Genomic DNA, 57,671 nt, shown 5'->3' with positions numbered 1-57,671 from the left:
GACTTTTCTCTGGACCGTTATATACGATTCATAAAATAATTTCAATTATTGTTCAAGCAAAAGAACAACGAGAGTATCTTCAACAACCGGTGATTCCTGTGTTTTGGATGGCAGGAGAAGATCATGACTTTGAAGAGATCAATCATGTTTATACTTATCAAGATCAGCGTCTTCATAAACATCGAATTCAATCGACTGATCCAGAGAAAACACCTGTATCTAAACGAGTGATAGATAAAGAAAGTATGTTGGCTTGGATCAACGACCTTTTTAAATCGTTACGTGAAACAGAATACACAAACGATTTATATGAGCGTCTAATTAATTTAGTTGAAGATGGCGATACGTATGTTGATTTGTTTGCTAAGTTTACAAACACATTGTTTGCTCATGAAGGTTTAGTGCTAGTTGATTCTGATGCTGATGAACTTCGTGACATAGAAGCGGACTACTTCGTCGAAATGGTCCAACATCAAAATGAGATTGCCGAATCAGTCGTTGATCAAATTGAGACCCAAGAAGATAAAGGGTATAGTATTTCTCTTGATGCAACAACAGAAGATGGCCATTTATTTTACCATGTGAATGGTGAGCGTTTTTTATTAGAACGTAAAGGTGATCATTGGCTAAATGAAGAGATGGGTGTTCAGTTTACAACAGAAGAATTAATCCAAAAAATTAAGTCAAATCCGCGCCTGTTTAGTAATAACGTCGTGACTAGACCTATTATGCAGGAGTATGTTTTCCCTGTATTGTCCTTTGTCGGTGGTCCCGGTGAAATAGCTTATTGGTCGGTTCTTAAACCAGCGTTTGAACGCTTAGGACTTCAATTTCCTATTGTGATGCCGAGATTATCCTTAACGTTATTAGGGGCTAAGCATGAACAATGGATCTTAAGACACCATGTTAAGTTCGAGGATTTAATATCTAAAGGTATTTTTCAACACAAGATGAATTGGCTCAACCGCCAAACCTCGAAGCCAATTGAAGAAGTTGTGGAGAATGTTAAACAAGAACTAGAATTCGTTCATAAACCATTACAAGATCTCGCTTTTGACATCCAAGATGACTTAGGGGCATATGCTGAATCAAACTTAGACAGAATTCATGAAGATATTAATCAATTAGAAAAACGCATAAAACAAGAACTTCGTCGTAAGCACCAGCAATCTATTCGATGTTTTGACGAATTAAATCATTTTTATTATCCGAATAAAGGATTACAAGAGCGCGTTTGGAATATTGTATATTTTATGAATGAGTATGGACCTGACTTACCATTTAATTTACTCGATGTACCACCCAGGTGGGAGCAAGATCATTTAGTGGTATCGATCTAACCACTCATCACCCACCATCTACCACTTCATATATAGTTGAATAAAATACAGTCATTTAGCATGTTCAGAGTATTTCTGGACATGCTTTTTTATATTTTTTATAAAAAATTTAAAAATTAGGTGGTAGAAAGTGGGGGGATGTGGTAAACTGTTCACAAAGTGGGGCGAAGTCTATGTTCATGGGTGAATTTCAACATAATATAGATACAAAAGGTCGAATTATTGTACCTTCTAAATTTCGTGATGGATTAGGCGAGTCATTTGTCCTAACGCGTGGTTTAGATAACTGTTTATTTGCGTACCCACAAGAAGAGTGGCGAATTTTAGAAGAGAAGTTAAAAAAGCTCCCACTGACTAAAAAGGATGCAAGAGCTTTTACTCGTTTTTTCTTCTCTGGTGCGATCGAATGTGAAATTGATAAACAAGGTCGTATTAATATCCCGTCGCCACTTAGAAACTATGCCGATTTAGAAAAAGAATGTGTTGTCATTGGTGTTTCTAATCGAATTGAATTATGGGCAAAAGAAAAATGGGAAGAATACGTGGAAGAATCCGAAGAATCATTTGCAGAAATTGCAGAGAATATGATGGATTTCGACATTTAGCATAAAGAGGTGCCAACATGTACGAGCACTACAGCGTCTTGAATCAAGAAGCAATTGAAGGGTTAAACATCAAAGATAATGGCATTTATGTCGATTGCACGCTCGGCGGTGCTGGTCATTCAAGCCGTATCGCTAAAGAGTTAGCTGAAAATGGACAGCTAATCGCATTTGATCAGGATGTAAAAGCCATTCGATATGCTGAGCAAGTTTTAGAACCATATGGGAAACAAATTAAACTCATACACCAAAATTTTGCTCACTTAGAAGAAGAGTTAAATCAGTTAGGTATAGCTGAAGTAGATGGCATTATTTTTGATTTGGGAGTATCTTCTCCACAATTAGATGAAGCCGAAAGAGGGTTTAGTTACCAACATGATGCCCCATTAGATATGCGAATGAATCAAGAAGATCCATTAAGCGCATACGACATTATTAATGAATGGGCATTTGAAGACTTGGTAAAGACTTTCTCAAGGTACGGTGAGGAGAAATTTTCAAAACAAATCGCAAGAAAAATTGAACAAGCAAGAGAACAAAAACCTATTGAAACAACTTTTGAATTAGTTGAATTAATAAAAGAAGGCATTCCCGCATACGCACGTCGTAAGGGTGGGCATCCAGCAAAACGCGTTTTTCAGGCAATACGAATCGCTGTAAACGATGAATTAAATGTTTTTGAAGAAGCTTTGGAGCAGGCTGCGAGAAAATTAGCAATCGGTGGTCGACTTGCTGTTATTACCTTTCATTCTTTAGAAGATAGAATTTGTAAGCAATCGATGAAAACGTGGAGTACACCTCCACCAATTCCTAAAAATTTACCGGTAATGCCTGATGAAGTCCAACCACCATTTAAATTAGTGACTCGAAAGCCAATCGTCCCTTCTGAAGATGAGCTTGAAGAAAATCGCAGGTCAAGGTCAGCTAAATTAAGAATCGTAGAAAAAGTGAAGGATTGGGACCCACAATTTTCTATAAATCGAAGGAGGCAATAGTATATGGCAGCAGAACAAATTAGAAAGTATTCAATGGTTCCTGAGAGAAAGACATATCAAGAACCGCAGAGACAAGTCAAACAGCAACCAAAGAAAAAAGCTTGGTTTACAAAAGGTGAAAAAGTACTTTATACAACAGGATTAGTATTAATAGCTGTTGCAATGATCTTAAGTGTACAATATTCTTCTTCGGTAGATAGTCTGAACCGTGATGTTCAGCAAATTAACGAAGAAATATCAAAACAAGAAACCATTAACACAACTTTAACGGCTGAAGTTAAAGAGATGAGTAAGCCGAGTCGAATCTTATCGATTGCTGAAGAACATGGTTTGAATATTAAGCACGCACAAGTTAGACAAGCCTCCGAAAATAATTAAGGTGTGTTAAATAACGATGTTTAAATTAAACTATAAAAATGTCATGTCGTTTTTAGTCATATCCATATTTACACTAATCTTTCTCTTAATAATCGGCCGTTTTATGTACATTCAATTTCATGGCGAAGTACAAGCGGTCGATTTAGTTGATTATGCGGACCGTTTTCGTTATGTCAATAGTGAACTAGATGCAGAACGTGGAGAGATTTATGATCAGACAGGTATGGTATTAGCAGGAAATAAAACAGTCTATACGTTATATGCTATTTTAGATGAAGGTTATTCTAAAAATGCATCCGAGTCATTACATGTTGAAAACCTTCAAGAAACCGCCAACCAATTATCGTCGGTTATTAATATGGATTCGGACCAAATCTACAATATATTGGAAAATGGCAAAGAAAACGATAGATTCCAAGTAGAATTTAGTCATGCAGGCAGTGCTTTATCTACAGAACAGAAGGATGAAATCGAGTCATTAGACCTTCCTGGAATTTATCTTACCGAGCGGCCACAACGTTACTACCCAAATGACAAATTTGCTTCACAAGTTATTGGCTTTACGGAAATGAAACTTAATGAAGAAACAGGTGAAGAAGAAGAGGTCGGGACGTATGGTGTTGAAGGCATGTACGATGAGGACCTTCGTGGCGTCAATGGTTCGGTAAGCTACAAAAGGGATAAATATGGCTATAAACTGTTAAATGCAGAAGAGCTAATTCAATCACCTGAAGATGGAAATGATGTTTATTTAACAATTGATCAAAAAATCCAAACGTTTCTTGAAGATGCGATGACAACAGTAGATGAACAATACAATCCAGAGAGTATAATGGCTGCGGTAATGGACCCTAAAACAGGTGAAGTATTGGCAATGAGTAATCGACCATCCTTTGATCCCAATACAAAAGAGAACATTGAAAACTGGTATAACGATGTTATATCATCTCCTTTTGAGCCTGGTTCAACGATGAAAATTTTTACTCTTTCTGCCGCTATTGAAGAAGGTGTTTATAATGGCTCTGATACGTATAAATCTGGACGTTATCGCATAAATGAAAACTTTAGGGTAATAAGAGACCACAATAATGGTGAAGGTTGGGGAGAAATTACTTATAACGAAGGTGTGCAACATTCATCTAACGTGGCTTTCGCTAAAATATTGTGGGAACAGCTAGGACCTGACCAATATAAAGATTACCTAGAAAGCTTTCATTTTAATCGTGCGACTGGAATTGATCTAAATGGTGAAAAAGTTGGTCAATTATCCTATACGTATCCGATGGAGCAAATCACAACTTCATTTGGGCAAGGTTCTACTTTTACACCAATTCAAATAATGAAAGCTGCAACGGCATTAGCTAATGAAGGTAAAATGGTAAAACCTTATGTTACATCAAAGATTATGGATCCAAAAAGTAAGAAGGCCTTATATGAAGCAGAAACTGAATACGTTGGTGAACCTATTTCAGCAGATACGGCGCAACAAGTAAAAGACTTACTAGAATCAACTGTTACATCAGAAGAAGGGACTGCTAGACGTTTTCAATTAGAAAATTTCTCTACATTTGGTAAAACAGGAACGGCTGAAACACCTGACCCTAGTGGAGGCTACCATAGTGGACGTGACAGTTATGTTTATTCATTTATAGGAATGGCGCCAAAGGAAGATCCGGAGCTTATGATGTATGTTGCCGTTGAAAAACCAGACCTTGAGGGTGAATACGGTTCAGAGCTAACATCCTACATTTATAAGACCGTAATGGAAAACAGTCTGCATTATTTAGAAATCGAACCAGACCAATCAACTGATCAAACCGTAGAAAAAATTGATTTAAACTCTATCTATGGTCAATCAACACATGAGGTCGTCAGTCGTTTGGAAGAACAAGGTATGACAGTAACAGTTGTAGGAGAAGGCGAAGAAATAGACGAATCGATTCCGAAAGAAGGTTCATCAGCATATCCTAATCAGCATATCTTGTTAAAAACGAACGGAACTGCGACTATGCCTGATGTAACGGATTGGACGCTAAGAGATATTCTTTCATTAGTAGAATTGGTCGATATGGAACTTGATTTTATTGGTGAAGGTTTCGTTACAAAGCAAAACTTATCTGTAGGAGCTGAAATAACAGAGGACAGTCACTTAATTGTTGAATTATCTTCTGACTATTTGGAAGAACCAGCAGAAGAACAACAAGATCAAAAAGAGACTGAAGAGTAAAAAGAGAAGAATAGAGATTAATGAGAAACAGTGGTCTAATTTAATACGTTTTTTCATAGTTTTAATACAAGCATATGTGCAAAGGAGAATGACACATTGAGACGAATTGCTGCCGTAACTATGAAGAAACGTTTGATCGCTGTTTTTTTATTAATTGCATTGTATTTCGTAATTATGGTTGGGCGACTGGCATATGTTCAGCTCGTATCAAGTGGCGAAATACTAGCTAAAGCTGAGGAATTGTGGAGTCGTGATATACCGCTTTATGCAGAACGAGGCAAGATTCTTGATCGTAATGGTGATGTATTAGTGGACAACCAATTAGCTCCAACATTAGTGGTCGTCCCTAGGCAAATTGAAGGTCCTGAACAAGTGGCAAAACGATTATCTGATATTATCGATATTTCAGAAGAAAAAGCTCATGATCATTTAACGAAAGTGGCTTCCGTTGAGATCATTCACCCTGAAGGTCGTAAATTAACGGACGAACAGGCTGATGAAATTAGAATGTTAAATGAGCCGGGTGTGTATTTAGCGCAGGATTCCAAAAGAGAATATCCTTACGAAGAGCAGTTGTCACACGTTTTAGGTTTTACTGGAATTGATAACCAAGGACTAGCAGGATTAGAAGCGAGTTATAACGATGAATTGAGCGGAGACTCTGGTGCGTTATCATTTTTTTCAGATGCTAAAGGAAGACGACTGAATCAATTATCCAATCGTTATCAACCTCCTGAAGACGGAAAACATTTATCTTTAACGATTGATGCAGAAATTCAATCCATCGTTGAAAGGGAACTGGACATTGCTGAAGCAAAGTATGACCCAGATAGTTCACTAGCCATTGTGATGGACCCTGATAATGCAGAAATTTTAGCTATGTCTAGTCGTCCGACATTTCATCCACTGGAATATCAATCCGTATCACCAGAAGTATATAATCGTAACCTACCTGTCTTTAGCACCTATGAACCAGGTTCAACATTTAAAATTATGACGCTTGCTTCGGCTATAGAGGAGAATTTAGTCGACTTAGATGAAGATACTTATTATGATTCAGGCCATGTAAAAGTTGCAGGTGCTAGAATAAGATGTTGGAGCAGTGGTGGACATGGAAGTCAAAGTTATTTAGAGGTTGTTCAAAACTCTTGTAACCCTGGTTTTGTTAATTTAGGTCAATTACTTGGTGAAGAGCGACTATTTACGTATATTCGAGAATTTGGATTTGGTACGAAGACTGGGATTGACCTAGAGGGTGAAAGTTCAGGGATTTTATTTAGCGAAGAACAAATTGGTCCAATTGAATTAGCAACATCAGCCTTCGGTCAAGGCGTTTCGGTAACGCCAATTCAACAAATTACAGCTGTAGCAGCTGCCATCAATGGTGGTTATCTTTATGAACCCTATGTCGTAAAAGGGTTAATTGATCCGATTACAGGTGAAGAAATTGAAAAAAGGGAACCAACCCTAAAAGAACAAGTCATTAGTGAAGAAACCTCAAAAGAAGTCCGTCGAGCTTTAGAAACTGTTGTTGCGAAAGGTACTGGTCGAGGAGCATACTTAGATGGGTATAGAGTTGGAGGAAAAACAGGTACCGCTCAAAAAGTAGGGCCTGATGGTCGCTATTTAGAAAATAATCATATCGTTTCATTTATGGGCTTCGCACCAGCTGATGACCCAGAATACTTAGTTTATGTCGCGATCGACAATCCTAAAAACACGGTTCAGTTCGGGGGCGTTGTATCAAGTCCAATCGGAGGAAAGATTTTAGCAGATATTTTAAGTAAGAAAGATGTACCGAAGCGAGAAGGCGGATTAGACAAAGAATACCAATGGCCAGATTCTCCTAAAGTAGAAGTTCCGGGGCTAGTTGGTAAAGATGTAGATGACATTCGAAATTATTTAATCGATTTAAGGCTAGATGTTCACGGAGAAGGCGACCAGATTATATCACAATCGCCTGAACCGGGCGTTAAAGTTGAATCTGGTTCGACCATAAGGGTTCATCTTGGAGAATCTAATGAAAACTAAAATTTAACTTATTTATACAAGCTCTACTTTGCTATAATATGAATGAATGTATAAATACAACATGAAGGTAGGAGTTTGCCATGTTTTTACATGAGCTAATGCCAGTCCTCAAGGTTTACGACACAGAAAACGTTCCTACCAATCAATTAATCTCAACTATTGAAATGGATTCAAGAAAAGTAGAGAAAGATTCATTGTTTGTTTGTATAAAAGGATTTCAAGCTGATGGTCATGAGTATGTTCGAGAGGCAGAAAAGCGCGGGGCGTGTGCCATTATTGCTGAGAAAGAAATTACATCATCACTCCCCGTGATTTATGTACCTAGCACTCAAAAGGCGTTAGCCATTTTAGCTGACTATTTTTATGGAAGTCCGAGTCAGGAGCTTACGATTATTGGTGTGACGGGAACAAATGGTAAAACAACGACAACCTATTTATTGGATGCAATATTTAAAACGAATGGTAGTCAAACGGCCATCATTGGAACCATTGATATGAAAATCGGCAATGAATCATACAAATTAACAAATACGACACCTGATAGTTTATTTCTGCATAAGCATTTACGGTTAATGAAGCGCAAAGGTGTCGAAACTGTAATTATGGAAGTCTCTTCTCATGCATTACATTTAGGGCGTGTGTATGGAATTCAATTCGATACAGTGGTTTTTACTAATTTAACGCAAGACCATTTAGATTACCATTTAAATATGAATGATTATGCTTATGCTAAATCGTTATTATTTTCACAATTAGGGAATGATTATAAACAGAATAAAATAGCTGTCATTAATCTTGATGACAATTATGCTGAAGCTATGTCTAGAGCAACCCCATTCCCAGTCATGACATATGGATTGTCAGATGATTGTTTTGTGAAAGCGCAACACATGAAGCTCAAAGCAAATCAATCAACGTTTAAAGTGCTAACACCGTTCGACTCATTTACTGTTTCATCCCATTTAACAGGTCGGTTTAATGTATATAATATATTAGCAGCTATATCTGTAGCTATTCATCATAAGATTCCTAAAGAGACCATTATAAAAGCCTTAGGTCAGTCGAAAGGTATTCCTGGTCGAGTTGAATCTGTAGACTTAGGCCAAAACTTTAATGTGATTGTTGATTACGCTCATACCCCAGATTCATTAGAGAACGTCTTAAGTACACTAAGTGATTTGAAACAGAATAGAATTATTACGGTTGTCGGATGTGGTGGAGATCGCGATCGGGGCAAGAGACCGAAAATGGCAGATGTAGCAGTACAGTATAGTGATTTTACAATCTTCACATCGGATAATCCGAGATATGAAGACCCGAAAGATATTTTAAAAGACATGACCGGCCATTTATCACTCGATCAATACACCGTCCTCATCAATCGAACGGAAGCCATTGAGAAAGCAATTGTATGTGCGGCAAAGGATGACATTGTCTTAATTGCTGGAAAAGGTCATGAAACGTATCAAGAAGTTCGAGGAAAAAGACACCGTTTCGATGATCGTGAAATAGCGAGAACCTATATAGAAAAAAGAATGAAGGAGTCATCGTAAATTATGAAGAAATTTAATCTACAATTTTTATCAACTATTTTTCCTAACTACATACAATTAGATCCGGAGAAAGAAATTCATCAAATATCCATTGATAGCCGGAAGGAACAACAGAATCAGTTGTTTATCCCTATTATTGGCGAGCGTTTTGACGCTCATGATTTTATTCCACAAGCTATAGAAAATGGAGCAGTTGCGATTTTATCGAGTCGTCAAGATATAGGTCAAATTCCAGATGATGTGACTGTATTTTACGTAGAAGATACGACAATCGCTTTACAACAACTAGCCACTAGTTATCGTGACTTAGTTAATCCAGTCGTTATTGGTGTGACTGGCTCGAATGGTAAGACGACAACGAAAGAAATAGTTGCCAGTTGTTTAAGAGGCCAATATAACGTTTGGAAAACAGAAGGTAATTTAAATAATCATATTGGCCTCCCACTAACGGTGTTAAGTATGGAACCTAATACAGATGCGTTAGTTGCCGAGATGGGGATGAATTCATTTGGTGAAATTGAACGTTTATCACATATTGTAAAACCCAATTATGGGATCATTACAAACATTGGAACTTCACATATTGAACATTTAGGAAGCCGTGAAGGAATTGCACAGGCTAAACTGGAAATTACAGCTGGTTTTAACGACTCAAGTGTCTTGATTATTGATGGTGATGAGCCATTAATAACCCAACCTCGCCAATTTAAACAGCTAACATGCGGTTTTTCTTCCCAAAATGATTACAGTATTACTGATGTATCGTTAAATGACCATTCGACGGTGTTTAACGTTAATGGTTCCTCATATGAGATTCCGTTATTAGGAAGCCATCAGGCTAAAAATGCTACTTTTGCTTTAGCTCTATGTGATTCTTTAGGGTTAAATGCTGGTGATATTAAACAGAACCTCACGCAACTGAGCCTTCCATCTATGCGATTTGAACAGCAGGAAGGCTTGAATGGTTCAACAATCATAAATGATGCTTATAATGCTTCTGCCACATCTATGATTGCTTCTATTGATGTGATCAAACACATGGATTATAATAAAAAAATTGTTGTACTGGGAGACATTCTTGAATTAGGTGAGTTCTCAAAAGAAGAGCACTATAAAGTAGGACAAGCGATTGATTCAAATATTGATTATGTATTAACCATTGGAGAAGAAAGTCAATATATTTTAGAAGGATTACCAATCAACTATAAAGGCGTACAGAAACATTTTGAGGATAAAAAGACTATGTCAAACTATATCAAAGATATGATAGACTCAGATACGGTAGTTTTATTAAAAGCCTCTAGAGGTCTTCAATTAGAAGAGGTAGCAGAACAGCTAAAGATGTAGACCAATTAATAATGTATTGAAGGGAAGAGAAACATGTTACCACAATCCGTATTATTATTAACCATCGGGATTGCATTTTTGTTTACGGTCATTATTTCACCGATAATCATTCCGTTTTTAAGACGATTGAAGTTTGGCCAAAGCATTCGAGAAGAAGGGCCGCAATCTCACCAGGCTAAATCAGGCACGCCAACGATGGGTGGCGTATTAATTATTTTATCGATTATATTTACGACATTAGTGATGGCGTTCAAATATGAACCTATGACGATGACAAGTGAATTGTTTATATTATTATTTGTTTTAATCGGTTACGGACTAATCGGATTTTTAGATGATTTTATAAAAATTATTAAAAAGCGAAACTTAGGGTTAACGTCAAAACAAAAGATGTTATTCCAGCTATTTATTGCAGTCGTTGTCTATATTGTGCTTCACAATCATGGATTTGATACAACGATCACGATTCCAGGAACGGAATTTTCTATGGAATTCGCTTGGTTCTACGGAATCTTGATTCTATTGATGCTTGTTGGGGCATCCAATGCCGTTAATCTAACAGACGGCCTCGATGGTTTAGTAGCTGGTACGGCCTCTATTGCATTTGCGACCTATGCAGTGATCGGAACCTATCATCATGTCGATCCAGAAATTACAATATTCTCCCTAGCAGTGGTTGGATCACTACTCGGCTTTTTAGTCTTTAACCGGAATCCAGCAAAAGTGTTTATGGGAGACACAGGTTCGTTGTCACTTGGAGCTATTTTAGCGACGATTGCCATCTTAATGAAGTTAGAGCTATTATTAATCATAGTTGGTGGCGTATTTGTTATAGAAACATTATCTGTCATAATTCAAGTTGTATACTTCAAATTAACGGATGGTAAACGAATCTTTAAAATGAGCCCTTTACACCACCATTATGAGTTGTCAGGCTGGTCAGAATGGCGCGTAGTTGTAACATTTTGGTTAGTTGGACTGATGTGTGCAGCACTCGGGCTATTTATTGAGGTGGGAATCTAGTGAAAAAACTAACACATTTTCCATACAATCAAGTTTTAGTGCTTGGGTTAGCCCGAAGTGGTGAAGCGGCAGCACAATTGCTATATGATAGTGAAGTTTCTTTTAAAATTAATGACTTAACACCAATAGAAGATAATCAAGTGGCTCAACGCTTTGATTCTTTAGGTGTTGAAGTAGTGACAGGACATCATCCATTTTCTATTTTGGATAATGTTGATTTAATCGTAAAAAACCCTGGCATACCTTATGATCATAAATTAATTGAAGAGGCTGAAAAGCGTAATATACCAGTTGTGACAGAGATTGAGTTGGCCTATCGATTAATTGACGGTCCAATTATTGCGATTACTGGATCAAATGGTAAAACCACAACGACAACTTTAGTTCACGAGGTTCTAAATCAAGCAGGTCTTAACCCATTAATCGCTGGTAATATAGGTGAAGTAGCTACACAGGTTGCAAGAGTGCAGAGGGAAGGACAACCCGTTGTAATGGAATTATCCTCTTTTCAGCTGAAGGCTGTTCAAGAGTTTAAACCTGATATTGCAGTACTGCTTAATATCACAGAAGCTCATTTAGATTATCATAAAACAATGGATGATTATGTTCAGTCTAAGTTAAATATCACGGCTAACCAAACATCTAATGACATTTTAATTTATAATCAAGATGAAGCTTATTTATCGCGCCGTGTAAAAGATGCTAAAGCTCGATTATGGCCTTTTTCAGTAAAAGGTCATGCGCTTACTTACGTTGAAAACGACGTGATTTATTTTAATGGTGAGAAGGTCATGGATAGAGAAGGCGTTGCATTACCTGGTGATCATAATTTAGAAAATGTTTTAGTAGCTATTTCGATCGGTAAACACTTTGGAGTTCTTAATGAAACTATTGTAAACGTATTAAAAACGTTTACAGGTGTAAAACATCGTCTGCAATATGTTGATACTATTCATGCCCGTCAATTTTTTAACGATTCAAAAGCTACGAATATTTCAGCGTCGTTAAAAGCGATCCGTGCTTTTAATAATCCGATTGTGCTAATAGCTGGAGGCCTAGATCGTGGTAATGAGTTTGATGAATTAGTTAAATCATTTGATTCTGTTAGCCATTGTGTAGTCTACGGACAATCTGCTGAAAAAATTAAACGAGCTGCCGAACGGCTTAATTTTGATTCTGTAACACTCGTTGACAATTTAGAACAAGCAACTAATAAGGCTTACGAATTCAGCCAACCAGGAGACATAATATTATTTTCTCCTGCATGTGCCAGCTGGGATCAATTTAAATCCTTTGAAGAACGCGGGGACATGTTTATTGATTTGGTGCATAAGTTTTATTAGGGGCTTGTCTATCTTTAGCCCCGACTTCTATTGGAGTTAGGGGTGTTTTTTTGTGAATAAAAAAACTGAATCAGGATTGGATTACGTTTTATTAACTGCAGTCATATTATTATTATTAATAGGCGTTTTGATGGTGTATAGTGCTTCATCAGTGTGGTCAGATTATAAATTTGATGATCCTAATTTTTATTTAAAGCGTCAATTATTATTTGCAGTTGTAGGTTTAATCGGTATCTGGGTGATGGTTAAGATCCCTTATTTTAAATGGGTTAACTGGGCTGTGACCATTTATATTTTATGTATATTACTTTTAATTGCATTATTTATTCCTGGAATTGGTATGGTTAGAGGTGGTGCGAATAGTTGGATTGGCGTCGGTGCTTTTAGCATCCAACCTAGTGAATTTATGAAACTTGGACTGATTCTCTTATTTGCTAAAATGCTTCCAACTAAACAGCATGATTTACCTATGTTATTTAAAGGGTTTTTGCCAATGCTTTTATTAATCATTTTTCCATTCGGCTTAATCATGCTACAGCCAGATCTTGGAACTGGTTTAGTTTTGGTTTTAACGGGTATGTTAATTCTGTTCGTCACGGGAGCAAAAATTAATCACTTTATTGGTTTAGCTGTAATGGGGTTAGTTGCTTTAGCCGGCTTAATCATTTCAGCACCATATAGAATAAGTCGTATTCAAGCTTTTTTAAATCCGTGGGAAGATCCTTTAGGTGATGGGTTTCAAATTATCCAATCTTTGTATGCAATTGGCCCTGGAGGTTTAATGGGGCTAGGCTTCGGGAATAGTATGCAAAAATATTTCTATTTGCCAGAACCTCAAACTGATTTTATATTCTCTGTCATCGCTGAGGAATTAGGATTAATCGGCGGGTCTTTCATTTTATTCTTATTTTTAGTGGTCGTTTGGCGAGGTATCTTAATATCCGTACATGCTCAAGACCACTCAGCTTCTATTTTGGCTTTCGGTATCACGTCAATGATTGTAATTCAGGTCATGATTAATATTAGTGTTGTCATTGGCCTTATTCCAGTTACAGGTATTACATTACCTCTTTTAAGCTATGGCGGCTCTTCATTAACCTTAACGTTATTATCAATTGGTATATTGTTAAATATTAGCCGTTATGCGACAATTAAGTAATGAAAAGCCTTATAATAAAGTCTAGATTTAAGATTAATTCAAAGGATGGTCGTACATGCAAGATATAGTCAATAAATTAAACGATAAATCAATTGGAAAAGTATTAGTCGATGAACCTTTATCCAAACATACAACGATAAAAATAGGCGGGCCAGCTGACCTTTTTATTCAGCCAAAATCAATCGATGGCCTCAAAGACGCTTTGGTCATTTTAAACGAACATCATATTCCAATTCGCGTCATTGGACGGGGCTCTAATTTGCTCATTCCAGACGAAGGCATACGAGGCGCTGTCATTCAATTCGGTAAGGGGCTTGATCACCTTGAAGTTGATGGTGATCAAATTTTAGTTGGTGGCGGTTACCCATTAGTCCGATTATCAGCTATCATCAGTCGTGATGAATTAAGTGGATTTGAGTTTGCAGGAGGAATTCCAGGTAGTGTTGGCGGAGGCGTGTTTATGAACGCTGGCGCACATGGATCTGATATTTCAAAGGTACTAGTGAAAGCTCATATATTATTCGAAGATGGAACGACTGAATGGCTATCGAATGAAGAAATGAAATTCGATTATCGAAAATCTGTTTTACAAGAGGAACGAAAAGGGTATTGTATTGAAGCTATATTTCAACTTAATAAAGGAAATAAGCAGGACATTTTAGCCGAAATTAAGAAACATAAAGAGTATAGAAGAGAAACTCAGCCATGGGATTATCCATGTGCGGGCAGCATTTTCAGAAACCCATTACCAAATTATGCAGGAAAACTAGTTGAAGAGCTTGATCTTAAAGGATATCAAATTGGTGGAGCTAAAATTTCAGACATGCACGGTAATTTTATCGTGAATGAAGACGAGGCGTCATATGAAGATGTTATGGCGTTAATAAACTTTATTAAAAAGCGTGTTAAAGAAGAATATGATATTAATATGGTGACAGAAGTAGAAATTCTCTAAATTAAGCAAAAATACCTTATTAATAACTATTAAACTTATGATATAATATTTAAATAGAATTTATATTAAGGGGAAGCTTTTTGAATGGCTGAAAAAAAAGTAGTTTCGATTGAAGATCGAATCCCTCAACTGAAACAATTACGTAAGAAAAAAGCTAATCGACGATTTGTCACTTATTTAATTTTAATTCTGCTTTTAATTTTGGTCATTGTATATTTACAATCTCCTTTAAGTCATATTCAATCAATAAAAGTAGAACAAAATCGAGTGGTATCCTCAGATGAAATCACACGATTAAGCGAACTAAAGACCGATCAATCATTTTGGGGATTTGACCCAGGAGCTACTGAGCAGAAAATTGAAAAACATCTAGAAGTGAATGACGTATCTATTTCTAGAGAATGGTATAATCAAGTGGTGATTGAGGTTAACGAATTTAATAGGGTTGGTTATGTTAAATCAGATGAATTGTTTCATCCGATTTTGGAAAACGGTAATGTGTTAGAAGAAATTGAGTTAAAGGTGCCAAGAGCAGATGCACCGATTTTATATGATTTCTCAGATTCTGACCTTTTACCCCAGTTAACTCAAAAACTATCGCAGCTAGATCCATCTATTGTTCAATTAATCTCAGAGATTCATTGGGACCCTGATGATTCCAATCAGTACCAAGTGAAGATGTTTACAACAGATGGACAAGAAGTGATTGCATCAATTCATAATTTTATAGAAAAAATGGAAGTGTATCCTTCTATCGCATCTCAACTAACAGCTGATATGGAAGGTGTCTTGTATATCGATGTAGGCGCCTATTTTAAACCATATGGTACAGGTGAAGAAGATGTTGAGTTAGAATCAGCTGATTCTGAACAAGAGGATACAGCTTCGTAATTTGTAGAAAAATGTTATTTTTTGAAGTTTGTAGCAGGTATTATCAAAATTATATGGAAATAGTGTATAAGGAATACAACTTGTAGATGCCTTAGTCGGAGGTGCGAATGTTGAATCGTAGTGAAATATTAGTCAGTCTAGATATCGGTACTTCCAAAATCAAAGTAATCATTGGGGAAGTTTCAAAAGATACCATGAATGTTATCGGTGTCGGAGTAGCAGAATCAAAAGGAATGAAAAAAGGTGCGATCGTTGATATCGATCAAACTGTTCATTCGATACAAAATGCAGTTGATCAAGCAGAACGCATGGTGGATATGGAAATCCGTAGTGTGATTGTTAGCATTAATGGTAGTCATATTGATTTACAGGATTGTCATGGAGTCGTAGCAGTTTCCAGTGAAACAAGAGAAATTGCTGATGAAGATATCCAACGCGTGATCGAAGCATCTCAGGTCATGTCCATTCCTCCTGAAAGAGAAATTGTGGATGTTTATCCAAAACAATTTATAGTTGATGGACAAGATGAGATAACGGACCCAAGAGGTATGATTGGTGTTCGTTTAGAAATGCAAGGTACGTTAATTACTTGTGGCCGAACAAATTTACATAATATCTTAAAATGTGTTGAAAGGGCAGGGTTGCAAGTACAAGATATCTGCCTTCAACCACTAGCTTCTGGTGATGTGGCATTATCACCGGATGAGAAAAACTTAGGTGTTGGACTAGTCAATATTGGTGCAGGGAGCACAACGGTTTCAGCTTTTATTGATGGAAATCTTGTTGAAACATCGGTTATCCCATTAGGTGGAGACAATATTACGAAAGATTTATCCATCGGAATGAAAACAACGACAGAAGAAGCTGAAGTCATTAAACAAGACTTTGGACATGCTTACTTAAAAGATGCGATGGAAGAAAATACGTTTAATGTTACGACTATTGGAAGTAAAGAGAAGCAGACATTTAATCAAGTTCAGATTACAGAAATTATAGAAGCAAGACTTGCTGAGATTTATCATTTCGTCCAACAAGAATTTAGACGAATGGGTTTTAGAGACTTACCAGGAGGTTATGTATTAACGGGTGGAGTCATGAGCTTACCTGGAGTTGAAGACTTGGCAAGAGATATATTACAAACCAATGTACGGTTGTCAGTTCCAACACATATCGGTGTAAGGGAACCCCATTTTACCGTTGGTCTAGGTACCTTGCAATTTGCCTATCGTAATGCGAAAATACAAGGTAAAGAATATGTAAGCGGAATAAGTGCTGATACTCATTCAGCACCTAAATCAAATCAGAAAACTAAAGTTGAAGCTAAACCGAAAAACGAGAAAGAGAAAACACGCTCCAAAGATAAAGAAAACTTAGTTAAACGATTACAGAATTACTTTTTCGATTAATCAAGAGTGATTCCTTCACAGAAGCAGAAATGATGAATTTGAAACAATAGGAGGAACAAAAGATGTTAGATTTTGAATCAAATGTAGATCAATTAGCTAAAATAAAAGTCATCGGCTGCGGAGGCGGTGGTTCAAACGCCGTTAATCGAATGATTGAACACGGTGTACAAGGTGTTGAATTCATAGCTGTTAATACAGATGCACAAGCTCTTAATCTATCAAAAGCTGAAACGAAGCTTCAAATAGGTGAAAAATTAACAAGAGGACTAGGTGCAGGCGCTAATCCAGATGTTGGTAAAAAAGCCGCTGAAGAAAGCAAAGAACAGATCGAAGAAGCGCTACAAGGTGCAGATATGGTCTTTGTTACTGCTGGTATGGGCGGTGGAACAGGTACAGGTGCTGCTCCTGTAATTGCACAAATCGCAAAAGAAATTAATGCACTAACGGTAGGTGTTGTGACACGTCCATTCCTATTTGAAGGTCGTAAGCGTTCATCTCAAGCAACAAACGGTGTCGATGAGCTAAAAGAAAATGTTGATACGCTAATCGTCATTCCAAACGACCGCTTACTTGAGATCGTTGATAAAAATACACCAATGCTTGAAGCATTCCGTGAAGCAGATAATGTTCTGCGTCAAGGTGTACAAGGCATATCTGATTTAATTGCTGTACCTGGTCTGATAAACGTTGACTTTGCAGACGTTAAAACGATTATGGCTGATAAAGGCTCTGCATTGATGGGAATCGGATTAGCTACTGGTGAAAACCGAGCTACCGAAGCTGCGAAGAAAGCTATTTCATCTCCGCTATTAGAAACATCTATTGATGGTGCACATGGTGTTCTCATGAACATCTCTGGTGGAGCGAACCTCAGCCTATTTGAAGTACAAGAAGCAGCTGAGATTGTTACATCAGCAGCTGATCAGGAAGTTAATGTGATCTTTGGTTCCGTCATTAATGAAAACCTTAAAGATGAGATTGTTGTAACAGTTATTGCGACTGGTTTTGATGAAAACAAGAAAGAAGAAAGTAATCAAACTTATCAACAAAGACCTGCTTCAAATCCATCTTTCAATAAAAATCAAAATCAACAACAACAAAGCAGACAAGAAACATCATCGACGACGCGTCGTCCTTCATTAGAAGAAGATACATTAGATATTCCAACGTTCCTTCGAAATCGTAATCGTGATCATTAATTAATTAGTAAACCTGTGAGCACTAGCTCTCAGGTTTATTTTTTTAGTTATGCTCAATCATGACAAAACATTGCAAAATTAGATGTAAAAAAGGCCGAAAAATTGACATAATTTTTCGGCCTTCTTTTTTATACTTTAATATAACTAAAAGATTTAGTTCTATTAAGGATGACGAATGTGCAAATCTATCTCGATTTAATTTGGGCACTAAATCTATTATTTGATTGGTTAGTTTTGCTCGTTGTGGGCTGGTTATCACGCATGCCGTTTTCGCATAAAAGAATTTTTATTGCGAGCTTTTTTGCCTCATTAATTATTCCTTTGTCATTTGTTCCCGCTTTGGACTGGCTTAATTTTCCAATCGTTAAACTAGTGTACTCCTTCGGGATCATATTAATCGCTTTTCGTTTTATAAATATAAGTCGATTCATAACGTATTTTTTTAGCTTTTATTTAGTCAATTTCACGATTGGAGGTGGCTTATTTGGCTTACATTACATACTTCAGTCGCAAGAAGTGTCCTTGCCCTGGCTAAACCATATAGCATACGGAAATTTAGTCAGTTGGATTTTTGTCCTAATCGGATTTCCAATCTTTTTATGGTTTACGAAGGACCGACTTCATTACTTATCCGTCATCAAATTGCGTCACGAACAACTTTATGATGTGGTCGTTCAGTTGGATTCAAACAGAAAGTTCCATTTGAAAGGATTTTATGACACAGGAAACCAGTTAACACATCCGTTAACCCAAAAACCGATTATGCTCATTGATGAACAAACGGGAGTTGATTGGTTTGGTGATAAAAAAATAAATAGGTTAAAGCAAAAGGATGCCACGTATGACGAAGCATTACAAGTTGAATATATACCACTCAAAATGGCCGGAGGTGAACAAGATACAATCCCAGTTTTTCAAATTCAACATGTCGGTATTCGAGTAAATCAATATATGCACATGACAAAAAGAGTGTATGTGGGCATTCACTTTGGAGAGTTCTCTAACAGAATAACATACAACTGTTTACTACATCCATTGTTATTACAGTCGAAAAATACAAAAGTACAACATGTGAAAGGAGTAATTTGATGAAGCGAGTTTGGTATCATATAAAATCATTTTTCTTATCGATTATTATAAAAATAAAAGGCGATCCAGATGAAATCTATTACATTGGTGGAAGTGAGGCACTACCGCCACCACTGTCCAAAGAAGAAGAGAAAGAGATGCTTGACCGAGTCAAGGAAGGTGACCCAAAAGCAAAATCTAAGTTAATTGAACATAATTTAAGACTTGTGGTTTATATAGCGAAAAAGTTTGAAAATACCGGTATTCATATTGAAGACTTAATTAGTATAGGTTCAATCGGGTTAATTAAAGCTGTTAACACTTTTAATCCTGAGAAGAATATTAAGTTAGCAACGTATGCTTCAAGGTGCATAGAGAACGAAATACTGATGTACTTAAGGCGAAACAACAAGCGTAAGACGGAGATTTCTTTTGATGAACCGTTAAATGTTGATTGGGATGGCAATGAGTTGTTACTATCAGATGTTTTAGGTACTGATGAAAATATCATTACAAAAGATTTAGACCTGTCTGTTGATAAAAACTTACTAAAATCGGCATTATCAACTTTGAATGGCCGCGAAAAACAAATTATGGAAATGCGTTTTGGTCTTAGCGGAAATAAAGAACAAACACAAAAAGATGTAGCTGAGCAATTAGGAATATCTCAATCTTATATTTCTCGCTTGGAGAAAAAAATTATTCGCCGATTAAAACGCGAATTTAATAAAATGGTATAGTTTGTAAAGCCTATTGTTTAACGGATTTTTGTGTTTTTTGTTAAATAATCAATACAAATATAATATTTTGAAAATGATATAAACCGCATAAAAAATCCCGTACTGGAGAAACTTTAAACTGAACATCATCTCCAAACGGGAGGGGCACATATGTCGAGACATAAAGTTGAAATATGCGGTGTTGATACATCAAAGTTACCAGTATTAACAAACGAGGAAATGCGTGAATTATTTAGAAGAATGCAAGCTGGAGAGTTAGATGCAAGAGAAGAGTTAGTGAATGGTAATTTAAGATTAGTATTGAGTGTCATTAAACGTTTTAATCATCGTGGAGAGAATGTCGATGACCTGTTTCAGGTCGGATGTATTGGTTTAATGAAATCCATTGATAATTTTGATTTAAGTCAAAATGTGAAGTTTTCAACATATGCAGTACCGATGATTATTGGGGAGATTAGACGTTATTTACGAGATAATAACCCAATACGTGTTTCGCGCTCTTTAAGAGATATTGCTTATAAAGCTTTACAAGTTAAAGAGCAACTGATGAGTAAAACGTCAACAGAACCTACGACTCAAGAGATTGCTCAAGAGATGGACGTGCCACAGGAGGATGTCGTATTCGCACTCGATGCGATTCAGGATCCCGTGTCATTATTTGAACCAATTTACAATGATGGCAGTGATCCAATTTTCGTTTTGGATCAATTAAAAGATGAGAAACAAAAAGATTCATCTTGGATTAACGACTTAGCGATACGTGAAGGCATTAAAGGGTTGAACGATCGTGAGAAGCTAATCATTAACCAACGCTTCTTTGAAGGAAAAACGCAAATGGAAGTCGCCGATGAAATTGGGATTTCTCAAGCACAAGTATCCCGTTTAGAAAAGTCAGCAATAAAAGAAATGAATAAAAATGTGTTAGAAAGCTAATCACAATAGCCTCTGATTTCAGGGGCTATTTTTTTATGTTTTCTCATATTATGTATGACAAAGGGGTGATTTTTCATGCTATTATCTGAGCTTCAAACGAAAGATATTATTAATGTAGAAAATGGCGAAAAGATAGGTTTTATTAATGACCTAGAATTAGATGTAACCGTAGGCGTGATCTTAGCGCTTGTTGTTCAAACGAAAGGCAAATGGTTTGGGGTGTTCGGTCAAGAGGAAGAAATTTTAATTAGATGGGCCCATATTGATACGATTGGTGAAGATGTTATATTAGTTAGAATGCCAAGAGTCCAACAACGTTTAGAGTAAAGATTTATGAAGAAAAAGACTACGAATTATGATAAAATAAGGGGTAACAATTAAGGAGCGATTCTTGTGGACGTACTAGAATTAGAACAAAACAAATTTTTAAGAATTAAACCTTGGGATCACTCCCCCATAACAGCAGGTTTTTCGATTAGAAAAGGTGGTTATAGCAAATCGCCATATGATTCTATGAATTTAGGTATTCACGTTCAGGACAACCGAGAAGATGTCTTACTTAATCGAAAGAATTTTAGTGAGTGGATTCAGTGTGATTTAATGGAATGGAAGTCCTTAAATCAAGTACATAGTCGTGATATTATAGATTTATCAGAAGAACCTGATTTAACACTTTATCATCACGAGCAACCAAAAGTAGATGCTGACGGATTAATTACGAATGAACCCACACATGTTTTAACGGCTTTTTATGCTGACTGTGTACCATTATTATTTAAATCAAAAGATTCCAATTGGGTCGGAATTGCCCATGCGGGTTGGAAAGGTACTGTGCAAGAAATTGGCACTCATATGACGAAGCGATTTAAAGAAAAAGGGGCTAGTCCTGAAAACCTTGAAGTCGTGATTGGTCCTTGCATATCGAAAGAGCATTATGAAATCGACCAGCGTGTCATCGATCATATTCCGGAAACGATTCATCATGAGGTATTAACACCTACTTCTGATGGTCATGCTCAATTAGATTTAAAGCGGTTAAACTTCAGATATTTGGTCGATGCTGGTGTTAAAGAAGCGAACATTCATATCACAGAATATTGTACTTATCGTGATGAAGATCTATTCTTTTCACATAGAAGGGACCATGGTATAACCGGAAGAATGATGGCATTTATTAAAATTAATGAATGAACTAAAAGATGCAGCCGAGGGGATGGAGTATGACTTTACAAAATCGATATGAAAATCTTAACGAGCGTATTCGACTTGCATGTGAAAGGTCGAACCGCCATGCTGAAGATATACAAGTTATTGCAGTCACGAAATATGTCTCTGTTGAAACTGCCCAAAAGGCTGTTGACTTGGGTATTAAGCATTTAGGAGAAAATCGTTTAGACGGCTTTTTCAAAAAGTATGAATCGATTGGAAATAACGTTACGTGGCATTTCATTGGAACATTGCAATCTCGCAAAGTAAAAGAAGTCATTCATTATGTTGATTATATTCATTCACTTGACCGGCCATCACTCGCAAAGGAAATTAATAAACGTGCCGATCAAATAGTTCCATGCTTTGTCCAAGTTAACACTGGCGGAGAAGAATCCAAGCATGGGTTAGACCCAGATGAACTTGAATCTTTTATTGAAAAAATGAAATTGTATCCTAATATTAAAGTTATTGGCTTAATGACGATGGCGCCGTTAACGGAAGATGAGACTGTTATACGGAATTGTTTTAGGTCTTTACGGGAAATGCGTGATCATATCCAGAGTCAACAATTTTCACACGCGCCATGTACATATTTATCAATGGGAATGAGTCAGGACTTTGAAATTGCCATAGAAGAGGGAGCGACTCATATCAGAGTTGGATCTAGCCTAGTTGGGAATGAGAAAAAGAATTAAGGAGGCTAAATCATGGGATTTAAAGATAAATTCAAATCATTTTTTGAATTCGATGAATATGAGGAAGTAGAAGAAGCAACACATTCTGAACGTCCGCATTCTGAAGAACGAGCGGTTCAGCAATCTAAACAGAATAAAGATAATATAGTAAGTCTATCATCTGTACAAAATGATGCGAAAATGGTCTTGTGCGAACCGACCGAATATGATGAAACGCAGAATATGGCGGACTATTTGAAAAAACGGCAGTCAATTGTCGTGAACTTACAGCGCCTTGATACACAAACAGGCCGTCGCGTCGTCGATTTCTTAAGTGGGACAGTCTATGCATTAAATGGCAATATACAAAAACTAGGACAACAAACATTTTTATGCACACCAGAACACGTTAATATATCGGGCAATATCACAGAACTATTTGATGAAGAAGAACAATTTAGAAGGTAGGTTGTTGAAAAATGGAATTTATAGCGATGATTATCATTAATGGGTTACAAATCTATTCATTTGCATTAATTGCTTACATTATAATGTCTTGGTTCCCTGGAGCTCGTGAATCGTCAATCGGACAATTTTTAAGTTCTATTTGCGAGCCATTCTTAGAGCCGTTTAGAAAAATCATTCCACCTTTAGGTATGATTGATATTTCACCAATTGTTGCTATTTTAGTTCTTAACTTAGCTGTTCAGGGTGCACAAGTATTATTTTTTAGTATGTTCTAATTGTAAGTGAGGGAATACATGGATATTTATCAGCACTTTAGACCAGAAGAACAATCGTTTATTGATCAAGCTTTAGATTGGAAAGAACAAGTTGACGTTCAATATAAAACAGTTGTCACTGATTTTTTGGATCCTAGAGAACAAACGATTTTTGAATCTATTATAGGTAAGCAAAGTGATATGCAGCTTTTATTTTATGGTGGATATGGACAGGCCGAAAGAAAGAAAGCCATCCTTGCCCCATTTTATGAATCAGTAGAAAATGATCAGTTTCATATCACACTATTAGAGGGAACATATAACCAAAAGTTTGTTAACTTATCTCACCGAGATGTCTTAGGTACCTTAATGTCATTAGGGATCCAACGGAAGAAGATTGGGGACTTAATCGTAGATGACGGTGTCTTTCAAATTTTGATTGACGAAGAAATTGCGATTTTTATCCAAATGCAGTTAACAAAAATAAAAAATACGTCGATAACATTAAAAGACGTTTCTTTAGATCATATCACCAAACAAGACCATCATTGGGCAGAACGAGAAACCACCGTTTCGTCGACGAGATTAGATGTGATCTTAAAAGACATTTATCAAATCTCTAGACAGAAAGCCCAAGATTATATCAAGAAAGAAGCAGTCAAAGTTAACTACCGAGTTGTCAAAGATGCTTCTTTTACTTTACAGCCTGGTGATTTAATCTCCGTTCGTACAAAGGGTCGAAGTAAATTGTTAGATATTTTAGGAGAAACGAAAAAAGGTAAAATAAGAATTCGTGCTGCTAAGTTAATATAGAAAACTTTGCAGGATTTTATATTTTATTGTCGAATATGTTTATATATCTTGCGACGTATGAGTACTAAAAGGGGGCTAAAAGATGGGTTTAACACCATTGGATATTCATAATAAGGAATTTACTAGAGGCTTTCGTGGCTATGATGAAGATGAAGTAAATGAGTTTCTAGATCAAGTCATTAAAGATTTTGAAAAGGTTATTCGTGAGAAAAAGGCTCTAGAAGACCGTGTGGCTGAACTAGAAGAGAAAAATGGTCATTTTAATAACATAGAAGAGACGTTAAATCGTTCTATACTAGTTGCGCAGGAAACAGCTGACGAAGTTAAAAACAACGCGAATAAAGAAGCGAAGCTAATCATTAAAGAAGCGGAAAAGAATGCCGATCGCATCGTTAATGAAGCTTTAGCTAAATCACGCACGGTCTCGATGGAAATCGAAGAGCTTAAGAAACAAGCGAAAGTTTTCCGTACGCGTTTGAAGATGTTAGTTGAAGCACAACTCGATATTATTGATAATGATGATTGGGAAGATTTATTCCAAATTGAAACAGGAGAAGAAGAGGAAGAAGATCAACGTTTAGATGAATATTCAACTTCTGAATAAAATCTCTTGACTGTAATCGCATTTTTCCATATAATTTCATATCGTATAAGAATAATCATATGTTTGAAAACGAAGATGGGAACAGTACTTAAAAGACCAACGTTTTAAGCGAGCCAGGGATGGTGTGAGCCTGGTAGCGACCTTTTAGGGAAGATCATCCCGGAGTTCCTTTTTGAAAGCAGTAAAAAAGGACGGTTCATTCACGTTAAGAATGTTAAGTGGAGTGGCTATTAGAGCTACTCAATGAGGGTGGTACCGCGAGCTTTCTCGTCCCTGTTTGGGAATTGAGAAGGCTCTTTTTTTATCTCGTTTTCCGTAAACAACCGAACGTTAATGATTAAAGGAGGATTTAGATGAGTTATAAGGAAACGCTATTGATGCCGAAGACCGAATTTCCAATGCGCGGTAATTTACCGAAACGCGAACCCGAAATGCAGCAGCATTGGGATGACGAAAACATTTATCAAAAAGTTCAAGATCGCACGAAAGGCCGTCCGTTATTTGTACTACACGATGGACCGCCATATGCGAATGGTGATTTACACATGGGCCATGCGCTAAACAAGATTTTAAAAGACTTTATCGTGCGCTATAAATCCATGGCAGGTTTCCACGCGCCGTATGTACCTGGCTGGGACACACACGGTCTACCGATTGAAGTCGCTTTAACGAAAAAGAAAAAAATTGACCGTAAAAAAATGAGTGTCGCTGAGTTTAGAAAGCTTTGCGAAGAGTATGCGCTTGATCAAATTGACCGTCAGCGTGAACAGTTCAAGCAATTAGGTGTTCGCGGGGATTGGGAAAACCCATATATCACACTAAACCCTGAATTTGAAGCTCAACAAATTCGAGTGTTTGGCGAAATGGCGAACCGTGGCTATATTTATAAAGGGAAAAAACCTGTCTATTGGTCTCCGTCATCTGAATCAGCTTTAGCAGAAGCCGAAATCGAATATCAAGATAAACGCTCACCATCGATCTATGTTTCATTTGATGTTACAGACGGAAACGGTGTCTTAGATGGCGATGAGAAGTTCGTTATCTGGACGACAACACCTTGGACGATTCCGGCAAACTTAGCGATTGCCGTTCATCCGGAGTTAGAATATGCTGTCGTTGACAATCAAGGTACAAAATACGTGATTGCACAAGACTTATTGGAAGAAGTATCTGAAAAAGCTGAATGGGAAAGCCCTGAAGTCGTGAAGACTCTCCAAGGTAAAGAGCTTGAACGTGTCGTTACCAAGCATCCATTCTACGACCGTGATTCACTCGTTATCTTAGGTGATCACGTTACAACAGAATCAGGTACAGGATGTGTACACACAGCACCTGGTCATGGTGAGGATGACTTCTGGATTGGTAAACAGTACGGGTTAGATGTCTTATGTCCGGTAAATGAAAAAGGGGTCTTTACAGAAGAAGCTCCTGGCTTTGAAGGGCAATTTTATGATAAAGCCAATAAAGAAATTACAGAGAAGTTAGAAGAAGTAGGGGCTTTATTAAAGCTTGAATTCATGACACACTCATACCCACATGACTGGCGTACGAAAAAGCCAACGATCTTCCGTGCGACATCTCAGTGGTTTGCATCAGTAAAAGATTTCAGAGATGAACTTCTACAAGCAGTTAAGGATGTTAACTGGCACCCACATTGGGGCGAGATTCGTATGCACAACATGGTTAAAGACCGTGAAGATTGGTGTATTTCTCGTCAACGTGTTTGGGGTGTGCCTATTCCAGTATTTTATGGTGAAAATGGCGAGCCAATTATTACTGAAGAAACGATTGATCATGTTGCGAACTTATTTAAACAGCACGGGTCAAATGTCTGGTTCGAATATGAACCAAAAGATTTACTACCTAAAGGGTTCACACACCCATCTAGTCCGAATGGTGAATTTACTAAGGAAACGGACATCATGGATGTTTGGTTTGACTCTGGTTCCACACACCAAGGCGTCTTAGTCGAACGCGATGATTTAAATCGTCCGGCTGACTTATATTTAGAAGGTTCTGATCAGTACCGTGGTTGGTTTAACTCATCACTTACAACATCCGTAGCTGTCACTGGTAAATCACCTTATAAAGGAATCTTAAGCCACGGCTTCACACTAGATGGCGAAGGCCGTAAAATGAGTAAATCACTTGGTAACGTGATGGTTCCTTCTAAGGTCATGAAACAGCTAGGGGCTGACATTTTACGTTTATGGGTAGCAAGTACGGATTACTCAGGAGACGTACGTGTATCAGATAATATTTTAAAACAAGTAGCAGAAGTTTATCGTAAGATCCGTAATACGTTCCGTTTCTTACTCGGAAACTTACACGATTTTGACCCAGCAAAAGATGCTGTAGCTGAAGCAGATCTAGAAGAAGTCGATCGCTATATGCTTATTCGTTTGCAAGAGACAATTCGCAAAGTACGTAAAGCTTATGATGACTATGATTACTCAACGATTTATCATACGATCAACAATTTCTGTACCGTTGATCTAAGCTCGTTCTATCTCGACTTTGCGAAAGATATTTTATATATCGAAAAAGCTGATGATCATCGTCGTCGCAGCATTCAAACGGTTTATCATGAAATGATCGTTGCTTTAACGAAGTTAATGTCTCCAATTCTGTCTCATACAACAGAAGAAGCTTACCAATATATCCCAGGGGTTGAAGAAGAAAGCGTTCAACTCACAGATATGCCTGAAGCAAGAACCGTACAACACGAAGCAACAATTAAAGAAAAATGGGAAGACTTCATGGCAATCCGTGAAGACGTCCTAAAAGCACTTGAAGAAGCACGTGCAGATAAAGTTATTGGTAAATCATTAGAGGCTAAAGTGACGATTGTTCCAAAAGACGAAGCGACCATGGACCTCCTTGAATCCATGGAACACTTGCATCAGTATTTAATCGTATCAGAAGTTGATCTAGCTGAAAGTCACAATTTAGCAAAATCGTATGAACGCGTGTCCGTCGCCGTTGAAAAACACGAAGGTGAAAAATGTCAACGTTGCTGGGTTGCATCTCATTCCGTCGGAAAAGACGAACAACAGCCTGATTTATGCGAACGTTGCGCAGATATTGTAGGTTAATAAGGAAAAGAGTCCTGACTTGGTCAGGGCTCTTTTTGTTTATCGTCTAATTTTAAAATTTGTGGTAAAATGCAATAGGATAGATTGTAATGGAGGTTGCGAAGTGAGATATTACATAATTACACTTATTATTATTATATTAGATCAACTAACGAAATGGTCAGTGGCCAGTTCCATGAAGCTTTATGAATCAAAAGAGGTGATACCGGGTTTTCTTAGTATTACTTCGCATCGAAATTCTGGAGCCGCTTGGGGGATTCTAGAAGGACAGATGTGGTTGTTTTATATTGTTACGGTGATTGTCATTGGTGTGATTATTTATTACATGCAATTGTACAAAGATAGTTACCCATGGTTGATGGTTGGGTTTGCGTTTATATTAGGAGGAGCAATTGGTAATTTTATTGATAGGGTCTTTTTACAAGAAGTGATTGATTTTATTGATGTGATGATTTTTGCTTATGATTTTCCAATTTTTAATATTGCAGATTCGGCTTTAACGGTGGGTGTTGTTTTGGTGATTGTTATGATGTTAATCGATGAAATGAAAAATAAGGGAAAGAATGCGAATGAGTAAACAACAATTTGAAATTACGGAAACTTATCAAAATCAAAGGATCGATAAAGTGTTAACGGATTTGAATGAAAATGCATCGAGAAGCCAGGTGCAATCTTGGATTAAGGATGGCCTTGTATTGGTTGACGGTGAGACCGTTAAAAGTAACTATAAATGCCAATTAGGAAATCACATCGAGTGGGAAGAGCCAGAAGTACAAGAGCTTGAAATCGAACCTGAGAATATTCCACTTGATATTGTGTATGAAGATGAGCATTTGTTAGTTGTTAATAAGGCAAAAGGCATGGTCGTTCACCCGTCGCATGGACACCGAACAGGGACTTTAGTTCATGCGTTGCTTTATCATTGCGATGATTTGTCTGGAATAAATGGCGTGTACCGGCCAGGGATCGTTCATCGAATTGATAAGGATACAAGTGGACTTTTGGTCGTCGCTAAACATGATCAAGCGCACGAGCGATTATCCGATCAATTAGCTCACAAAGACATAAAACGTCAATACGAAGCGATTGTTCACGGCAGGATTGATCATGATAAGGCAACGATTGATGCGCCAATAGGACGCGACCCTAACGATCGTCAGAAAATGGCAGTCGTCGAAAACGGAAAGCCTGCCGTGACTCATTTTTCAGTCGTTGAGCGTTTTGATCAATTTTCGCATGTCTATTGCGATTTGGAAACCGGAAGGACGCATCAGATTCGTGTTCATTTCAAATATATTGAACATCCATTAGTAGGTGACCCAAAATACGGTCGCCGAAAAACATTAGACGTACAAGGTCAGGCTTTACATGCTAGAAAATTAGCGTTCACACATCCGATGACAGGTGAAGAGATAAGTTTTACGAGTGAACCGCCTGACATTTTTAAAGAAACATTAGACCAAGTTGCAAAATTGTATTGACATTATTCGCAAAAGCTTTTAGTATTAGTAATTAGAATAAAAAACCTTTAAGCTTAGTCCAGAGAGGCTAACAAGGTGACGATGAGATCGGTAATTAGGGATTCGTGTATCTAAACCCTCTTTTGTCACCTTGTGGGCAAAAGAGGGTTTTTTATGTAAGTGAGGAGGGGTGTTATGAATGAAAAGACACAACTGTTAGACGAAGCAGCGATTGCGCGAGCGATTAAACGGATCTCCCACGAAATTATTGAGCGCAACAAAGGAACCGATGACTTAATACTAGTTGGGATTAAGACTCGAGGTCTACCGCTTGCAAAACGAATTCAGAAAAACATCGAGCAGATCGAAAATGTCACCGTGGATACAGGCGAGTTAGACATTTCGTTGTACCGTGATGATTTGTCGAATCGTGACACAGTCGATGAGGCGACGGTGAATCAAACTAATATCCAGCAAGATATCGCAGGCAAAAAAGTCGTTTTGGTCGATGATGTGCTTTATACCGGGCGAACAGTAAGAGCAGCAATGGACGCGGTTATCGATTTAGGAAGGCCGAAGAACATTCAACTAGCAGTCTTAGTCGATCGCGGCCACCGTGAATTACCGATTCGAGCTGATTACGTTGGTAAAAATATTCCGACCTCACAAGATGAAGTCATTAAAGTGCATTTTGAGGAATCCGATGAAGTGGATCAAGTTAGTATTTATGAATAATTAAATATTAAACCTTTAAATTTAGTCCAGCGAGGCTAGAAAGGTTGTGAACGTAAGCTTGTGAGCCGTAGTATGCACAAGTATACCTCTTTGCGACCTTTCGCAAAGAGGTTTTTTTATTGGATGTTAAAACCTGCGTGTAAAGTCAAAAAACCTGCAGGTAAATTAGAAAAACATGCTGATAAAGCTCAAAAACCTGCGGGTAAAACGATTAGGGGGATAAAAATGAACGCAAATGAGAAAGTATTAGACGTAAGAGATGTACCGAGTTGGAATAAGTGGCTGATCTTAAGCTTACAACACTTATTCGCAATGTTTGGAGCGACGATTTTAGTACCGTTTTTAACTAATATGTCACCAAGCGTGGCTTTAATTACGAGTGGTCTTGGAACGCTCAGTTACTTAATAATTACGAGAGGAAGAATTCCGGCTTATTTAGGTTCAAGTTTTGCGTTTATTACACCGATTACGATCGCGACTCAAGTTGAAAGCTTGGCCGGTGCGATGGTGGGGGCCTTCTTAGTTGGTATAGTCTACGGGGTTGTGGCGCTGTTAATCAGGTTAGTTGGTGTCGATTGGTTACTCAATATATTACCACCAGTTGTCGTTGGACCGGTGATTATGGTCATCGGTCTTGGACTTGCGCCAACAGCGATTGATATGGCGATGAACGACGCGGATGGGAATTATAGTCTGACGTTCATTGGCATCGCTTTATTGACCTTAACGATTACTATTGTTGCTTCTGTCTTCTTTAAAGGAATTTGGAAAATAATCCCGATTTTAATTGGGATAGTCGTTGGTTATGTTTTTGCCTTACTCATAGGAGTTGTTGATACATCAGGAATTAAAGCAAGTTGGGGCGAATTGATGAATGCGAATTCTATCGGCGAGTTTTTCGGAGCCGTCTTCGCAAAACCTGAATTCTTGATTCCATTTGTCGACTTCTCACCACTAGATGTCATTAGCTGGTCGATTGTGGGGATCATGGTTCCAATCGCTCTTGTTACAATTACCGAGCATATTGGCGACCAAATGGTGTTATCGAAAGTAACCGAAAAGAATTTTATTAAAAAACCAGGTCTACACCGTTCAATCTTAGGTGATGGTGTAGCGACGGTGATTGCGTCGATGCTGGGTGGACCACCAAATACAACGTACGGTGAAAACATTGGTGTCCTTGCGATTACAAGAGTATTTAGCGTGTTTGTGATTGGAGGAGCTGCGGTGCTAGCAATCTTCTTCGGCTTTATCGACATTATCGCAGTTGTTATTGAATCAATCCCGACGCCAGTTATGGGCGGTGTGTCCATTCTATTATTCGGTATTATCGCATCGAGTGGTTTAAGAATGTTAATAGATAATAATGTTGATTTAGGACAGAACAGAAACTTGATTATTGCATCCGTCATTTTAATTATTGGGATTGGTGGTTTGTACCTCGAAGTACAATTGCCGAACTTTGACTTGCAAGTATCAGGTATGGCGCTCTCAGCCATCATCGGAGTGTTCTTAAATTTAGTTTTACCAGGTAGAGAAAAAGCATCAGAGAATCGTGAACGTATGTTTGAAGCGGACGCTGAAGAACGCCAAGCTAGCTGATGAGAGGGTGAATGAATTGAATCTATTATCGATACAGGATTTATCGACAGACGAAATTCAAAGATTGTTAGAACAAGCTGAGAAAATACAGAAACAGCAGGATCATCCTTACCTTAACAAAACTGCAGCCTTGTTATTTTACGAGCCATCGACACGCACGAAAATGAGCTTTGAGATGGCCTGTATCAACTCAGGTGTGAATATTCTATCATTCTCACCTGAGGCTTCTAGTGTCACGAAGGGTGAGTCCCTTTATGACACGGTTAAAACAGTCGAAGCTATTGGGGCAGATTTTGTGGTCATCCGTCATCCAAATGAGCGGTATTACGAAGAGCTTCAAGACCTTTTAATTCCGATTATCAATGCGGGTGACGGAACGGGCGAGCATCCGACTCAAAGTCTATTAGATTTATTGACGATTAAGCAGGAATTTGGTTCATTTGAAAACTTGAATGTTGCCATATGCGGTGATATTTTGCATAGCCGTGTGGCGAGGTCCAATGCTTATGCGCTAGACAGGCTGGGTGCAAAGGTTGCCTTTGTATCCAAACCTGAATGGCAAGATCAATCTCTACCATTTGACTATTTGAGTATGGATGAAGCCGTCAAACATGCCGATGTCCTGATGTTGTTAAGAGTACAAAAAGAACGGCATAAACTTTACACAGAAGATTATGATTACCTGGAGCAATACGGTCTTACCGTTGAACGAGAAAAACAAATGAAACAGAACAACATTATTATGCACCCAGCACCGGTCAATCGAGGCGTTGAGATCGACTCACGCTTAGTTGAAAGTAACCGTTCAAGAATCTTTAAACAAATGGAAAATGGTGTCGCGATGAGGCAGGCCATTATTCAAGCATGTTTATCTATCTAAAGGAGGCGTAACAAATGACGTTACTAATTAAAAATGCCAACGTGCTAGATCACGGAATAGTTGATGTGTTTATTGAACACGGAAAGGTTAAAGCAATTGGAGAAGGTTTAGAAGAAAATGGTCAACATGTTATGAATGCTGAAGGCCAATATTTATTCCCTGGTTTTGTAGATGTACACATTCATTTGCGTGAACCAGGTGGTGAAGCAAAAGAGACAATCGAAACAGGCACATTAGCTGCTGCACGCGGTGGTTTTACAACGGTTTGTGCGATGCCGAACACGAATCCTGTACCTGATTCATCAGAGTCATTACAACATGTCCTGGATCGTATTCAAGATGATGCACACATACGAGTGCTACCCTACGCTGCAATCACAGAACAACAGCAAGGTGGAGAATTAGTTGATTTTGATTCGTTAAACAATCAAGGCGCTTTTGCTTTTACCGATGATGGAGTGGGAGTTCAGTCAGCTCATATGATGTTCGAGGCGATGAAGCAAGCTAAACAAGCTGGAACGTCGATTGTGGCACATTGCGAAGAAAACACACTTGTTTACGAAGGTGTCATGCATGATGGCCATAAAAATATAGAATTAAACTTACCTGGCATTCCTTCCGTTAGTGAATCAGTTCAGATTGCTCGAGACGTTTTATTAGCTGAAGCAACAGGATGTCATTATCACGTTTGTCACGTAAGTACGAAAGAATCGGTACGCGTCATTCGTGATGCCAAATGTGCGGGCATTCCTATTACAGCAGAAGTGACTCCTCACCATTTACTTTTAACTGAAGATGATATTCCATCTGATGATGCCCAATATAAAATGAACCCTCCATTAAGATCAAAAGCTGATCGTCAATCGTTAATCGATGGTTTGTTAGACGGTACGATTGATTGTATCGCAACTGACCACGCCCCTCATACAGAGCAGGAAAAATCGAATGGATTTCTTCATTCCCCATTTGGAATCGTCGGTTTAGAAACTGCATTTCCGTTATTATATACGCATTTTATAAAATCAAATATTTTTACTCTGAAGCAACTCGTTGACTGGTTAACGATTAAACCGTCAAACATATTTAGGCTTCCTTATGGCAAACTCGCGGTCGGTCATGTAGCAGATTTAGTGTTAGTGGACTTAACCGATGAGCAAGTGATCAATCCAAATACGTTTAGCTCAAAAGGCAAAAATACACCTTTTGCGGGTTGGAAGCTTCAAGGTTTTCCGACTGTCACGATACTCGAAGGAAAAATCGTTTGGAGAAAGGATGAAGTACATGTCTAAGCGTTATTTAGTTTTAGAAGATGGATCGTTGTTTGAAGGAACTGCATTTGGAGCGAGTTGTGATGAACAATTCGGTGAGGTGGTCTTTAACACAGGGATGACCGGGTATCAAGAGACTTTATCTGACCCATCTTATTGCGACCAACTTGTCGTCATGACATACCCGCTCATTGGAAATTACGGAATTAATCGTGATGATTTTGAAACAATTCAACCAGCGATCTCAGGATTAATCGTAAAAGAATGTGCCGAGTTTCCATCAAATTTTCGTAATGAGTGGTCGTTAGATGAATATTTCAAACAGAAAAATATTCCTGGATTATCCAATATTGATACAAGACGGCTCGTTAAAAAAATCCGACAAAACGGAACGATGAAAGGGGTCATGGTTGATAACATCGAGGATTTGGATGCATGTCGTAAACAAGTTAATGAATTTAACTACAAACGCGATCAAGTAAGACGTGTTTCAACCGTTAAACCTTATGTCGTGCCAGGTAACGGTGAGCGGATTGTGTTAGTTGATTTTGGCATGAAACACGGAATTTTAAGGGAGTTTACGGAACGCCATTGTCACGTTACCGTCGTGCCTTACAATACAACAGCGGATGAGGTTCTACAGTTAAAACCCGACGGTGTCATGTTATCGAATGGGCCTGGTGATCCAAAAGATGTTCAAGATGGAATTATGCTTGTCAAAGATTTAATGGGCAAAGTCCCGATCTTTGGAATTTGCCTAGGTCATCAACTAATTGCACTCGCATGCGGAGCAGATACGCACAAAATGAAATTTGGCCACAGAGGAGCGAATCATCCCGTAAAAGATTTACGGACCGGTGACGTATGGATGACATCGCAAAACCACGGTTATGCCGTCACAGAAGAATCGCTATCTCAAACGAGTTTAAAAGTAAATCAATTAGCTTTAAACGACAATACGGTTGAAGGGTTAGAACACGAGACATTTGATATATTTTCTGTGCAGTATCATCCAGAAAGTTCACCCGGACCACAAGATTCGAACGCGTTATTTGATAAATTTTTAAACAAGATCAAAGGAGGAATCATTCATGCCTAAACGTACTGACATCAACAAAATTTTAGTGATTGGCTCAGGGCCAATTATTATCGGGCAGGCTGCTGAGTTCGATTACGCGGGGACACAAGCGTGTCAGGCGTTAAAGGAGGAAGGTTATCAAGTAGTACTTGCTAACTCAAACCCCGCAACAATCATGACGGATGAAACGATAGCGGATGAGATCTATATGGAGCCGTTAACGCCTGAATTTTTAACTAAAATAATTCGGAAAGAGCAACCGGATGCGATTTTACCGACGTTAGGTGGGCAAACGGGCCTTAATATGGCGATGGAATTAGATCGGAGAGGAATATTAGAAGAATATGAAGTTGAATTGTTAGGGACGAAGTTAAGTGCGATTCAACAGGCAGAGGACCGTGACTCGTTTAGAAGCTTGATGTATGAGTTAAACGAACCGGTTCCAGAAAGTGATATTGTTCAATCGGTTGATGAAGCTTTGCAATTTGCTGATTCGATTGGTTACCCAGTCATTATTCGACCGGCTTATACGATGGGCGGTACTGGTGGCGGTATTTGTGAGACCGAACAACAGCTAAAAGATATTGTCCGAAACGGTTTAGACGCATCCCCGGTCAATCAATGTTTAATAGAAAAAAGCATTGCAGGCTTTAAAGAAATTGAGTATGAAGTAATGCGAGATCAAGACGATCATGCCATCGTTGTTTGTAACATGGAAAACATTGATCCAGTTGGAATACATACAGGAGACTCGATTGTTGTTGCGCCATCACAAACGCTTAGCGACCGTGAATATCAGATGCTTCGAAACGTGTCGTTAAAAATTATCCGTGCACTCGGAATTGAAGGAGGATGTAATGTACAGCTCGCATTAGACCCTTACAGTTTTGACTATTACATTATCGAAGTGAATCCACGCGTGAGCCGGTCATCCGCATTAGCCTCTAAAGCAACGGGATACCCGATTGCGCGCATCGCAGCCAAAATTGCGGTCGGATTAACGTTAGATGAAATGATAAACCCGGTCACAGGCTCGACTTACTCTCATTTTGAGCCTGCGCTGGATTATGTGGTGACGAAGATCCCACGCTGGCCATTTGATAAGTTCCATGCGGCCAATCGTAAGCTTGGGACGCAAATGAAGGCAACAGGTGAAGTTATGGGCATCGGACGTACGTTTGAAGAATCGTTATTAAAATCAGTTCGCTCTTTGGAGATCTCCACAAATGATTTATATTTGCCAAAAGTTGATCAGGTGTCGATGGAACGGATGATGAAACGCTTAAAAACGGCTGATGATGAACGATTATTTTTAATCGCAGAAGCTTTCAGAAGAGGGTTTACGTTAGAAGATATCCATCAATACACAGAGATTGATTATTTCTTTCTTCACAAAATCAAGGGACTCATTTGTTTAGAGAAAAAGCTGGAAAAGATTCATTGGGATATTGGCCTTTTAAGAAATGCTAAAGAAAAAGGATTCATGGATGAGACGATTGCACGGTGCTGGCAAGCCACTGAAGAAGAAGTCCGCTCGTTTAGGGTTATGAATGATCTAGTGCCTGTTTATAAGATGGTCGACACATGTGCGGCTGAATTCACATCTGAGACGCCTTATTTTTATAGCAGTTATGAAGAAGAGAATGAATCCGAAGTAACTGAACGTAAGAAAGTTTTAGTCATCGGCTCTGGTCCGATCCGAATTGGGCAGGGTATTGAATTTGACTATGCAACGGTTCACTCCGTTTTAGCGCTTAAAGAAGCGGGCTATGAAGCGATTATTATGAATAACAATCCTGAGACCGTTTCGACAGACTTTCAAGTGTCAGACAAATTATATTTTGAACCGTTAACGTTAGAAGACGTCTTGAACGTTGTCGACTTAGAACAGCCCGATGGTGTGATTGTTCAATTTGGCGGTCAAACAGCCATCTCACTAGTTAACGGTTTAGAACAATACGGTGTACCAATTTTAGGAACATCCAAACAGTCAATCGATATGGCTGAAGACCGCGATCAGTTTGAACAAATGCTTGAGAAATTATCGATCCCAAGACCTGAGGCTCGGATTGCAACGAGTGAAGTAGAAGCGATTGAAGAAGCAAAAGACCTAGGCTTTCCAGTACTCGTAAGACCTTCTTATGTTTTGGGTGGTCGTGCGATGGAAATCGTTTACGACGAGAGTGATTTAAAGCATTACATGAAGTATGCCGCCCAGGTTCATGATGATAAGCCTGTACTGATCGACCGGTACTTGACGGGTATTGAACTAGAAGTCGATGCGATTTGTGATGGTGAAACGGTCGTCATCCCGGGTGTTATGGAACATATTGAGCGTGCGGGTGTGCACTCAGGGGATTCGATTGCGGTTTATCCGACGCAAAATATTTCAGCCGAGGTTAAAGATCGATGCGTTGAGGTGACGAAGGATATTGCTAAGGAACTGCAAGTTGTGGGCTTGATCAATATTCAATTTGTCTATCACCAAGGCGAGATCTTTGTACTAGAAGTCAACCCAAGATCTAGCCGGACAGTACCGTTCTTAAGCAAGATTACGGGTGTCACGATGGCTAATTTAGCGACTCAAGTAATGTTAGGAAAATCTTTACTAGATTTGGGCTACGAAGACGGCGTCATACCTGAGCGAGATCTTATTTCGGTTAAAGTGCCGGTGTTTTCGTTTGAAAAACTAAGAAGCGTTGATATCACACTAGGGCCTGAGATGAAATCGACCGGTGAAGTGATTGGAAGAGATAGTCAACTAGAAAAAGCTTTATATAAGGGAATTATCGCATCAGGATTATCAGTGCCAACGGAAGGTGCTGTTCTTATCACCGTTGCTGACCCTGATAAGACAGAAATGCAAAGTATTGCAAGACGTTTTCACGCAATAGGATTTGAACTTTACGCAACAGAGGGATCTGCTAGAGTGATCGAAGCAATGGGGCTCCCAGTTCGCGTCGTTAATAAAATTGGTTCCGAAAATAATTTGCTCGATTTAATTGAGTCTGGAAAAGTCCAATTCGTCATTAATACTTTATCTCGAGGTAAACAGCCACATACAGATGGGTTTAGAATAAGACGAGAAGCGGTTGAACACGGTGTTGCATGTCTGACGTCATTAGATACGGCAAGAGCGATTTTAAGTGTGATTGAATCGATGACGTTTACGGCTCAGCCCATGCCGAAACAAGAATCGGTGGTGTTAGTGTAATGGTTCATGGAGATGTTTTGGTAAAATCCAATCGGTTAATCGCTTTAGACACGTACGAAATGGTGTTGGCAGGTGATTTAGTTCAGCACATTCAGCTTCCAGGCCAATTTGTTCACGTAAAAATTGGAGAAGGGAGTACGCACATGTTGCGGCGACCCTTTTCAATTGCTGATTATAATCCAGAAACAAATGAATTTGTGTTGGTTTATAAGTTAATAGGAGAAGGGACGACTTGGCTTAGTCAACTTCGGATGGGGGATTCGTTAGATGTATTAGGTCCTCTTGGAAATGGTTTTCAAATTCAAGGAATTCAGAAACAACGTATTTTAGTCGTTGGTGGCGGTGTTGGCGTTCCACCATTATACAATTTAGTCAAACAACTTAGCGCACACAATCAAGTGACCGCTATATTAGGTTATCAATCTATTGACTCCGTATTTTATGAAGAAGAATTTAATAAATGGGCTGATGTGCACATTGCGACAGACGATGGTTCTTACGGATCTAAAGGGTTTGTAACAGATGTAATTAACCAGCTTAACCTTAGTGTTGATCAATATTTTTCGTGTGGACCTTTAGGAATGCTAAGATCCGTTCAGAATAATATGGAAGGTTATGAAGGATTTTTGTCGGTTGAAGAGCGTATGGGATGTGGAGTAGGTGCTTGTTTTGCCTGCGTTTGTCCTGCGAAAAATGAAAAAGGATATGTGAAGATATGCCAAGATGGACCAGTCTTTGACGCAAGAGAGGTGACGTTATGAATCTATCTGTTCGCTTAGGAGAGTTGGAGTTAAAAAATCCGATTATGCCAGCATCAGGCTGTTTTGGTTTTGGAAAGGAATTTAGTCAATTTTATAATCTGAATAATTTAGGTGCAATTGTGATAAAAGCGGCGACAGGTGAGGCTCGATTTGGAAATCCAACGCCACGTGTCGCTGAAACACCATCAGGCATGCTAAATGCCATTGGACTACAAAATCCAGGCGTTGATCAAATTTTTGAACAGGAACTACCGTTTTTAGAATCCTTTGATACTCCAGTTATAGCAAATGTAGCTGGGAGTACTGAAGACGAATATTTGTCAGTATCTGAGAAGCTATCAAACTCAAAAACGGTCAAAGCTTTAGAATTAAATATCTCGTGCCCCAATGTCAAAGAAGGTGGCATCCAGTTTGGGACAGATCCAGAATTGGCTTATCAATTGACGAGAAGAGTAAAGAACGTGATAGATAAACCTTTATTCGTCAAATTATCACCGAATGTCACGGATATTGTCGGAATTGCTAAAGCGATTGAAGAGGCTGGAGCTGATGGCCTTTCAATGATTAATACGCTTACAGGGATGAAAATCGATTTAAAAACGCACCAACCAATTATTGCAAATGAAACAGGCGGATTATCAGGGCCTGCGATTAAGCCGATTGCGATTAGGATGATTCATCACGTACGTAAGGAAACGAGGCTTCCGATTATCGGTATGGGCGGTATTGTTTCGGCTGAGGATGTTCTCGAATTTTTACTAGCTGGAGCAGATGCAGTTGCGATCGGTACGGCTAATTTCCAAAACCCATACATTTGCCAAGAAATTATTGATACGTTGCCTGACGTTTTGGAGAGCTACGGTTATCAGTCGTTAGATCAGGTAAGGGAGGTAGCCATGCAGTGAAGTCATCTATTTATATAGCTTTAGATTTTGAAACAAAAGATGAGGCGTTGGACTTTTTAAATCAAAATGAACTACATGAAGTTCCAGTAAAAGTTGGAATGCAACTATTTTACAAAGAAGGCCCATCATTCATTCAATCTTTAAAAGAAAAAGGTCACCCCATCTTTTTAGACTTAAAACTTCATGACATTCCCAATACGGTTTATCATGCGATGAAAAGTCTAGCATCATTAGAGGTTGATTTAGTGAATGTTCATGCTTCAGGTGGACTGGAGATGATGAAAGCGGCGAAAGAAGGATTAGAAGATACCTGTGGAAAGCAAGCGTCTAAATTAATCGCTGTTACTCAATTGACATCGACTAGTGAAGAAGTGTTATCAAATGAACTTCTGATTAATCAGCCGATGGATCAAGTAGTTCGATCATATGCCCAGATGGCTCAAAAAGCCGGATTAGATGGTGTTGTTTCTTCTGTTTGGGAAGCACAATTGATAAAAGAGTCTTGCGGAGAATCCTTTGTCACAGTCACGCCTGGAATTCGATTGATAAATGATGCGACTCAGGATCAAAAACGGATCGCGACGCCAGAACAAGCAAGTCATTCTGATTTTTTAGTTATGGGAAGAAGCATTACAACTTCACGTAACCCTAAAAAAGCTTATGAACAAGCGCTAAAGGAGTGGAAACATGAGTATCGCCAAACAACTCATTAATATTGGAGCACTAAAACTAGATACAGAGCAACACTTTACTTGGACGTCTGGCATTAAATCGCCAATTTATTGCGATAATCGATTGATCATATCTTACCCTGAAGTAAGAGAAGAAGTGATCCAAGCCATGATCCAAGAAATTCAAACTAAATTTGATCAGGTTGATGTGATTGCAGGATGCGCCACTGCCGGCATTCCTCATGCTGCATGGGTGGCTGACCGCTTGAATTTGCCGATGGTTTACGTCCGTGATAAAGCCAAAGGCCATGGGCTGAATAATCAAATCGAAGGTCAAATTAAACCGAATGAACGCGTGTTGGTAATTGAAGATTTAATATCCACTGGGGGAAGCTCGATTAAAGCAGCGGATGCTGTTGCTGAATCCGGATGCCAGGTATTAGGCATCGTTTCGATTTTTTCTTATAACTTGAAAAAAAGTATAGACAATATGAAAGATAGCGGCTACCAATCTTATAGTTTATTAACATTTGATCAATTGTTAGATGAACTTAAAGAGAGTGGACAATTTGACGATCAACAAGTGTTGAATTTGTTAGAATGGCGGGATGAACTGTGATTTTATCCGCAAGTTTATAACATTTACCAGCAGGTTTTCGGACTTTATCCGCAGTTTTTTAACATTTACACGCAGGTTTTCGAAATTTATCGGCATGTTTTTAGAATTTACCTGCAGGTTCTCATATAAATAGATCGAACTTGGACCTTGCGTCCAAGTTCGATTCATTTATTGTTTCAGTTGTTTGATGATTTGTTCATCAGGCGTAACAAAAATGGTCTGTTGATTGTCGTATGTGACAAAACCGGGTTTAGCGCCGTTCGGCTTTTTGACATGTTTGACGAGCGTATAGTCAACAGGTACTGATGATGACAATTTTGCTTTACTATAAAAGGCTGCGATCACGGCAGCTTCTTTAATCGTTTCTTCACTAGGTTCCGTAGAGCGAATAATGACGTGAGAGCCTGGGATATCTTTGGTGTGTAACCAGATATCATTTTTATTGGCCATTCGGTTCGTCACATATTCATTTTGTTTATTATTCCGCCCGACGATTATTTCCGTTCCGTCACTTGCTTGGTAGGAATCAGGTACGATTTGTTTCTTACCTTTTTTCTTCTTCGTCTGTTGTTTAGGTTTGAAGTAACCTTGTTCTTGTAATTCTTCACGGATATCTTCAATATCAGCTTCACGGGCTTGCTCGAGCTGTTGGATTAAGCGCTCAAAATACTCGATTTCTTCTTTAGCTTTTTCGATTTCTTCTAATACGACTTCGCGAGATTTTTTCAGCTTTTGATAATGCTTAAAATAAAGCTGTGCATTTTCGCTTGGTGTTTTATTAAGATCCAGCTCAATTGTAAGTTCATTTTGTTCAGGATCGTAATAATCCATGACGTCAACCGACGCATCCCCTGTTTTAACCAAATGCATGTGAGCTGTTAAAAGCTCGCCTTTCTTTTGATATTCGTCTGCTTTTTCAGCTTTCTTCAGTGTCTTTTGGTGTTTTTTAATTTTACGTTCGTTTTTATCGCGTTCATTTTTAAGAAAACGCATTAGATCATGGGTTTGCCCTTTGACTCGATCGCGTTCTGCCTTACCTTTGTAAAATTCGTCCAACATCTCACTAACTTTAGAAAAATACTGTTTATCTTGATCTTGTGCCACAAGGTCAAATACATGAAAATCATCTTTTTGACCCATTGTCACAAATGGTTGATAGTGATGATTTAACAGTTGTTGTTGGAAGTTATCAAACACATCTTTATACGTTTCTATATTACCTAAATACGCTTGGTTGGCGATAGCTTGTGTGACAGCTGGAGATAATCCCATTAACAGATTTAACATCTGATGGTCCATGCGCCCTTGGTTAAAATCTAGTTTTCTAATAAACGTATCTCCGTCTATCTCTAAAGGATTAAACTTACCTTGATCAGGTGGTGCAACATAAGTTTGCCCAGGCAAAATCGAACGATGACGATTTTGCAAGGAGCTAATATGTTTAAAACTATCTAATATTAAATCCCTATCTGGGTCTACTAACATCACATTAGAATGTTTTCCCATAATTTCAATGATCAATGTTTTATTGTGCTCATCGCCAATTTCATCTTTACTTTTAACATTAATATGAATGATCCGTTCTAAATCAACTTGCTGAACTGACTCAACAAACCCCGCACCTAAGTGCTTTCTTAATACCATACAATACATCGGTGGTTCTTTCGGATTTGTATATTTTTCATCTGTTAAATGAATGCGCGAGTAATTAGGATGGATTGAAATAAGTAAAGATTTATTTTGACTGTTTTTACGTACGGTTAAAATTAACTCAGTTTCTGTTGGCTGATGGATCTTCGTTATGCGGCCGCTGACTAATTCTTCATGAAGCTCATGTGTAACCGCTCGTGTGACAATTCCGTCGAATGCCATAAATATCACCTCTATACGAAGAATAGTATAGCACGAATTAAAAATAAATCGTTAGGGATTATGGAAAACTATTGAAAACATCTTTGCATTAATGCAACAATAAAAGCGTAGCAAATTCTGTCAATAATAGAGTAGGTGAAAAAATTGATCAATAGCATGACCGGATTTGGACAGTCACAAGGTAAAATAGGGAATACCTCAATTTCAATTGAGGTTAAAACCGTCAATCATCGGTTCCTAGACTTTTCTTTTAAAATGCCTCGGGAGTTTTTGGCATTTGAAGATGCGATGAAACAGAAAATACGTCAATATTTTAACCGTGGACGCATTGATGTTTTTATCAATATTTCCGGTGAAGAAATGAAACATAAGAACATCCAAGTTAATTGGAACACCTTAGATCAATACTTACAAGCGTTGAATGAAATTAAGGAAAAACGCGATGTTTCAGGTGATATCGAATTAGAAGATATTTTGCAATTAGAAGATTTATTTATTGAAGATGAAGAAGTGCAAATAGACGAAACGCTACAAAAACAAATTTTAACGATTTTAGAAGATGTCTTACAAAAAGTACTGACGATGCGCCAAGATGAAGGTAAAGCATTGAAGCAAGATGTTTTAAATCATGTTAACGAAGTCAAACAGTTAACAGATCAATTAGAACAAAATATGGATGCGATCCAAGAAGAGTATAAAGTAAAAATAACGGAGCGAATTAAAGATCATCTAAACGATTCTGTTCAAGATGAGGCACGAATTGTTCAAGAAGTGGCTATTTTAACCGATAAAGCAAATATAGCCGAAGAAATCACTCGTTTATTTTCACATGTTGAACAAGTGAAAGAAACGTTAGAACTTCACCAACCGATTGGAAGAAAGCTTGATTTCTTAACCCAGGAATTGCTTCGAGAAACCAACACAATAGGCTCTAAATCAAATGATGTTCAAATCAGTAAGATTGTCGTAGCATTGAAAAGTGAAATTGAGAAAATTAAAGAACAAGTACAAAATATTGAATAATATTTGAGATTTTAATCGTTTTTAGACTATAATAGATATTATAGATAAAACAAAAGGGACTATTAAATGTTAAAATCTATAGTTAGGGGAGAAGGAAATGAACTTAAAGTTAATTAATATTGGTTTTGGAAACGTTGTATCGGCCAACCGGATTATTTCAATTGTGTCACCTGAATCTGCCCCGATCAAACGTATTATTACAGTAGCTAGAGATAATAATAAGTTAGTTGATGCTACATACGGAAGACGTACAAGAGCTGTCATTATTACAGATAGCGACCATGTCATTCTATCAGCCGTTCAACCAGAAACAGTTGGACAACGTGTTGTAAATGAAGATATGAACATAGACAACTAGGAGGATCTTGGATTTGAAAGATGAACAAGGTATTTTATTCATATTATCCGGCCCTTCAGGGGTAGGAAAAGGAACTGTTCGTAAACAGTTATTTGAAGAAGACTCAGAGTTACAATATTCAATCTCGGTTACGACGCGTAATCCCCGTGAAGGCGAACAAGATGGTGTGGATTACTTTTTCAAGTCAAGAGACCAATTCGAAGATATGATTGAACAAAATGAGTTAATTGAATATGCTGAATACGTGGGCAATTACTATGGCACTCCGAAAAAATACGTTGAAGATACTTTAAAAGCTGGAAAAGACGTATTTCTAGAAATTGAAGTTCAAGGGGCGCTGAAAGTACGCGATACTTTTCCACACGGTGTATTTATCTTTTTGTTTCCTCCAAGTTTAGATGAATTAAAAAACCGAATTATTAATCGAGGAACAGAGTCAGAAGAATTAATTCGTAATCGTTTATTAGAAGCGAAAAAAGAAATTGAAATGATGGATGCGTATGATTACGTTGTGGTTAACGACGAAATCGATAATGCGGTAAGGCGTATTCAATCGATTGTTGTGAGTGAACACTGTAAACGTGAACGTGTTTATCAGCAATATAAAAAAGCGCTAGGGAGTGAATTGTTGTGATTTTAGAGCCGTCAGTTGATAACTTGCTAACTAAAATTAATTCAAAGTATGCTTTAGTAATCGTTTCAGCTAAGCGAGCACGTGAATTGCAAGAAACAAAGCAATCATTAGTTGAATCACCTAAATCTAATAAAAACGTCGGCGTTGCTTTAGAAGAAATCATGGATGAGAAGCTAACGTTAGACGAAGACGTTTACTAACTGTTGAAACAACCTGAGAACTCAGGTTGTTTTTCTTTTTGGATAATTTTCATGTTAAAATATATAGAAAATAGGTTTTTTGTGTAATGGAGGAGAGCGTTGTGATGTTAAAAGGGAAAAAAATAGTACTAGGAGTTTCGGGAGGAATTGCAGCTTATAAAGCTTGTGCCTTAACAAGCAAGCTAGTTCAACAAGGCGCTGACGTTAAAGTTATTATGACGGAAGGTGCGACTGAGTTTGTACAACCTTTAACGTTTCAAGCTTTATCACGGAACCCTGTTTACACTGATGCATTTGATGAAAAAAATCCTGAAAAAATTGCTCATATAGATTTAGCTGACTGGGCTGATCTCGTTATTTTAGCGCCAGCAACAGCCCATTTACTAGGTCGTTTAGCCAATGGATTAGCTGATGACATGCTAACCACAACATTACTAGCGACTACTGCACCAGTTTATATTGCGCCAGCGATGAATGTACATATGTACGATCATCCAGCTGTTAAAGAAAATTTATTAACACTAGAAGAGTACGGATATCGATTTATTGAACCTGGTGATGGCTATCTAGCTTGCGGTTATGTAGGGAAAGGTCGATTAGAAGAACCTGAAAATATAATCGCAGTCATTTACAAGGTCGAAAATCGTGAATTACCTTTAAAAAATAAAAAAGTTTTAATTACAGCTGGTCCAACACAGGAGCCTGTAGATACTGTGCGCTTTTTTACTAATTATTCTTCAGGCAAAATGGGGTATGCTCTAGCTGAAGTTGCCAAAAACTTAGGTGCACAAGTTACCCTTGTTTCGGGACCTGTTGACTTAGATGTGCTTCCTGGCGTTGAAACGATTAAGATTTCTTCTGCTGATGAGATGTTTGAGGCTGTAACATCTAGGTTTGATGAGCAAGATATTGTCATAAAATCTGCAGCGGTAGCTGATTATCGTCCTAAAGATGTACATGATAAAAAGTTAAAGAAACAAGGTCATGATATAACGGTCGAACTTGAACGTACGACGGATATTTTAAGTACGCTAGGTGAGCGGAAAAATCACCAATATTTAGTTGGTTTTGCTGCTGAGACCGATCAGCATTTGGAACATGGTAAACGTAAATTACAGAAGAAGAATCTTGATGCCATTGTCATTAATGATATAAGTAATCCTAATATTGGCTTTAAGTCAGATGATAATGAAGTCAATATTTTGACTAAAACGGGTCAAGAGTATGCCATATCCACTCGGTCTAAGAAAGAGATTGCACAAGAATTGTTAACGTTAATCATGAAAGACATGATGGGGGAAGCAAAGTGAAGGTTGCGAAAGTAATTGTTGATGTACCAGCATCACCGATTGATTCAGCATTAGATTATGAAATACCTGAACACTTAACCGAAATTGTACAACCCGGTATCCGAGTTATTGTTCCGTTAGGTCCTAGAAAAATTATGGGCTTTGTTGTTGATTTAGCTCAAGAAAGTGAGTTCGATCAATTAAAACCAATTACCGATGTTATGGACTATACCCCTATTTTAACAGGGGAACTTTTGGATCTATCGATTTGGCTTAAAAAAGAAACGTTATGCTTTCGAATTTCTGCCTTACAAGCGATGCTTCCAGCTGTGTTTAAAGCAGCTTATGAAAAGGAAGTTTGGCTAACCGAAGAAGAGCAATTGTTACCAGAGAAATTACGTCACGTAGTTCAAGGTCGTGAAGTATTTCCTTTTTCCGATTTGGAAGAAAGTGAAATTAATGAACGAGACATCAGAAATTTAATAAAAGATGACTTGATTGATATAAAATATGTTGTAAAAGGTAAAAATCGAGTTAAGAAGCATACATTTGTTGAACAAGCACTAGAGAACCATATGTTAATGGAAGAGTATGAAAACTTAAGCGCACAAGCTAAGAAACAAAAAGACGTCTTATCCTATTTCATTGATCAGGATGAACCGATTTTGTTGAACGATCTTATAAAAAAGGTTCAAACAACAAAAGCGCCAATCGATGCGTTAGTTAAGAAAGGTATTTTGAAACTGACAAAAAAAGAAGTCTACCGAGATCCATTTGAACATAAATCAATGGAACCATCGGAACCTCTTCAATTAACGCCTTATCAAGAAAACGCCATTGAACCGATTTTGAATTCCATTAAAAAAACGTACTATCAGACATACTTATTACACGGGGTTACAGGAAGTGGTAAGACAGAAATCTATTTACAATCGATTCAACGCGTCTTGAATAAAGGAAAGGAAGCTATTGTATTAGTGCCTGAGATTGCACTGACGCCTCAAATGGTTTCCCGATTTAAGGCACGTTTTGGTGATGAGGTAGCTGTTTTACATAGCGGGCTGTCACAAGGAGAAAAATACGACGAATGGCGAAAAATTCACCGAAAAGAAGTTCGAGTCGTCGTCGGGGCGAGGTCAGCAATTTTTGCACCTTTTGAAAACATTGGAATTATTATTATCGATGAAGAACACGAACAAACATATAAACAAGAGGATTATCCGAAATACCACGCTCGAGAGATTGCAAAAAAACGAGCTGAATACCACGAATGCCCTGTCGTATTAGGAAGTGCGACGCCGACATTAGAATCTTATGCAAGGGCGCTAAAAGGAGTTTATCATCTTTTAGAGTTAACGGAGCGTGTTAATGACCAGGCGATGCCAGAAGTTGAAATTGTCGATATGAGAAAAGAACTTCACCGAGGCAACCGCACTATGTTTTCAGAGTCTCTGACAGAACAGATTAATGAACGATTAGAGAAACAAGAGCAAGTCGTTTTAATGTTAAACCGCCGGGGTTATTCGACGTTTGTGATGTGTCGTGACTGCGGTGAAACGATTAATTGCGAACACTGTGATATCTCGATGACGTATCATCGTCAACATCATAAATTGAAATGCCACTATTGTGGAGATGAGCGTCCAATGCCTAACATTTGTCCAAGCTGTGAGAGTGATTCAATTCGCTATTTTGGGACAGGTACTCAAAAAGTAGAAGAGGCATTAAACGTTCATTTTCCTGATGCTCGTGTCATTCGAATGGATGTTGATACGACAAGCCGAAAAGGAGCTCATGAGAAACTGTTAGAAAAGTTTGGGAATCATGAGGCAGATATTTTATTAGGTACTCAAATGATCGCAAAAGGTTTAGATTTTAAAGACGTGACGTTGGTCGGAGTCATTGCTGCGGATTCAATGTTAAATTTACCGGACTTTCGAGCATCTGAGAAATCTTTTCAGCTCTTAACGCAAGTAAGTGGCCGTGCAGGTCGTCATGAATTGCCTGGTCAAGTCGTTGTGCAAACTTATTCACCTGAGCATTACAGTATCGAAATGGCTAGTCAATATGATTTTGAGGCATTCTTTAATAAAGAAATGCAAGTTCGCAGGCAATTCCAGTATCCGCCTTATTATTACCTTGCTTTAATTAATATCTCTCATGAAAATCATGTGGCTGCGGTGGAAGCTTCTAAGGAAGTGGCCAATATAATTGCTCACCATACAACTGGAAATTGTCAATTGATGGGGCCATCGCCGTCCCCTATGATGCGGATTAAAGATCGCTACCGTTATCAATGCATGTTAAAATATAAACAGCGTGAGAATGTTGATGGCGCACTCCAAAAGGTTCTAGACCATTTTAAGAAAGACATTCAACAACAAAAATTACAGTTAACGATTGATTTTGAACCATACCATTTTATGTAAGAAGGGATATTGTATGACAAAGAGAATCGTATTTATGGGAACGCCGGATTTTAGTGTTCCGGTATTAGAATCATTAATCAAATCACAATATGATGTCGTAGCGGTTGTGACACAACCCGACCGGCCAAAAGGACGAAAGAAAAAACTGACACCTTCTCCAGTTAAGGAAAAGGCACTCGAATATGATCTTCCAATATTACAACCGGAAAAAATACGTCATGATTATGATTCGATTTTAGATTTTCAACCAGATTTAATTGTAACGGCTGCATATGGTCAAATATTGCCTAAAGCGATACTAGAAGAACCGGAATATGGTTGCATTAATGTTCATGCATCACTCCTACCTGAGTTAAGAGGTGGTGCACCAATTCATTATGCTATTTTACAAGGTAAGAAAGAGACAGGAATTACGATTATGTATATGGCAGAAGCATTGGATGCAGGTGATATCATTTCTCAACAATCCATTCCAATTGACGAAGAAGACCATGTAGGATCACTTCATGATAAGCTATCCGTACTTGGTTCTGAATTATTAATGGACACACTGCCAGAGATTTTTGCTAAGCGTAATGAGTCGATTTCACAAAATAATGGTGAAGCAACATATGCATATAACATTAAGCGTGAACAAGAGAGAATTGATTGGAGCTGGTCGCAAGGTGAGATTTATAACCATATAAGAGGTCTTCATCCTTGGCCAGTGGCGTTTACAACTTATGAAGGCCAAACAGTGAAAATTTGGTGGGCGTCGAAACATCATCAATCCACCAACGAAACCCCTGGAACAATTATTAAACTAGAAGATGATGGGGTTGTCGTTGCGACAGGTGATGGTATGTCAGTGAAAATCACTGAATTACAGCCGGCTGGTAAAAAACGCATGAATGCAGAAGATTTTCTAAGAGGTTCTAACGATTACTTCAATGTTGGAACACAGTTAGGATGATAGGATGGCTCAGAAAAGTGTACGAGAGATTGCATTAAAATTATTAACCCAAGTTGGTGAAAGTGGTGGCTTTAGCCATATTTTAATCAACCAGGCTATAAAAAACCACGATGTAAGTGGAAAAGATAAAGGCTTATTAACCGAAATCGTGTACGGTACATTACAGCGGAAAATGACACTAGAGTATTTTTTAAAACCGTTTATTAAAAAGAAAGCTGATAAATGGGTTGAGTGGCTATTGTATATGTCCGTCTATCAAATGGTTTATTTAGAACGCGTGCCTGATCATGCTGTTATTAATGAAGCTGTTACGATAGCTAAGAAGAAAGGTCACCGTAGGACGAGTGGATTTGTCAACGGTGTTCTAAGAAATATCCAAAGACAAGGATTATCTGCATTAGATGACATAAAAGACCCAATAGAAAGAATATCTATAGAAACAAGCCATCCTTTTTGGTTAGTCAGAAGATGGGTCGATATGTACGGTGAAGAAACTACCCGTCAAATGTGCGAATCCAACTTAGAATCCAAACGACTATCGATTAGAGTACAACCATTAAAAAATACAGTTTTAAGCGTTCAAGAACAACTAAGAGAAGAAGGGATTGAGACAAGGCATTCTTTATTAAGTGAACAAGGATTAATTGTCGAATCTGGCAACCCTTTATACAGCCAGTTGTTTCCATCACAAATCACCATTCAAGATGAAACATCAATGCTCGTTAGTGAAATGCTTGATTTAAAGCCTGGCATGAAAGTGTTAGATGCATGCAGTGCACCTGGTGGCAAAACAACGCACATTGCTGAGAAGATGAACGATGAGGGTGAGCTTTTAGCTTACGATTTACATGATAAAAAAGTGAAACTAGTCAAAGAAAAAGCAGAAACATTGGGGCTATCGATGATTAAAACTAAAGCTCAAGACTCAAGGCATTTAGGTGAAATCCATCAGGCTGAAGAGTTTGACCGCATTTTACTAGATGCTCCTTGTTCAGGGCTAGGCGTCTTAAGAAGTAAACCAGATATAAAATATCATAAATCAGAATCTGATATAGTAGATTTAGCTAAGATTCAGCAAGAATTACTAGAAGCAGTCGTGCCTTTATTAAAGTCAGATGGTAAACTAGTTTATAGTACTTGTACAGTGGATCAACATGAAAATGAACATCAGATTAAACAGTTGCTAGAAAAACACCCAGAGTTAACTGTTGACCCTATGTTTTTTAAGGACTTACCTGGAGCATGTCAAGATTTAATTGGAATTACAGAATATGGGGTGCAGATTTTTCCACAAGATTTTAAGGCAGACGGATTTTTTATAACACGATTAATTAAAAACTCATGATAAAATAATTGAGTTTATAAAAAGAAATAAGGCCATTCGTCTGAAATGAGGTGACCAAGGAAATGAATGCGTGTTTTATTTCCGATGTAGGGAAAATGAGAAAAGTGAATGAGGACTCAGGGGGAGTGTTTTATAACGAGTCCAATCAAATGCTAACGGTGATCGCCGATGGTATGGGCGGACATCAAGCTGGTGATATCGCAAGCGACCTTACGTCTAAACATATTCAAAAGTTATGGGAAAAGACGGCTGATATGACAAATGTTGATGACGTTAAGGAATGGTTAAGACAAACGATTTTAAAAACGAATGAATATGTTCTATCTCATGCAGAGAATAACAAGGAATGCGTTGGGATGGGAACAACTGTGGTTGCGACAGTCTATTTAGAAGACGATATTGTCGTTGCCCATGTTGGAGATAGTCGTTTGTATCAAGTGAATCAAGATAGTATCATCCAAGTAACAGAAGATCATTCCTTTGTCCAACAGCTTGTTAATAATGGAGAATTAACTGAAGAAGAAGCTGAAGCACATCCAAAGAAAAATGTTTTATTACAAGCATTAGGGACAGAGACTAATATCAAAGTAGATGTTAATCATGTTAGTTGGAAAGAACAAGACTATATTTTAAGCTGTACAGATGGTTTATCTAATAAACTTACAAACGAAGAAATACATAATACATTGTTATTAGAACAATCGCTAGAAGAAAAGGTTCATCACCTAGTGTCTTTGGCTAATGAACATGGTGGGGAAGATAATATTTCAGTTGTTTTGGTTCAACGTAAAGAAGGTGATGACGTATGATGGTTGGACGAATTATTAATGAACGTTATAAATTAATTCGACCGATTGGTGGCGGTGGAATGGCTAGAGTTTATCTAGCTCGAGATATTATATTACACCGCAATGTAGCCATGAAGATCTTGAGAATGGAATACTCGAATGACCATGAATTTATTCAGAGGTTCAGACGAGAAGCTGAATCAGCGATTAGTTTAACTAATAATCATATTGTGAGCATTTATGATGTCGGACAAGAAGATGATGTGTATTATATCGTCATGGAATATGTAGAAGGTATGACCCTTAAGCAACATATTCAACAAAACGGCCCTGCTTCTGTCGATGAAGCCGTACATATCATGTCTCAATTAACATCAGCGATTTCTCATGCCCATGATAATGGAATTATTCATAGAGATATTAAACCGCAAAATGTGTTAATTGATCAAAACCAACAAGTCAAAATTACTGACTTTGGAATTGCTATGGCACTAAGTTCAACGTCATTAACAAAAACTAATAATGTCCTTGGCTCGGTTCACTATTTATCGCCAGAGCAAGCCCGAGGTGGCACAGCAACTAAAAAGTCGGATATCTATTCATTAGGTATTGTGTTATACGAACTTTTAACCGGTCAACTGCCATTTTCAGGTGAATCAGCTGTATCTATCGCATTAAAACATATGCAAGTAGACACACCATCTGTTAAAAGTTATAACCCGGACGTACCACAAAGTTTAGAAAATGTCGTTCTAAAATCAACGGCAAAGGATCCATTGCAGCGTTACCAAACAATTGAAGAAATGCAGATGGACTTATCAACCGCTTTAGACCCTGATCGTGTAAACGAAAATCCTTTTGTCGTTCCTGAAGAAGAAGGGGAAGAAACAAAAGCGGTTCCGGTTATTTCTGATCAAACAAATGCTTATAATTCAAATCATGACGATACAAAAGTTATGAATAACCAAGAAGAAACCAAAAAGAAGTCTAAAAAGTGGCTTGCTATCCTTTTATCCTTTTTGGCTTTACTGATTACAGCTGGCGTTATAGCGCTTTTCATTATGCCTAGTTTGTTTAGCCCAGATGACGTAACTGTCCCGGATGTAACAGGAGAAACCTATGCTGATGCATTACAAGAATTAAGAGATTTAGGATTAGAAGTTGAACGTGAATCTGTACATTCTGAGGAAGTTGAAGAAGACCTTGTCGTCAGGTCTACGCCGAGTGAAGGCAGTTCTATTAAAGAAGGTACAACTGTAACGTTATTTACGAGTATGGGTAAAGAAAAAATAGAATTTGATGATTATGTTGGGCGTTCATTTGATCAAACGAAACGATATTTAGAATCACAAGGATACGAAGAGATTATTGAGTATCGAAAGGAATCAGAACGACCTGAAGGTGAAATAATAGGACAGATTCAGCCAGACCCAGGCGAAGAAATTATACCTGAAGAAACGAAAGTTATTTTCGATATAAGCTCAGGTCCTCCGAAAATTTCATTACAATCATTAAAGGGTTGGACCTTAGATGAAGTCCAAGATTATATAAATAATAATGGTTTAACGCTTGAGACAGAAGAAGAGCATTCAGAAACCGTACCTGAGGGTGAAGTTATTCGACAGGACCCAGGGGTTGATTCGGAGCTAGAACAAGGTGATTCTGTGAAGGTCGTTCTCTCGAAAGGTCCTGAACCTAAACCAGTCTCTACAACAGTTGAGTTTGAAGTTCCTTTTAATCCTGAAAGTGCTGAAGGTAATGGCAATGGAAACGGGCAAGGACAAGAGCAAACTAACTTCATTCAAATTTATATTAGTGATATGAATTATAATTTTGATGAAGTGGCTCATGAGGAAGAAATCAGTAGTGATACAACATATGAATTGACATTAAATATAGAGCCAAATGAAGCGGCGGAGTATAGAGTTTTACGAGATGGTGAACTATTTAAGGAAGAAGTGATTACGTATGAAGAAGCGAGAGAAGGTCAGTAAATGATTCAAGGGAAAATCGTTAAAGCATTAAGTGGATTTTATGATGTCATGGCTGATGGTGAAGTTTATACATGTAAAGGACGGGGTTTATTTCGAAAAAAGAAAATAACGCCATTAGTTGGTGATCATGTCGAAATAGAACTTGAGCATGATGGAACAGGGACTATAGTTAATATTAATGAGCGGACGAATGAATTTGTTCGTCCGCCAATTGCTAATATTGATCAAGCCATAATTGTCAGCTCAGCCGTTGAACCTGAATTCAATCCACTTTTGCTCGATCGATTTCTTGTGTTAGTAGAACATAAGGATATTCGTCCATTAATCGTACTGACGAAAGAAGATATTACAACAGACGAACAACTTCAACAGTTAAATGATTATTCAAAAACGTATAAGTCAATAGGCTATGACGTATTAATCGTCTCAAAAGTTATGGATGATTTAAGAGATAAAATAATGCCATACTTATCAAATCGTCTTTCGGTGATAGCTGGACAATCAGGTGTCGGCAAGTCAACCCTATTAAACCAATTAGACGAAAGATTAAATATTGAGACAGCTGATATTTCAAAAAGTCTAGGACGCGGCAAACATACAACACGTCATGTCGAATTATATTCAATTGGCGACGGTTACGTTGCTGACACGCCAGGTTTTAGCTCGCTTGATTTTGATGAGATTGATTTAGAAGAATTGAGGTTCTGTTTTCCAGAGTTTCTAGGTTATCAAGACGATTGTAAATTTAGAGGATGTTTGCATATCAATGAACCTAAATGTGCTGTAAAATCAGCTGTTGAGGATGGGGATATTCCTGATTTTAGGTATCAACATTATGAAAACTTTTATGAAGAAATTAAATCAAGAAAGCCGAGGTATTAATCATGACAAAAATTGCACCTTCCATTCTTTCTGCTAATTTCGCAACATTAGCTGATGAAATTAAAGACGTTGAAGCCGATTCGGATTACATTCACGTCGATGTGATGGACGGCCATTTTGTGCCAAATATTACAATCGGACCATTAATTGTGGATGCGATTCGTCCAGTCACTGATTTACCATTAGATGTCCATTTAATGATTGAAAATCCAGAACATTATGTTTCAGCTTTTGCAGAAGCTGGTGCCGATATTATTAGTGTTCACCAAGAGGCTTGTCCTCATTTGCATCGAGTCGTACAACAAATTAAAGCAGAAGGCGTTAAAGCTGGCGTCGTCATTAACCCAGCTACACCAGTGAGTCAAATTGAACCTATTTTAGGTGATGTTGATCTAGTATTAGTCATGACGGTTAATCCAGGATTTGGAGGGCAATCGTTTATTGACTCAACACTTTCTAAAATTGAATCATTAAAAGAACTAAAAGATAAACATCTTTATCATTACGAAATCGAAGTCGACGGTGGAGTTAAAGCAGAAACGGCTAAAAAATGCGTGGATGCTGGTGCAGAAGTTCTGGTAGCTGGAAGTGCGATTTTCAATCAGGACAATCGAAGCGACGCTATAAAAAATATTAAATCAAGCTTAAAATAGGTGTGGTTAGATGAATGTTGGAATTGTTGCTGCTGGTCCGGTCCATGACATACCTGATCTAAAGAAGGTTAACCACATCGATTACTGGATTGGTGTCGATGAAGGGGCAAATGTTTTATATGAGTCAGGAATTCAAGCGGACTTACTAACAGGAGATTTTGATTCAATTGAGCCCAATCGTCTAGAATCTATTAAACAAAATACTAAAGCGATTAATCAGTTTTCTAGTATTAAAGATGAAACTGATCTTGAATTAGCATTTCTAGAGGCGATCAAATTAAAGCCTACGACAGTTTATATTTATGGAGCAACAGGCGGACGTTTGGATCATGCTTGGGTGAATGTTCAACTATTAACGATGTTTGCAGAAAAACATTTAGATGCTTGGATGGTTAATTCACAGAATGAAATGACTGTAAAATATCCTGGAAAGTATGAATTAAATAAAGACCTCTCATACCCTTATATTTCTTTTTTACCCTTATCAGAAGTGGTGAATGGCTTAACGCTTCAAGGATTTCGCTATACTTTAGAAGATCAAGATATTAATCAGGGCTCTTCATTAACGATTTCAAATGAATGGTCTGAAAAAAAAGGTACTTATTTTTTTAACTCTGGCATATTATTAGTTATAAAGAGTCGCGATTAATTGTCTTCATTAGTAATTGAAAGGGTAGCATAGGAGGGGGAAGATGAGATTTTATACAGTAAAGCTTCCTAGGTTTTTAGGTGGGCTCGTTCGCGGAATTATGAATCTATTTAAAAAATAACAAAAAAGCTACCTGCTAAATGACAGGTAGCTTTTTTGTTCATTTTAATCATTTATGCACGCTCAACTTTACCTGATTTAAGTGCACGAGTAGATACGTAAACTTTTTGAGGTTTACCATCTACCATAACACGTACTTTTTGTACGTTGGATTTAAATTTACGCTTAGAAGCGTTCATAGCGTGTGAACGATTGTTACCAGTAGTCGTTTTACGTCCAGTTACTTTACATTTACGTGCCACAATAATTCCCTCCTAGCTTTCAGAAAAAATATCTCTAATATCGTTACTTATCTAATTTACCATATGGTTAAAAGGTTTTCAATAATGGATGTTTGTGATATCAAGTTTTTTAACTTGACAGAAAGCTATACTTTTCATTTTATTGTGCTTATAGTAAAATAACCGTAGTCATGAACCGAGGAGGATGGATATGTCGATTGAAGTACGTAATGAATATGGTACCGTTTCAATCTCAAAAGAAGTTATTTCTACAATTGCAGGTGGTGCAGCCGTTGAATGTTATGGTATTGTAGGTATGGCATCACGCAAGCAACTTAAAGATGGTTTATCTGAGATCTTAGGTAAAGAGAACTTCACTAAAGGTGTCGTCGTACGTCACGAAGAAGATCAAATCGATATTGATATGTATATTATTGTTGGATATGGTACTAAAGTATCTGAAGTAGCTCATAACGTACAAAACCAAGTGAAATATTCATTAAAAAAGATGATGGGACTTGATGTCAATACAGTGAACATTTATATTCATGGAGTTCGCGTAACTTCGTAATAGACATCGTGTTTGGATGAAGGAGGAAAAGAGAGTGTCTAATCGAATGTTGAATGGTGATCAATTTGCGCAAATGATTTTATTAGGCGCACATCATTTATCTAATCAAGCAAATATGATTGATTCTTTAAATGTATTCCCTGTACCAGATGGTGATACGGGAACCAACATGAATTTAACGATGACTTCTG

56 protein-coding genes and 1 other annotated feature (2 of these 57 running past the window's edge) are annotated in these 57,671 nt (G+C 37.9%); of the genes, 54 read left to right on the top strand and 2 right to left on the bottom strand.

Going from position 1 to position 57,671, the window contains the following annotated elements:
* From bshC to pyrE, 38 genes are all read left to right on the top strand, one after another.
* Positions 1-1,340, top strand: partial view of a bacillithiol biosynthesis cysteine-adding enzyme BshC gene (bshC, locus tag EDC24_RS04815; protein ID WP_124220187.1) — the 3' portion only. It extends 283 nt beyond the left edge of the window; the window shows 1,340 of its 1,623 coding nt (coding positions 284-1,623); the start codon falls outside the window, past its left edge; it ends in the stop codon at positions 1,338-1,340.
* Between the two features lie 173 nt (positions 1,341-1,513).
* Positions 1,514-1,945: a division/cell wall cluster transcriptional repressor MraZ gene (gene mraZ, locus EDC24_RS04810; protein ID WP_124220186.1), complete on the top strand. Its 432-nt coding sequence runs from the start codon at positions 1,514-1,516 to the stop codon at positions 1,943-1,945.
* Between the two features lie 17 nt (positions 1,946-1,962).
* Entirely contained in the window at positions 1,963-2,937 is a 975-nt protein-coding gene (gene rsmH, locus EDC24_RS04805; RefSeq protein ID WP_124220184.1) for a 16S rRNA (cytosine(1402)-N(4))-methyltransferase RsmH, read from the top strand.
* Between the two features lie 3 nt (positions 2,938-2,940).
* Complete coding sequence (gene ftsL / locus EDC24_RS04800; protein WP_124220183.1) at positions 2,941-3,315, top strand: cell division protein FtsL; 375 nt, start codon at positions 2,941-2,943, stop codon at positions 3,313-3,315.
* A 16-nt stretch (positions 3,316-3,331) separates the two neighbouring features.
* On the top strand, positions 3,332-5,542 hold the full coding sequence (locus EDC24_RS04795) for a penicillin-binding transpeptidase domain-containing protein (protein WP_124220181.1): 2,211 nt from the start codon (positions 3,332-3,334) through the stop codon (positions 5,540-5,542).
* Positions 5,543-5,638: 96 nt separating this feature from the next.
* The gene (locus EDC24_RS04790) at positions 5,639-7,573 is read left to right on the top strand and encodes a stage V sporulation protein D (RefSeq protein WP_124220179.1); all 1,935 of its coding nucleotides are present in this window, start codon (positions 5,639-5,641) and stop codon (positions 7,571-7,573) included.
* An 80-nt stretch (positions 7,574-7,653) separates the two neighbouring features.
* Entirely contained in the window at positions 7,654-9,126 is a 1,473-nt protein-coding gene (locus EDC24_RS04785) for a UDP-N-acetylmuramoyl-L-alanyl-D-glutamate--2,6-diaminopimelate ligase (protein ID WP_124220178.1), read from the top strand.
* Between the two features lie 3 nt (positions 9,127-9,129).
* Positions 9,130-10,473 carry a UDP-N-acetylmuramoyl-tripeptide--D-alanyl-D-alanine ligase gene (locus EDC24_RS04780; RefSeq protein WP_124220176.1) on the top strand — a complete coding sequence of 448 codons (1,344 nt, stop codon included), beginning with the start codon at positions 9,130-9,132 and terminating at the stop codon, positions 10,471-10,473.
* 33 nt (positions 10,474-10,506) lie between these two features.
* Positions 10,507-11,496 (top strand): phospho-N-acetylmuramoyl-pentapeptide-transferase, encoded by a 990-nt coding sequence (mraY, locus tag EDC24_RS04775; RefSeq protein ID WP_124220175.1) that lies wholly within the window; start codon positions 10,507-10,509, stop codon positions 11,494-11,496.
* Entirely contained in the window at positions 11,496-12,839 is a 1,344-nt protein-coding gene (gene murD / locus EDC24_RS04770; RefSeq protein ID WP_124220173.1) for a UDP-N-acetylmuramoyl-L-alanine--D-glutamate ligase, read from the top strand. Before mraY ends, murD begins: the two co-directional genes overlap by 1 nt.
* Positions 12,840-12,891: 52 nt before the next feature.
* Positions 12,892-13,998 (top strand): stage V sporulation protein E, encoded by a 1,107-nt coding sequence (spoVE, locus tag EDC24_RS04765; RefSeq protein ID WP_124220171.1) that lies wholly within the window; start codon positions 12,892-12,894, stop codon positions 13,996-13,998.
* A gap of 55 nt (positions 13,999-14,053) precedes the next feature.
* Positions 14,054-14,953, top strand: coding sequence for a UDP-N-acetylmuramate dehydrogenase (murB, locus tag EDC24_RS04760; RefSeq protein WP_124220170.1), 900 nt, complete (start codon positions 14,054-14,056; stop codon positions 14,951-14,953).
* Between the two features lie 84 nt (positions 14,954-15,037).
* Complete coding sequence (locus tag EDC24_RS04755; RefSeq protein ID WP_124220168.1) at positions 15,038-15,844, top strand: cell division protein FtsQ/DivIB; 807 nt, start codon at positions 15,038-15,040, stop codon at positions 15,842-15,844.
* 110 nt (positions 15,845-15,954) lie between these two features.
* Positions 15,955-17,250 carry a cell division protein FtsA gene (ftsA, locus tag EDC24_RS04750; protein ID WP_124220393.1) on the top strand — a complete coding sequence of 432 codons (1,296 nt, stop codon included), beginning with the start codon at positions 15,955-15,957 and terminating at the stop codon, positions 17,248-17,250.
* Between the two features lie 62 nt (positions 17,251-17,312).
* Complete coding sequence (ftsZ, locus tag EDC24_RS04745; protein WP_124220167.1) at positions 17,313-18,449, top strand: cell division protein FtsZ; 1,137 nt, start codon at positions 17,313-17,315, stop codon at positions 18,447-18,449.
* Between the two features lie 168 nt (positions 18,450-18,617).
* A complete protein-coding gene (gene spoIIGA, locus EDC24_RS04740; RefSeq protein ID WP_124220165.1) occupies positions 18,618-19,538 on the top strand; it encodes a sigma-E processing peptidase SpoIIGA in 921 nt (306 codons plus the stop codon).
* Positions 19,538-20,257, top strand: a complete 720-nt coding sequence (gene sigE, locus EDC24_RS04735; RefSeq protein WP_124220164.1) for an RNA polymerase sporulation sigma factor SigE — start codon at positions 19,538-19,540, stop codon at positions 20,255-20,257. Before spoIIGA ends, sigE begins: the two co-directional genes overlap by 1 nt.
* Positions 20,258-20,407: 150 nt before the next feature.
* Positions 20,408-21,190, top strand: a complete 783-nt coding sequence (gene sigG / locus EDC24_RS04730; RefSeq protein ID WP_124220162.1) for an RNA polymerase sporulation sigma factor SigG — start codon at positions 20,408-20,410, stop codon at positions 21,188-21,190.
* 75 nt (positions 21,191-21,265) lie between these two features.
* Positions 21,266-21,517 carry a YlmC/YmxH family sporulation protein gene (locus tag EDC24_RS04725; protein WP_124220160.1) on the top strand — a complete coding sequence of 84 codons (252 nt, stop codon included), beginning with the start codon at positions 21,266-21,268 and terminating at the stop codon, positions 21,515-21,517.
* Positions 21,518-21,583: 66 nt separating this feature from the next.
* A complete protein-coding gene (pgeF, locus tag EDC24_RS04720) occupies positions 21,584-22,381 on the top strand; it encodes a peptidoglycan editing factor PgeF (RefSeq protein WP_124220159.1) in 798 nt (265 codons plus the stop codon).
* 29 nt (positions 22,382-22,410) lie between these two features.
* A complete protein-coding gene (locus EDC24_RS04715) occupies positions 22,411-23,094 on the top strand; it encodes a YggS family pyridoxal phosphate-dependent enzyme (RefSeq protein ID WP_124220157.1) in 684 nt (227 codons plus the stop codon).
* 12 nt (positions 23,095-23,106) lie between these two features.
* Positions 23,107-23,541, top strand: coding sequence for a cell division protein SepF (locus EDC24_RS04710; protein WP_124220156.1), 435 nt, complete (start codon positions 23,107-23,109; stop codon positions 23,539-23,541).
* An 11-nt stretch (positions 23,542-23,552) separates the two neighbouring features.
* Positions 23,553-23,816, top strand: a complete 264-nt coding sequence (locus EDC24_RS04705; protein ID WP_124220154.1) for a YggT family protein — start codon at positions 23,553-23,555, stop codon at positions 23,814-23,816.
* Between the two features lie 18 nt (positions 23,817-23,834).
* Positions 23,835-24,608 (top strand): YlmH family RNA-binding protein, encoded by a 774-nt coding sequence (locus EDC24_RS04700; RefSeq protein WP_124220152.1) that lies wholly within the window; start codon positions 23,835-23,837, stop codon positions 24,606-24,608.
* A gap of 82 nt (positions 24,609-24,690) precedes the next feature.
* Positions 24,691-25,212, top strand: coding sequence for a DivIVA domain-containing protein (locus EDC24_RS04695; RefSeq protein ID WP_124220151.1), 522 nt, complete (start codon positions 24,691-24,693; stop codon positions 25,210-25,212).
* A gap of 63 nt (positions 25,213-25,275) precedes the next feature.
* Positions 25,276-25,490, top strand: a binding site (T-box leader).
* Between the two features lie 75 nt (positions 25,491-25,565).
* Positions 25,566-28,307 carry an isoleucine--tRNA ligase gene (gene ileS, locus EDC24_RS04690; protein WP_124220149.1) on the top strand — a complete coding sequence of 914 codons (2,742 nt, stop codon included), beginning with the start codon at positions 25,566-25,568 and terminating at the stop codon, positions 28,305-28,307.
* A 103-nt stretch (positions 28,308-28,410) separates the two neighbouring features.
* A complete protein-coding gene (gene lspA / locus EDC24_RS04685) occupies positions 28,411-28,884 on the top strand; it encodes a signal peptidase II (RefSeq protein WP_124220147.1) in 474 nt (157 codons plus the stop codon).
* On the top strand, positions 28,877-29,788 hold the full coding sequence (locus tag EDC24_RS04680) for an RluA family pseudouridine synthase (RefSeq protein WP_124220146.1): 912 nt from the start codon (positions 28,877-28,879) through the stop codon (positions 29,786-29,788). Before lspA ends, EDC24_RS04680 begins: the two co-directional genes overlap by 8 nt.
* 174 nt (positions 29,789-29,962) lie before the next feature.
* Positions 29,963-30,502, top strand: coding sequence for a bifunctional pyr operon transcriptional regulator/uracil phosphoribosyltransferase PyrR (gene pyrR, locus EDC24_RS04675; protein WP_124220144.1), 540 nt, complete (start codon positions 29,963-29,965; stop codon positions 30,500-30,502).
* 225 nt (positions 30,503-30,727) lie between these two features.
* Complete coding sequence (locus tag EDC24_RS04670; RefSeq protein WP_124220143.1) at positions 30,728-32,104, top strand: uracil-xanthine permease family protein; 1,377 nt, start codon at positions 30,728-30,730, stop codon at positions 32,102-32,104.
* Between the two features lie 16 nt (positions 32,105-32,120).
* A complete protein-coding gene (locus tag EDC24_RS04665; protein ID WP_124220141.1) occupies positions 32,121-32,984 on the top strand; it encodes an aspartate carbamoyltransferase catalytic subunit in 864 nt (287 codons plus the stop codon).
* 14 nt (positions 32,985-32,998) lie between these two features.
* Positions 32,999-34,273, top strand: a complete 1,275-nt coding sequence (locus EDC24_RS04660) for a dihydroorotase (RefSeq protein WP_124220140.1) — start codon at positions 32,999-33,001, stop codon at positions 34,271-34,273.
* Positions 34,266-35,351, top strand: coding sequence for a carbamoyl phosphate synthase small subunit (locus tag EDC24_RS04655; RefSeq protein WP_124220138.1), 1,086 nt, complete (start codon positions 34,266-34,268; stop codon positions 35,349-35,351). The genes EDC24_RS04660 and EDC24_RS04655 overlap by 8 nt, the downstream gene beginning before the upstream one ends.
* Positions 35,344-38,544, top strand: a complete 3,201-nt coding sequence (gene carB, locus EDC24_RS04650; RefSeq protein ID WP_124220137.1) for a carbamoyl-phosphate synthase large subunit — start codon at positions 35,344-35,346, stop codon at positions 38,542-38,544. The genes EDC24_RS04655 and carB overlap by 8 nt, the downstream gene beginning before the upstream one ends.
* Positions 38,544-39,305 (top strand): dihydroorotate dehydrogenase electron transfer subunit, encoded by a 762-nt coding sequence (locus tag EDC24_RS04645; protein WP_124220135.1) that lies wholly within the window; start codon positions 38,544-38,546, stop codon positions 39,303-39,305. Before carB ends, EDC24_RS04645 begins: the two co-directional genes overlap by 1 nt.
* Positions 39,302-40,210, top strand: a complete 909-nt coding sequence (locus tag EDC24_RS04640) for a dihydroorotate dehydrogenase (protein WP_124220133.1) — start codon at positions 39,302-39,304, stop codon at positions 40,208-40,210. Before EDC24_RS04645 ends, EDC24_RS04640 begins: the two co-directional genes overlap by 4 nt.
* Complete coding sequence (pyrF, locus tag EDC24_RS04635) at positions 40,207-40,923, top strand: orotidine-5'-phosphate decarboxylase (RefSeq protein WP_124220131.1); 717 nt, start codon at positions 40,207-40,209, stop codon at positions 40,921-40,923. Before EDC24_RS04640 ends, pyrF begins: the two co-directional genes overlap by 4 nt.
* The gene (pyrE, locus tag EDC24_RS04630) at positions 40,898-41,500 is read left to right on the top strand and encodes an orotate phosphoribosyltransferase (RefSeq protein ID WP_124220130.1); all 603 of its coding nucleotides are present in this window, start codon (positions 40,898-40,900) and stop codon (positions 41,498-41,500) included. The genes pyrF and pyrE overlap by 26 nt, the downstream gene beginning before the upstream one ends.
* A 168-nt stretch (positions 41,501-41,668) precedes the next feature.
* Here pyrE and EDC24_RS04625 read toward each other — a convergent pair whose 3' ends face one another.
* Positions 41,669-43,372: an Rqc2 family fibronectin-binding protein gene (locus tag EDC24_RS04625; RefSeq protein WP_124220128.1), complete on the bottom strand. Its 1,704-nt coding sequence runs from the start codon at positions 43,370-43,372 to the stop codon at positions 41,669-41,671.
* Positions 43,373-43,528: 156 nt separating this feature from the next.
* Between EDC24_RS04625 and EDC24_RS04620 the strand changes: the two genes are divergently transcribed.
* From EDC24_RS04620 to spoVM, 14 genes are all read left to right on the top strand, one after another.
* The gene (locus EDC24_RS04620; RefSeq protein WP_170158461.1) at positions 43,529-44,395 is read left to right on the top strand and encodes a YicC/YloC family endoribonuclease; all 867 of its coding nucleotides are present in this window, start codon (positions 43,529-43,531) and stop codon (positions 44,393-44,395) included.
* A 97-nt stretch (positions 44,396-44,492) separates the two neighbouring features.
* The gene (remA, locus tag EDC24_RS04615) at positions 44,493-44,753 is read left to right on the top strand and encodes an extracellular matrix/biofilm regulator RemA (protein ID WP_054751566.1); all 261 of its coding nucleotides are present in this window, start codon (positions 44,493-44,495) and stop codon (positions 44,751-44,753) included.
* Between the two features lie 13 nt (positions 44,754-44,766).
* Positions 44,767-45,387, top strand: a complete 621-nt coding sequence (gene gmk / locus EDC24_RS04610; protein WP_124220125.1) for a guanylate kinase — start codon at positions 44,767-44,769, stop codon at positions 45,385-45,387.
* Entirely contained in the window at positions 45,384-45,587 is a 204-nt protein-coding gene (gene rpoZ / locus EDC24_RS04605; RefSeq protein ID WP_281274495.1) for a DNA-directed RNA polymerase subunit omega, read from the top strand. The genes gmk and rpoZ overlap by 4 nt, the downstream gene beginning before the upstream one ends.
* Before the next feature lie 104 nt (positions 45,588-45,691).
* The gene (gene coaBC, locus EDC24_RS04600) at positions 45,692-46,897 is read left to right on the top strand and encodes a bifunctional phosphopantothenoylcysteine decarboxylase/phosphopantothenate--cysteine ligase CoaBC (protein ID WP_124220124.1); all 1,206 of its coding nucleotides are present in this window, start codon (positions 45,692-45,694) and stop codon (positions 46,895-46,897) included.
* Positions 46,894-49,305: a primosomal protein N' gene (priA, locus tag EDC24_RS04595; RefSeq protein ID WP_124220122.1), complete on the top strand. Its 2,412-nt coding sequence runs from the start codon at positions 46,894-46,896 to the stop codon at positions 49,303-49,305. The genes coaBC and priA overlap by 4 nt, the downstream gene beginning before the upstream one ends.
* Before the next feature lie 13 nt (positions 49,306-49,318).
* Complete coding sequence (gene fmt, locus EDC24_RS04590) at positions 49,319-50,257, top strand: methionyl-tRNA formyltransferase (protein ID WP_124220121.1); 939 nt, start codon at positions 49,319-49,321, stop codon at positions 50,255-50,257.
* 4 nt (positions 50,258-50,261) lie between these two features.
* The gene (rsmB, locus tag EDC24_RS04585; RefSeq protein ID WP_124220119.1) at positions 50,262-51,602 is read left to right on the top strand and encodes a 16S rRNA (cytosine(967)-C(5))-methyltransferase RsmB; all 1,341 of its coding nucleotides are present in this window, start codon (positions 50,262-50,264) and stop codon (positions 51,600-51,602) included.
* Between the two features lie 62 nt (positions 51,603-51,664).
* Positions 51,665-52,411, top strand: coding sequence for a Stp1/IreP family PP2C-type Ser/Thr phosphatase (locus EDC24_RS04580; protein WP_124220118.1), 747 nt, complete (start codon positions 51,665-51,667; stop codon positions 52,409-52,411).
* Positions 52,408-54,384 carry a Stk1 family PASTA domain-containing Ser/Thr kinase gene (pknB, locus tag EDC24_RS04575; RefSeq protein ID WP_124220116.1) on the top strand — a complete coding sequence of 659 codons (1,977 nt, stop codon included), beginning with the start codon at positions 52,408-52,410 and terminating at the stop codon, positions 54,382-54,384. Before EDC24_RS04580 ends, pknB begins: the two co-directional genes overlap by 4 nt.
* The gene (gene rsgA / locus EDC24_RS04570) at positions 54,385-55,266 is read left to right on the top strand and encodes a ribosome small subunit-dependent GTPase A (protein WP_124220115.1); all 882 of its coding nucleotides are present in this window, start codon (positions 54,385-54,387) and stop codon (positions 55,264-55,266) included.
* A gap of 2 nt (positions 55,267-55,268) precedes the next feature.
* Positions 55,269-55,919, top strand: a complete 651-nt coding sequence (gene rpe, locus EDC24_RS04565; RefSeq protein WP_124220113.1) for a ribulose-phosphate 3-epimerase — start codon at positions 55,269-55,271, stop codon at positions 55,917-55,919.
* Positions 55,920-55,929: 10 nt separating this feature from the next.
* Entirely contained in the window at positions 55,930-56,568 is a 639-nt protein-coding gene (locus EDC24_RS04560) for a thiamine diphosphokinase (protein WP_124220111.1), read from the top strand.
* Between the two features lie 43 nt (positions 56,569-56,611).
* Positions 56,612-56,689 carry a stage V sporulation protein SpoVM gene (gene spoVM / locus EDC24_RS15470; RefSeq protein ID WP_091772194.1) on the top strand — a complete coding sequence of 26 codons (78 nt, stop codon included), beginning with the start codon at positions 56,612-56,614 and terminating at the stop codon, positions 56,687-56,689.
* Between the two features lie 52 nt (positions 56,690-56,741).
* Here the strand turns inward: spoVM and rpmB are convergent, their stop codons facing one another.
* Positions 56,742-56,930 (bottom strand): 50S ribosomal protein L28, encoded by a 189-nt coding sequence (gene rpmB / locus EDC24_RS04550; protein ID WP_124220109.1) that lies wholly within the window; start codon positions 56,928-56,930, stop codon positions 56,742-56,744.
* Positions 56,931-57,120: 190 nt separating this feature from the next.
* Between rpmB and EDC24_RS04545 the strand changes: the two genes are divergently transcribed.
* Positions 57,121-57,480 (top strand): Asp23/Gls24 family envelope stress response protein, encoded by a 360-nt coding sequence (locus tag EDC24_RS04545; RefSeq protein ID WP_124220108.1) that lies wholly within the window; start codon positions 57,121-57,123, stop codon positions 57,478-57,480.
* Between the two features lie 34 nt (positions 57,481-57,514).
* Positions 57,515-57,671 carry the 5' portion of a DAK2 domain-containing protein gene (locus EDC24_RS04540; protein WP_211342335.1) on the top strand. It continues 1,517 nt past the right edge of the window, so the window shows 157 of its 1,674 coding nt (coding positions 1-157); its start codon is at positions 57,515-57,517; the stop codon falls past the right edge of the window.

The organism is Aquisalibacillus elongatus, assembly GCF_003843875.1.
Taxonomy (GTDB): domain Bacteria; phylum Bacillota; class Bacilli; order Bacillales; family Alkalibacillaceae; genus Aquisalibacillus; species Aquisalibacillus elongatus.
The sequence above is the reverse complement of the archived record's forward strand: the minus strand, read 5'-3'. Positions and strand labels throughout refer to the sequence as shown.

Bases quoted from the DNA above. Each gene is read 5' to 3' on its own strand.
- rsmB (WP_124220119.1), top strand. From the start codon at position 50,262: ATGGCTCAGAAAAGTGTACGAGAGATTGCATTAAAATTATTAACCCAA.
- EDC24_RS04780 (WP_124220176.1), top strand. From the start codon at position 9,130: ATGAAGAAATTTAATCTACAATTTTTATCAACTATTTTTCCTAACTAC.
- EDC24_RS04655 (WP_124220138.1), top strand. From the start codon at position 34,266: ATGTCTAAGCGTTATTTAGTTTTAGAAGATGGATCGTTGTTTGAAGGA.
- sigE (WP_124220164.1), top strand. From the start codon at position 19,538: ATGAAGCGAGTTTGGTATCATATAAAATCATTTTTCTTATCGATTATT.
- EDC24_RS04660 (WP_124220140.1), top strand. From the start codon at position 32,999: ATGACGTTACTAATTAAAAATGCCAACGTGCTAGATCACGGAATAGTT.
- EDC24_RS04785 (WP_124220178.1), top strand. From the start codon at position 7,654: ATGTTTTTACATGAGCTAATGCCAGTCCTCAAGGTTTACGACACAGAA.
- EDC24_RS04680 (WP_124220146.1), top strand. From the start codon at position 28,877: ATGAGTAAACAACAATTTGAAATTACGGAAACTTATCAAAATCAAAGG.
- fmt (WP_124220121.1), top strand. From the start codon at position 49,319: ATGACAAAGAGAATCGTATTTATGGGAACGCCGGATTTTAGTGTTCCG.
- EDC24_RS04620 (WP_170158461.1), top strand. From the start codon at position 43,529: ATGACCGGATTTGGACAGTCACAAGGTAAAATAGGGAATACCTCAATT.
- carB (WP_124220137.1), top strand. From the start codon at position 35,344: ATGCCTAAACGTACTGACATCAACAAAATTTTAGTGATTGGCTCAGGG.
- pyrE (WP_124220130.1), top strand. From the start codon at position 40,898: ATGAGTATCGCCAAACAACTCATTAATATTGGAGCACTAAAACTAGAT.
- EDC24_RS04705 (WP_124220154.1), top strand. From the start codon at position 23,553: ATGGAATTTATAGCGATGATTATCATTAATGGGTTACAAATCTATTCA.
- EDC24_RS04645 (WP_124220135.1), top strand. From the start codon at position 38,544: ATGGTTCATGGAGATGTTTTGGTAAAATCCAATCGGTTAATCGCTTTA.
- EDC24_RS04640 (WP_124220133.1), top strand. From the start codon at position 39,302: ATGAATCTATCTGTTCGCTTAGGAGAGTTGGAGTTAAAAAATCCGATT.
- coaBC (WP_124220124.1), top strand. From the start codon at position 45,692: ATGTTAAAAGGGAAAAAAATAGTACTAGGAGTTTCGGGAGGAATTGCA.
- rsgA (WP_124220115.1), top strand. From the start codon at position 54,385: ATGATTCAAGGGAAAATCGTTAAAGCATTAAGTGGATTTTATGATGTC.
- EDC24_RS04700 (WP_124220152.1), top strand. From the start codon at position 23,835: ATGGATATTTATCAGCACTTTAGACCAGAAGAACAATCGTTTATTGAT.
- EDC24_RS04625 (WP_124220128.1), bottom strand. From the start codon at position 43,372: ATGGCATTCGACGGAATTGTCACACGAGCGGTTACACATGAGCTTCAT.
- mraZ (WP_124220186.1), top strand. From the start codon at position 1,514: ATGTTCATGGGTGAATTTCAACATAATATAGATACAAAAGGTCGAATT.
- remA (WP_054751566.1), top strand. From the start codon at position 44,493: ATGAACTTAAAGTTAATTAATATTGGTTTTGGAAACGTTGTATCGGCC.
- ftsZ (WP_124220167.1), top strand. From the start codon at position 17,313: ATGTTAGATTTTGAATCAAATGTAGATCAATTAGCTAAAATAAAAGTC.
- EDC24_RS04710 (WP_124220156.1), top strand. From the start codon at position 23,107: ATGGGATTTAAAGATAAATTCAAATCATTTTTTGAATTCGATGAATAT.
- mraY (WP_124220175.1), top strand. From the start codon at position 10,507: ATGTTACCACAATCCGTATTATTATTAACCATCGGGATTGCATTTTTG.
- EDC24_RS04545 (WP_124220108.1), top strand. From the start codon at position 57,121: ATGTCGATTGAAGTACGTAATGAATATGGTACCGTTTCAATCTCAAAA.
- murB (WP_124220170.1), top strand. From the start codon at position 14,054: ATGCAAGATATAGTCAATAAATTAAACGATAAATCAATTGGAAAAGTA.
- rsmH (WP_124220184.1), top strand. From the start codon at position 1,963: ATGTACGAGCACTACAGCGTCTTGAATCAAGAAGCAATTGAAGGGTTA.
- ftsL (WP_124220183.1), top strand. From the start codon at position 2,941: ATGGCAGCAGAACAAATTAGAAAGTATTCAATGGTTCCTGAGAGAAAG.
- EDC24_RS04560 (WP_124220111.1), top strand. From the start codon at position 55,930: ATGAATGTTGGAATTGTTGCTGCTGGTCCGGTCCATGACATACCTGAT.
- EDC24_RS04580 (WP_124220118.1), top strand. From the start codon at position 51,665: ATGAATGCGTGTTTTATTTCCGATGTAGGGAAAATGAGAAAAGTGAAT.
- EDC24_RS04725 (WP_124220160.1), top strand. From the start codon at position 21,266: ATGCTATTATCTGAGCTTCAAACGAAAGATATTATTAATGTAGAAAAT.
- ileS (WP_124220149.1), top strand. From the start codon at position 25,566: ATGAGTTATAAGGAAACGCTATTGATGCCGAAGACCGAATTTCCAATG.
- pyrR (WP_124220144.1), top strand. From the start codon at position 29,963: ATGAATGAAAAGACACAACTGTTAGACGAAGCAGCGATTGCGCGAGCG.
- spoVM (WP_091772194.1), top strand. From the start codon at position 56,612: ATGAGATTTTATACAGTAAAGCTTCCTAGGTTTTTAGGTGGGCTCGTT.
- pknB (WP_124220116.1), top strand. From the start codon at position 52,408: ATGATGGTTGGACGAATTATTAATGAACGTTATAAATTAATTCGACCG.
- EDC24_RS04715 (WP_124220157.1), top strand. From the start codon at position 22,411: ATGACTTTACAAAATCGATATGAAAATCTTAACGAGCGTATTCGACTT.
- rpe (WP_124220113.1), top strand. From the start codon at position 55,269: ATGACAAAAATTGCACCTTCCATTCTTTCTGCTAATTTCGCAACATTA.
- EDC24_RS04795 (WP_124220181.1), top strand. From the start codon at position 3,332: ATGTTTAAATTAAACTATAAAAATGTCATGTCGTTTTTAGTCATATCC.
- spoIIGA (WP_124220165.1), top strand. From the start codon at position 18,618: ATGACGAATGTGCAAATCTATCTCGATTTAATTTGGGCACTAAATCTA.
- EDC24_RS04695 (WP_124220151.1), top strand. From the start codon at position 24,691: ATGGGTTTAACACCATTGGATATTCATAATAAGGAATTTACTAGAGGC.
- sigG (WP_124220162.1), top strand. From the start codon at position 20,408: ATGTCGAGACATAAAGTTGAAATATGCGGTGTTGATACATCAAAGTTA.
- EDC24_RS04755 (WP_124220168.1), top strand. From the start codon at position 15,038: ATGGCTGAAAAAAAAGTAGTTTCGATTGAAGATCGAATCCCTCAACTG.
- EDC24_RS04670 (WP_124220143.1), top strand. From the start codon at position 30,728: ATGAACGCAAATGAGAAAGTATTAGACGTAAGAGATGTACCGAGTTGG.